Source organism: Rathayibacter sp. AY1H2 (genome assembly GCF_002931985.1).
Classification (GTDB): domain Bacteria; phylum Actinomycetota; class Actinomycetes; order Actinomycetales; family Microbacteriaceae; genus Rathayibacter.
Genome location: NZ_PSUV01000019.1, coordinates 1 through 56,799, shown reverse-complemented (window position 1 = coordinate 56,799; position 56,799 = coordinate 1). Strand labels below are relative to the sequence as shown.

Below are 56,799 nucleotides of genomic sequence, written 5' to 3'. Positions count from 1 at the left end.
CCCCGCGTCGGAGTCAGGCCGGCGGCGCGTCCGTCGCCTTCTGGCCGGTCGGGACCGCCCGGGCGAGGCCGGACTTCTCGGCCGCCACCTCGAACGCGTCGGCCAGGGCGCGCTGGCCCTCGACGGTGGGATGCACGCCGTCCTCGCCGAGCAGCCCGTCCTCGCGGAGGGGGTCCGGGTACTCGAGCGCACCGCCGCCGGCGGCAGTCACGGCCTCGACCAGCGCCGCGTCGTACTCGTCGAGATCGGAGGGGCGCGGGTCGGGGCCCCAGACCGAGTCGAGCGCGATGAGCCGGGCCGAGGGCGAGGCGGACACGATCGCGTCCACTGCCGGCCCGATCGCGGTGTCCACGTCCTCCGGATCCCAGCCGAGATCGTTGCTGCTGGCGATCAGCACGATCGCGTCGGGCCGGGTGTCGGCGATCTCCTCCGCGCGGTCGCCGATCGCGACGCCGCAGTCGCCCGGCTCGATGAAGCCGCCGCCGTCGCAGCCCAGGTTCGTGACCTCCCAGCCGAGGTCGTCGCCGACGAGAGCGGGCCAGGCCTGCTCCGGGTCGACCGTCAGACCGCGCACGATGCTGTCGCCGACGATCGTCACCCGGGAGCCGGCGGGGAGAGAGCCGCCGATCGAGAGCGGCAGCGGATCGGCGGTGACGGTCGGGAGGGGAGTGGCGGTGCCGGCGGGGGACGCGGTCGCCGGGCCGGTCGTCGTCGAGGACGAGCAGCCGGCGAGGCCGAGGGCCAGCGCGCCGATCGCGGCTGCGGCGAGGAGGACGGGACGCGTCATGAGCGGGGATCCTGGAGCCCGTCGCGCAGCTCGCCCGCGAGCGCCCGGACCACCGCCTTGAGGTCGCCGTCGTTCGCCGCCGCCGTCCGCAGCTGGCGCTGGTAGCTCGCTCCCGCGACCAGGATCAGCTCGACGTCGCCGAGCTCCTTCACGCAGTCGAGACGCTCGGCGACCGGTGCGAGGGTGACGAGCAGGTCGCGGATGTCGTCGGTGACCAGCCGCTCCGCTCCAGCGGCGTCGAGGATGATCTCGGCGTCGAGCCCGTAGCGGGCCGCGCGCCACTTGTTCTCGCGCACGTACCAGGGCTGCATCGTCGGAAGGTCCTCGCCCGCGTCCAGCCGCGACGAGAGGTGCTCGACGAGGCACTGGATCAGCGCGGCGACCGCTCCGATCTCCTCCGCGGAGGAGAGGCCGTCGCACGCGCGCATCTCGAGAGTGCCCCACTGCGGCGAGGGGCGGATGTCCCAGCGGACCTCCGTGTGGTCGTCGATGACGCCGGTGCGCATCATGTCGTCGACGTACTCCTCGTAGTTCGCCCAGGCACCGAACTGCGGAGGCAGGCCCGCCGTCGGCAGCTGCTGGAACATCAGCGCGCGGTTCGAGGCGTAGCCCGTGTCGACTCCGCCCCAGAACGGGCTCGACGCCGAGAGCGCCTGCAGGTGCGGGTAGTAGTCGAGCAGGGAGTTGAGGATCGGCAGCACCTTGTCGCGGTGCTCGATGCCGACGTGCACGTGGATGCCCCAGATCATCATGTTCCGGCCCCACCACTGGGTCCGGTCGATCAGGCGGTGGTACCGCTCCTTGTCCGTGATGGCCTGGTCGAACCACTGCGCGAACGGGTGCGTGCCCGAGCACACGAGGTCGAGTCCCATGGGGTCGGTGATCTCGCGCACCTGCCGCAGCTGATCCTGCAGGTCGGCGACCGCGTCGCGGACGGAGGTGTGCACGCCGGAGACCAGCTCGACCGTGTTGCGCAGGAGCTCGCCGGTGATGTGCGGGTGCGGGGCGCCGTCGTCGCTGCGGAGCGCCTCCAGCACCACATCGGCGACGTTGGCGAGATCGCCCGTCTGCCGGTCGACGATCGCGACCTCCCACTCGATCCCGAGCGTGGAGCGGTCTGATGCGGCGAAGCTGATCTCCATGGCGTGGTCCTCATCGGATCCGGGCGTCCGCCGATCGGGACGCGCCTCGCCATCCTGCCACCTGCGGCCGGGGCGGACGCCGAGCCCCGGCGGCGGCCTTCGGGGTCCCGCGCGGCCCGCTCCCGCGAGGGTGCCGCTGGTCGGCGGCGTGCCGGGCCCGCACCGGGGCGGTTTTTCTGGCAGAATGATCCGTCGGGTCCGAGGCGGTCGACCCTCTACTCACCGCCGACGAAACCCCCTCGAGCTTCCGCCGGGTGTGCCCCCACGCTCACGGCTCAGTTCATCCATCATCGACCGGACACCGGTCAACGACCACACAGGAGAATTGTGGCTGTCAAGATTCGTCTGAAGCGCCTCGGCAAGATCCGGGCGCCCTACTACCGCATCGTCGTCGCCGACTCGCGCACCAAGCGCGACGGCCGCGTGATCGAGGAGATCGGCAAGTACCACCCGACCGAGCAGCCCTCGTTCATCCAGGTCGACTCGGAGCGCGCGCAGTACTGGCTCGGAGTCGGCGCGCAGCCGACCGAGCAGGTCGCCGCGATCCTCAAGCTGACCGGCGACTGGGGCCGCTTCAAGGGCGACGCCGACGCCGTCAGCACCGTCCAGGTGAAGGAGCCCAAGGCTCCGTTCGTCGTCGACGCGAAGAAGAAGCCCGTCCTCAAGCCGAAGTCCGAGGCTCCGGCCAAGGCCGCCCCGGTCGAGGACACCGCCGACGAGACCTCCACCGAGGCGTAGTCAGTGCTCGCTCCCGCCGTCGAACACCTCGTCAAGGGGATCGTCGAGAACCCCGATGAGGTCAGTGTCGTGGCCACGAGCTCCCCGCGCGGAGAGGTCCTCGAGGTGCGCGTGCACCCCGAGGACCTCGGCCGCGTGATCGGACGCTCCGGTCGCACCGCCAAGGCCGTCCGCACTCTCGTCGCCGCGCTCGCCGACGGGCGCCGCGTGCGCGTCGACGTCGTCGACACCGACAAGTAGAGGTGTCGGTCACCGGACCGGGCACGACGCAACTCCGCGTCGCCCGACTCACCAAGGCACACGGGCTCAAGGGCGCCATCAAGCTCGAGCTCTACACGGACGAGCCCGACAAGCGCTTCACCCCCGGATCCACGTTCACGCTGCAGGTCCCGCGCACCTCCGAGTGGCACGGCAAGAAGCTCGAGCTCGTCGAGCTTCGCTGGTACAACAGCCACCCCGTCGCATTCTTCCGAGGCGTCGACGACCGCAACGCCGCTGAGACCCTCCTGAAGGCGATCCTCTGGATCGACGAGGAGGTGCAGACCCAGCCGGGCGAGGACGACTCCTGGTACGACTACCAGCTGGTCGGCATGAAGGTCGTCCGCGACGGCGTCGAGGTCGGCACCGTCCGCCGCGTCGACCACTTCCCCGCGCAGGACCTGCTCATCGTCGGCACCCCCTCCGGCGAGGTGATGGTGCCGTTCGTGAACGCGATCGTCCCCTCCGTCGACGCCGCGGCCGGGATCGTCACGGTCACGCCTCCGATCGGCCTGTTCGAGGAGGCCCCCGAGGAGGAGCCCGCCGCGGTCGACCTCAGCGGTGTCGACCTCGCGGACCCGGCGCTGAGCGCGCCTGCGGACGCCGACGCGACGGACGCCTCCGATGACGCGGACTCCGCTGACGCGGACGCCACTCGCGAGGAGCCCGCCGACGACGAGCCCCCGGCCGCCTCCGAGGAGGAGCCCCGGTCGTGAGGATCGACATCGTCACGATCTTCCCGGAGTTCTTCGGCACGCTCGACATCAGCCTGCTCGGCCGTGCTCGGCAGAGCGGGCTGATCGAGCTCGGCGTGCACGACCTGCGGGACTTCACCCACGACCGCCACCGCACCGTCGACGACACGCCCTACGGCGGCGGCGCCGGCATGGTGATGCGACCGGAGCCGTGGGGCGAGGCGCTCGACACGATCCTCGACGGCGCGGACGACCCCGTCGTGATCTTCCCGTCGCCCGCGGGCGAGCTGTTCACCCAGGCGACCGCCCGCGAGCTCGCGGAGGAGTCCACCCTCGTCTTCGGCTGCGGCCGCTACGAGGGCATCGACCAGCGCGTCGTGGACCACACCGCCGAGCGCGCGCGGGTCCGGCTGATCAGCCTCGGCGACTACGTCCTCAACGGAGGAGAGGTCGCCGTGATGGCGATGATCGAGGCCGTCGGACGCCTGGTCCCGGGCGTGGTCGGCAATCCGGCGAGCCTGGTCGAGGAGAGCCACTCCGACGGGCTGCTCGAGTACCCGAGCTACACCAAGCCGGCCTCCTGGCGCGGCCTCGACGTCCCTCCGGTGCTCCTCAGCGGCAACCACGGGGCGATCGCCGCCTGGCGCCACGAGCAGAGCGTCGAGCGCACGCGCCGCGTCCGCCCCGAACTGCTTCCCTAGCCCCGCGCCGCACGGTCACCGGGCCGCGAGGGCCAGGTGCCGGTCGCGGAGGGCGAGGAAGAGGGGGAACGCGAACGCGAGGGCGACCAGCGGCGCGAGCAGCACCAGGATCCACACGCGGCGCATCCCGATCCGGCGGCCCTCCACCACCATGAAGGCGACGGCCGCGATCGCGACGACCAGCAGGTCGGTCGAGAACGACGACACCCACGGCCCGCCCGCGGCGAGGCCGGCGAGGACGTCCGCGCCCTCCTGCATCGCCCTCACGTTCCAGGTCCAGGTCCCGATCAGCCCGGCGAGGGCGAGGACGAGGTAGACGATCCCGAGCGGCGTCCAGCCGCGGTGCAGCCGGCTCATGCGCGGGCCTCCGTTCGTGCGAGGGTGAGGATCGTCCCTCCGGCGAGGGCGATCACGGCCACAGTAGCGACGGCGAGGGTCAGCGCGTCCGGTGCGGTCAGCGCCTGTCCGCGCAGCGCCTGCCAGCAGGTGAGGGCCACCGCGGCCGCCCAGCCCGCCGAGGCCAGGGCGACGAGCCGCAGCCGGGTGGATCCGGGGCGCAGGACGGGGATCCGGGCTGCCAGCCGTCCGAGCAGCAGCGCGAGCAGCGGGAGCCCCTGCAAAGCGTGCATCCCGACGAAGTGCGGGATGCGCAGATCGCCCCCCGTGGTGCTCCAGCCCAGGAGGGGGAGGCCGGGTCCGCCGTCCGCGACTCCGACGGCGTGCGCACCGACGACGCCCTGGTAGTCGCTGATCTGGCCGGGCGAGGGCCCCGTCATCAGGAACGCGAGGGCCATCCCGACGAGCCCGATCACGAGTCCGGCGCGGACGGCGAGCGTCAGCGCAGGGTCGCCGAGCGGCACCCGCGCCAGGAGGGCGGCGAGGACCAGCGTCGCCAGCCAGACCACCATGATCGAGACGGCCATCGAGGCCCAGAGCGCGGCGTGCAGGGGAGTGGAGACGTCGAAGTGGCTGCGCTCGCCGACCAGGGCGGCGCCTCCGATCACGACCATCTCGACCGCCAGACCGACCGCCGCGACCGTGCCCAGCGCTCGGGCGAGGCGGCGCCGGCGGGGCACGAGCCCGATCAGCCAGGCGAGCGTCACGGCGTACAGCGCGATCGAGAGGCAGAACTTCAGCGGCTTGCCCCAGAGCGGCTGTCCGCCGAGCTCGCGGGGATCGACGACCAGCGCGATCGCGCAGAGGAGGGCGCCGACCGCCATCGCGCCAGCGAGCACCAGGAGCGGCCGGTGCGGAGCAGCTGAGGCCGTGCGCGCGGGCGTCTCGGTCGCGGCGCTCATCGGGGCACCTCCGTCGAGCCGAAGCGGCTCTGCGTCTCGCGCGCCTGGGCGACGCGCCGGAGCGACTGCAGCACCACGTCTCCGAGCGCGGTGCCGACGGCGGCGACGGCAGCCTGCTCGCTCACGCTCTCACGGGCCTGCAGTTCGTCGAGGTCGGCGGAGGCGACGAGGGCGGCGGCGCGGGCGTAGGCCTCGAGCCAGCCGGCGCTCATCGGTCCGGTGGAGAGCTCGAGCGCGTCGAGCGCCCGTGCCGCCGTCGCGACGGCAGGGTGGCCGCAGTGGTCGGAGCCCGCGGCCTCGGCGATCCGCCGCGTCGACGCCTCGGTGGCGGACGCGGTCGAGTCGGTGCTCACGGAGACCACGTCCTGCGCCACCTCGAACGCTGCTGTCGGACCGACGCCCGCGTCGAGCGCGGCCGTGATCCGCTTCGCGCCGGCGATGCCGACGCCGCCGCTCTCGATGAGCGCCCGGAGCAGCGTCAGGCGGGCGACATGGGCGTCCCCGTACTCCGCCCGCTGGGGGCCGGCGGCGTCGCCCGGCGGCAGCAGCCCCTCCCGGATGTAGTACTTGATCGTGGGCAGGCTGACGCCGCTGCTGCGGCTGAGCTCCGAGATTCGCACGTGGACAGTATCGCTATCCGATAGCGGTACTGTCCATCTTTAGTCAGTCCCGCGCGGAGAGGACGATGTTCCCCGTCTCGGTGATGGCGATCGTGTGCTCCATGTGGGCGCCGCGCGAGCCGTCGCGGCTGCGGAGGGTCCAGCCGTCCTTGTCCGTGTAGATCTCGTCGGTCGTCTGCAGGAACCACGGCTCGATCGCGACGACGAGGCCCGGGCGGAGCGGGTAGCCGCGGCCTGCGCGTCCGTCGTTGGGGATGTGCGGATCGCCGTGCATCGTGCGGCCGACGCCGTGGCCGCCGAAGTCGGTGTTGATGGACAGGCCCTCGGCGTGTGCGACGGCCGCGATGGCCGCGGAGATGTCGCCGATCTTCTTCCCGGGCTGCGCGGCGGCGATGCCGGCCTCGAGCGCGCGTGTGGTGGTGTCGATGAGGGCGAGGTCCTCCTCGCGCGGCGTCCCGACCACGACGCTGATGGCCGAGTCGGCGACCCAGCCGTTCACGGAGGCGGCGAAGTCGAGGGTGAGCAGGTCGCCGTCCTTCAGCCGGTAGTCGAAGGGCAGGCCGTGCAGCACCGCGTCGTTGACGGAGGTGCAGATGACCTTGCCGAAGGGGCTCGCGCCGAAGGAGGGGTGGTAGTCGATGTAGCAGGACTCGGCGCCGGCCGCGCGGATCATGTCGTGGGCGAGCCGGTCGAGCTCCAGCAGGTTCACGCCGACCGCGGCGGCAGCGGAGGTGGCCTTCAGTACCTCGCCGACGAAGCGGCCGGCGGGACGCATCTCCTCGATCTCGGCGGGGGTGCGTAGCTCGATCATCCTGATCCTCTCGGGGTCCGCTGAGCCGTCGCTCAGCGGTGGTGGGTACGGTCGGTGCATGCGCACGCGACGGGCATTCGGTTCCTGGCAGTTCCCGGCGGCGATCGTGCTGCCCTTGTGGATCCTCCTCGGCTACGGGGTCTTCGGAGGATCGAGCGGCTGGACCGTGCTCGGCCTGGTGATCGCCCTCCCCATTCTGGCGGTCGCGCTGGCGGCTGTGGCCGCGATCGTCGCATTCCGGGTGACCGTTCGGCCCACGCGCACTCCCGCGTGGGGCGACGTGGCCGTGGTCGGCGCCTGGCACCTCTCCCTGATCGCCTTCGGCTTCTTCCCGCCCGGCGCCTGGGCGCTGGGCCTGCTCTCGGTGGTCCTCGGAGTGGCGGCCTTCTGGCACTCGGGGTGGCGGTTCCTCGCCGACGCGAGGGCCACTCTCCTCGCCTTCTCGGAGGCGGCGTCCGTGCAGGCCGAGGGCGCTCACCGCCCCGTCGCCGGCGAGGGCTTCGACCCGGAGCGCCCGCAGGACGGGCAGACCATCGTCCTCTGAGGGTCGGGCGTCCCGAGAGGCGCTGTCTCCTGCGAGGCCCCGCCCAGCTCCACAGCTCGGCCCTCTCGACGGACCCGCCCTCTGCGCGGCTCTGCCCTCCGGGTGACCCTGCCCTCCAGACGAGCCTGCTTTGACTCGGATCGACGCGGCATGGCAGAATGAGCGCTTGTGCCTCGCGCAGGCTCTGCCACAGGGGAGCCGCGACGACGTGGGCACGACCGACTTCCATCAACGAAACGGTGTTCGACCTGTGGCGGGCACGGAGAGCGATACAGCATGCACATCCTCGATTCCGTCGATGCGGCGTCCCTCCGCAGCGATGTCCCGGACTTCCGCGCCGGCGACACCGTCAAGGTCCACGTCAACATCGTCGAGGGCTCCCGCTCGCGCATCCAGGTCTTCCAGGGCGTCGTCATCGGCCGCTCCAACGAGGGCGTCCGCGAGACCTTCACCGTCCGCAAGGTGAGCTTCCAGGTCGGCGTCGAGCGCACGTTCCCCGTGCACTCGCCGGTCATCGACCACATCGAGGTCGTCACCCGCGGTGACGTCCGTCGCGCGAAGCTCTACTACCTGCGCAACCTCCGCGGCAAGAAGGCGAAGATCAAGGAGAAGCGCGACGCCTGAGCGGCATCCTCACGACTTCTCGGGAACCCCGGTCCACCTATGATGGACCGGGGTTCCTCCCTTTCTCGGGGGCGATCCGTCCGGGGAGTCCACCCGGTGATGCACAGTAGGGGCGACGGCGAGCGATGACAGACAGCACGGCCCCGGTCCGCCTCCCCGGAGGCGAGGACCACGCCCGCCACTCGGCGGATCCGTCCGAGAAGCGCCCGCGCAAGCGCCGGGGAGTCCTGCTCTTCCTCCGCGACGTGCTGATCATCTTCGTGGTCGCGGTGCTCGTCTCCTTCCTCGTGAAGACCTTCCTGATCCGCTCGTTCTACATCCCCTCCTCCTCCATGGAGCAGACGCTCGTCGAGAACGACCGGATCCTCGTGAACGAGCTCGTACCCGGAGTGGTGAAGATCTCGCGCGGCGACGTCGTCGTCTTCCGCGATCCCGGGGGATGGCTCTCGCCGAGCTCCGAGCCCAACGTGCCGCCGTTCCAGGCCGCGGTCGACTCCGCCCTCGCGCTCGTCGGCCTCACCGCTCCCGACAGCAACGACCACCTCATCAAGCGCGTCATCGGCCTGCCCGGCGATCACGTGACCTGCTGCACACCGCTCGGCCAGGTCGAGATCAACGGCAACCCGATCGACGAGCCTTACGTGAAGCTGCCGGACGGGGTGCAGGCGGTCTCGGCCACCCCCTTCGACGTCGTCGTGCCCGAGGGCTCGCTCTGGGTGATGGGCGACAACCGCTACAACTCCGCCGACTCCCGCTACAACACCGACAAGCCGGGCGGCGGCTTCGTGCCGATCGACAACGTCGTGGGCCGCGCGATCCTCGTGACCTGGCCCGTGCAGCAGTGGGCGTGGCTCGACGACTACCCGTCGGTGTTCCGCGGAGTCGACACCGAGGCCTCCGAGGAGGGCTCGGACGACGCGCAGAGCGGGCAGGGCTAGGTGGTCGTCGCCGAGCCGACGCTGACCCAGGAGCGGCGCCTCTTCCGGCAGGGCTACGAGACGGTCATCGGCTGCGACGAGGTCGGCCGCGGCGCGATCGCCGGTCCGGTCTCGGTCGGCGTCGTGTCGATCGGCAGCCGCTGCGGTCGCTTCCCCGAGGGGCTCCGCGACTCCAAGATGCTCGCTCCCGCCCGCCGCGAGGCGCTCCTGCCGGGGGTGGCGAACTGGGTCTCGGCCTGGGCGATCGGCGAGTCCTCGGCGGACGAGATCGACGAGACCGGGATCATCGCCGGCCTCGGCCGCGCCGCGTCGAGGGGAATCGAGCGCCTTGCCGACCAGGGCGTCGACCTCGCCACCGCCGTCGTCCTCCTCGACGGCGCTCACGACTGGCTGACGCCCGCGCTGGGCGAGTGGGCGGCCGAGTTGACGATCGTCACCCGCGTGAAGGCCGACCGCGACTGCGCCGCCGTCTCCGCCGCCTCCGTGCTCGCGAAGGTGGGCCGGGACGGTCAGATGGTGCGCCACCACGACGACTTCGCCGACTACGCCTGGGACAGCAACAAGGGCTACGGCAGCGCCGCGCACTGGGCGGGGATCGAGCGGGTCGGCCCGTCCCCGCTGCACCGGGTGACCTGGCTGTCGAAGTCGCGGGAGAGCGTCGAGGAGCCGCTCCCGGCGTTCGTGCCCGTCGGCTCGGCGTAGGATTGTCCAACGATGGATGAGGACGAATTCGAGGACTACGACCGCGAGGTCGAGCTGGCACTGTACCGGGAGTACCGCGACGTCGTCTCGCAGTTCTCGTACGTCGTCGAGACCGAGCGCCGGTTCTACCTGGCGAACGAGGTCGACCTGGTCCGCCGCGACACCGAGCACGACTTCTACTTCGAGCTGACCATGCGCGACGTGTGGGTCTGGGACGTCTACCGCTCCGACCGCTTCGTGAAGTCGGTGCGCGTGCTGACCTTCAAGGACGTCAACGTCGAGGAGCTCTCCCGCAAGGAGTTCGAGCTCCCCAAGGAGCTCGCGCTCGACGAGTAGGACGCTGTCGCGGCAGGCTCCGGACCCCTTGCTGGTCGCGTAGCCGCCTCCGCCGGCGCATCGAGACCCGGTGCCCGGAGCCCCACCCCGCTCCGGAGCTCTCTCGGATGCGCGGCTCCGCGGGTCTCGTCTTCAGGCAACGCGGATTCCTCCTGCTGGTCGCATAGCCGCCCCCGGCGGCGTCCGAAGACCCCGGCCCGACGTCCCTCCCCACCCGCCTCCTCGGCCCTCTTCTCCCCGGATCCCCTCCCGGCCGTACAGCGCTCGTTCCTGCTCCGGCACGCTTCCGGCAGGAGGACGCATGGACAAGGACGAACTGGGGCGGCGCGGCGAGGAGATCGCGGCGGCGCACCTGAGAGACAACGGATTCGAGATCCTCGACCGCAACTGGCGGGTCCGCGAGGGCGAGCTCGACATCGTGGCCCGCGACGGGTCGGCACTGGTCGTGGTGGAGGTGAAGACGCGCTCGTCGACGCGCTTCGGATTGCCGGTCGAGGCCATCACGCGGGCCAAGGCGCAGCGCCTGCGGCGACTCGCCTACGCCTGGGCCGACGAGCATCACGAGCGCTCCCGGCATCTGCGGATCGACGCGGTCGGCATCGTCGCTCCCGGGGGAGTCCCGTCGCAGATCCGGCACCTGCGGGCGGTGGCCTGATGGGCCTGGGGAGGACCTCCGCGGTCGGTCTCGTCGGCTTCGCGGGAGCCGTGGTCGGGGTGGAGGCCCACTCGGCCGACGGCACCCCGGGCATGGTGATCATCGGCCTGCCCGACGCCGCGCTCGCGCAGGCGAAGGAGCGGGTGCGCTCGGCGGCGATCAACTCCGGCAGCACCATCGCCGAGTACAAGATCACCGTGAACCTCTCGCCGGCCGCGATGCCCAAGCACGGCTCCGCCTTCGATCTCGCCATCGGGCTGGCCGCGCTCGCGTCGCTCCGTGAGGTCGATGCGGAGTCGGTCGCCGCGGTCGTCCATATCGGGGAGCTCGGCCTGGACGGCCGGCTGCGCTCCGTCCCGGGCGTGCTGCCCGCGGTGCTCGCGGCCGCCCGCGAGGGCAGGCGCCGCGTGATGGTCCCCGTCGAGGACCGGCTCGAGGCGGAGCTGGTCGACGGCGTCGAGGTGATCGCGGTCTCCTCGCTGGCGGCGGCCGCCGTCTGGCACGGAGCCGAGTGGGAAGTGCCGGTGCTCCCCGAGGCCGCGCCGCCGTCTGAGACGGTGTCCGAGCCGGAGGCCCGCCTCGATCTCTCCGACGTGGTGGGGAACGAGGAGGCGGCCGAGGCGATGGTCGTCGCGGCGGCGGGCGGGCACCACGTGTTCCTGCTCGGGCCTCCCGGCGCCGGGAAGACGATGCTCGCCTCGCGCCTGCCGGGCATCCTCCCCGACCTCGACGACGATGCAGCGCTCGAGGCCACCTGCATGCGCTCGCTGGTCGGAGCGCCGACCGGTGGCGCGCTGGTGCGCAGACCGCCGTTCGAGAGTCCGCACCACTCCGCTTCGTCCGCAGCGATTGTCGGCGGGGGCAGCGGCCGCATCCGGCCCGGCGCGGTCGCCCGCGCCACCCGGGGAGTGCTGTTCCTCGACGAGGCCCCCGAGTTCTCGTCCGTCGCCCTCGACGCACTGCGCCAGCCGCTCGAATCCGGAGTGATCCGCATCCACCGCGCGAACGCCGTCGCCGAGTTCCCCGCGCGGGTGCAGCTCGTCCTCGCGGCGAACCCGTGCCCGTGCGGCCGCTTCGGCATCCCCGGAGAGACCTGCACCTGTGCTCCCTCGGTCCGCCGCCGCTACCTCGCGCGGCTCAGCGGACCGCTGCTCGACCGCGTCGACATCCGCCTGACGGTCCGCCGGATCAGCGCGGCTCAGCTGGCCGCACGTCGAGACACGTCCGGAATGTCGACGGCGCAGGCTCGCGCCCGTGTCGCCGCGGCGCGGTCCCTCGCAGCGGCTCGCCTCGCCTCCACGCCGTGGACGCTCAACTCGGAGGTCTCCGGCGCCTGGCTGCGCTCGGACGCGGTGCGCCCGACCAGTGCCGAGTCCCGCACGCTCGACCGGGCTCTGGAGCGAGGTCTGGTGACCATGCGCGGCTACGACCGGGTCCTGCGCCTGGCCTGGACGCTCGCGGACCTCGACGCAGCCGACCGGCCGTCAGCAGCCCACCTCGCGCGCGCGCTCGTCCTTCGAGGAGGTGCCGCGTGATCCGGCCCGACGCGCTCTTCGACGGAGCGGAGCTCGACGCTGTTCGCCGACTGCTGCCGAGCGGTGCAGCCGAGCCCCGGTCAGCTGCCGACGGCGAGGCGACCGATGAGTCTGACGGTGGTCGGGGGTCACTCGTCGACGCTGCTGCCCGGTGCGGCTGGAACTCTCTGACCGAGCCCGGCGACTCCGTCGCCGCCCTCCTCATCGAGAGGGTCGGCGCGGCCGAGGCCTTCGCCCACGTCGTGTCCTCGTCGTCCGCGGAGGAGATCCTCGCGCCCCCGCATCGCGCTCCCTCCGACGAAGAAGGCCCGGCACCCGCGCCCCTCGACTCCGAGGTCGCCGCCCTGCAGTCGGGGCTGGCGCGCTGGCGACCGCGCCTGGACCGCAGGCTCCTGTTCCGACGTCTCGAGATCGCCGAGCGACTCGGCGCCCGGCTGCTCCTGCCCGGGGCTCCCGTGTGGCCCGAGTCGCTCGACGACCTCGGGCCGCACGCGCCACTCCTGCTCTGGCTGCGCGGTGATCCCGCCGCCTTCGATCCGCCGCACCGCCTCGCCCTCGTCGGCGCCCGCGCTGCCACCGGCTACGGCGAGCACGTCGCCGCCGAGCTCGCCGCGGGCGTCGCGGCGCGAGGCGTCGCCGTCGTCTCGGGCGGTGCCTTCGGGATCGACGCGGTCGCCCACCGTGCCGCCCTCGGCTCCGGAGGCCGGACGGTCGCCTTCCTCGCCGGGGGAGCGGACCGCCTCTACCCGACGGCCCACGCCGACCTCCTCCACCGCATCATCGCCACCCCCGGCTGCGCCGTCGCAACGGAGGTCCCGCCGGGCACCACGCCCACTCGCTGGCGATTCCTGCAGCGCAACCGCCTCATCGCCGCCTCCACCGCGGGCACCGTCGTCGTCGAGGCCGGCGCCCGCTCCGGATCCCTCAACACCGCCGGCCACGCGGCTGCCCTGGGCCGCCCCCTCGGTGCGGTCCCGGGCCCGGTCACCAGTGCCTCCTCCGCCGGCTGCCACCGGCTCCTCCGCGAGTACGCGGCGACCTGCGTCACCTCGCCGGCGGACGTGCTCGAACTGCTCGCTGTCGGCGACGCCGACGGATCGTGCCGAGCGCTGACCGCGGCTGAGGCGCGAGTCCTGGCCGTCGTCGAATCCGAAGGAGGCTGTGACGCCGCAACCGTCGCCCGGCTCTCCGGGGATTCGCTCGATTCGGCACTGTCGGCGCTGGGTGCGCTCCTCGCAGACGGACGCGTCCACCGTTCCGAGGACGGGGACTGGGAGCGGGCACCCGGGTGAGCGGCCCCGCCGCCGCGGCGCTGTCGGCGGTCCGCCCTACGCTGAAGGGGCATCGGCGAGGGGAGCGGCATGGACGCCACGGCAGCAGGACACGGCGGAGAGCGCCCGCAGCTCGGGCACTTCCGCGCCGCCGACAGGGTCATCGCGCATCTGAGCGACACGCACCTGCTGGCCGACGGCGCTCCGCTCTACGGGAAGGTCGACACGGTCGCCCGCCTCGCGCAGGCGGTCGGCCGGCTGGCCGAGCGCGGCGGACGCCTGGACGCGATCGTGGTGACCGGGGACGTCGCGGACCGCGGCGAGGAGGACGCCTACCGGCGCGTGCGCGAGCAGCTCGACCCCGTGGGCGAGCGGTTCGGCTGCCCGATCGTCTGGGTGATGGGCAACCACGACGAGCGCGGAGCCTTCCGGCGGGTGCTCCTCGAGCAGGACCCGGCGGGCGCGGGACCCGTGGACCAGGTCGTCGACCTCGGCGGGCTCCGGCTCATCGCGCTCGACAGCGCGGTGCCCGGCTTCCACCACGGCGACCTCACCGACGCCCAGCTGGCCTGGCTGAAGGACGAGCTCGCCGCACCGGCCCCGCTGGGGACGATCCTCGCCCTGCACCACCCTCCGCTGCCCACGCCGCTCGGCGCGATGACCGTGCTCGAGCTGCGGGGGATCGACCGCCTCGAGGAGGTGGTGCGCGGAACCGACGTCCGCGCGATCCTCGGCGGCCACCTGCACTACCCCACGGCTGCGACCTTCGCGGGCGTGCCCGTGCTCGTCGCCGGCGCCACCAGCTACACGATGGACCTCGGAGCGCCCGAGCGGGAGCTCGCCGGCGTCGACGGAGCGCAGAGCCTCTCGCTCGTCCACGTCCACCCGGAGACGGTGGCCGCCTCGTTCGTGCCGACGGCACCGGCCCCGATCGCGACGCGGTTCGGCACCGACCTGATCGAGCGGCTCGAGGGGCTCGACGAGCAGGGGCGCATCGACCTCTGGTCGCGGATGCCGGACGGATCATGACCGGCGAGACGCTCGCCGACTCGGTCGAGCACTTCCTCCGGTACGTCCTCGATGAGCGGTCCCTCTCGCCCGCCACCGCGAAGGGCTACCGCTCCGACCTGGCGCGCCTGATCGCCCACACGGAGGAGAAGGGGCGGCTCCTCACCGCCGAGCTCGACCTCGAGCTGCTGCGCGACTGGCTCTGGCGAGAGTCGGAGTCGGGGATCGCCCGCGCGACCCTCGCCCGGCGCACCGCGGCCGTCCGCTCCTTCTCCTCCTGGGCGCATCGGACCGAGCGGCTCCCCGTCGACGTCGCCGCACGCCTCAAGACGCCCAAGTCGGGACGGACACTGCCGCGGGTCCTCACGCTCCCGCAGGCGGAACAGGTGCTCGACACGGTCGCGGCGCGAGGCGCGACCGAGGACCCGGTGGCGCTGCGGGACCTCGCGATCGTCGAGCTGCTCTACGCCTCCGGCATCCGCGTCTCCGAGCTGGTCGCCGTCGACCTGGGCGACGTCGATCTCGGCAGGCTCACCGTGCTCGTCACCGGCAAGGGCGCCAAGCAGCGGGTCGTCCCGTTCGGCGTCCCCGCGAAGGAGGCGCTCGTCGACTACCTGGAGCGCGCCCGACCCTCTCTCGCCACCGGCGACGGGAGCGGGGCCCTGCTGCTGGGACGGCGGGGCGCGCGCCTCACCCCGCGCACGGTCTACGGCGTGGTGGCGAGGCTCCTCGACGGCGGGCAGGGCTCCGGACCGTCCGGTCCGCACACCCTCCGCCACACCGCGGCGACCCATCTGCTCGACGGCGGAGCCGACCTCCGCGCCGTCCAGGAGATGCTCGGCCACGCGAGCCTGGGCACCACGCAGATCTACACCCACGTCTCGACCGAGCGGATCCGCGACGCCTACCGCCTCGCCCACCCCCGCGCCTGACCGGACGCGCGAGTCACCGGACGCACCCTTCCGCGCCACTCGCTGAACACCCTGCGCCACGTCGTCCATCGGCAGGAGCACCGCCCGGGGGATCCCGCCGAAGAACCGCATCGGCGAGACGTAGTCGCCACCCTCGCGGACGCCGAGGTGCACGCACCTCCCGTCGCAGTGGCCGCCCGCACCCACTGCTCCGACGGGCTGGCCCGCGGTGAGGACCTGCCCGGCCGTCACCGATCCGTCGACCGGCTCGACCGTCGAGACCAGACCGTCCGCGTGCACGATGCTCACCACGGACCGGTCGACCACCCTGCCCGAGAACGACACGGTGCCCGCCGCGACGGCGACCACGGGCTGCCCGGCCGCTGCCGCGAGGTCGATCCCGCGGTGCCCGGGGGCGTAGCGGTGGGCCGGCGCGCCCCACGGCTCCACGACGGAGAACCCCGGGACGGGTGAATTCCACCGCGGGTCGGACCGGCCGGGGGACGAGGTGCCGGAGGGCGAGGCGCCGAGAGGCGCCGCGACGAGCAGAGCGGCGAGGGCGAACACGCCCGGGCGCAGGAGTCGGGATCGGAGCATGCGGCCACCCTCCTGGAGCCGGTCCGGGACCGGTGGTCGGCCGAGCGGATCAGGGGAGGAGAGCGCGACGGGCCCGGCTGTGGAGGGAGGACATCGGCCGGGGGAGAGCGCAACCCGTCCCGGCGGTGCCGCGGCGAGGAGTAACGTGCCGGTGATCCGGCTCGGGAGCGGCACCCCGCCCCCACCGGCGGCGAGAATCGGAGACGACCATGACCAGCGGACGATCTGACACGACCAGCGGGAGAGCGGACATCCCGAACCCCTCGGCGGCGAAGCTGAAGAGGAAGGTGATCGGCCTCGCGATCGCGGCGGCGGTCGGCGGCTTCCTCTTCGGCTTCGACTCGTCGGTGGTGAACGGTGCCGTGGAGGCGGTGCAGGGCGAGTTCCAGCTCTCGGCCGCCCTGATCGGCTTCGCCGTCGCCTCCGCGCTGCTCGGCTGTGCGCTCGGCGCGTATCTCGCTGGGCGCCTGGCCGACCGCTGGGGCCGCATCAAGGTCATGCTGCTCGGCGCCGGGCTCTTCTTCATCTCCTCCATCGGCGCCGGCGCGGCGTTCGCGGTCTGGGACCTCGTGCTCTGGCGCGTGGTCGGCGGCCTCGGCATCGGCATCGCCTCCGTGATCGCTCCGACCTACATCTCGGAGATCGCGCCCAAGGCCATCCGCGGAGCCCTCGCGTCGCTGCAGCAGCTGGCGATCACGCTCGGCATCTTCGCCGCACTGCTCTCGGACACCCTCATCGCGAACGGCGCGGACGGCGCCTCCGAGCCCTTCTGGTTCGGCGTCGCCGCCTGGCGCTGGATGTTCATCGCCTGCGCCGTGCCGGCCGTCATCTACGGCCTCCTGGCCCTGACCCTGCCGGAGTCGCCCCGCTACCTCGCGACCCGCGGCCGCTCCGAGGACGCCCGCGCGGTGCTCGCGACGGTCACGCCGCGCGACGAGGTCGACGAGGCGCTCGCGGACATCCAGAAGAAGATCGACGAGGACTCCGAGAACGCGAAGCGCTCCAGCCTCCGCGGTCCCGCCCTCGGCCTGCTCCCCGTGGTCTGGGTCGGCATCCTGCTGTCGGTGTTCCAGCAGTTCGTGGGCATCAACGTGATCTTCTACTACTCCACCTCTCTCTGGAGCGCGGTCGGATTCGACGAGTCCAACTCCTTCGCGATCTCGGTCTTCACCTCGGTCGTGAACGTCGTCGTCACCTTCGTGGCGATCTTCCTGGTCGACAAGGTCGGCCGGAAGCCGCTGCTGCTGGTCGGCTCGGCCGGCATGGCCGTCTCGCTCGCGCTGATGGCCATCGCCTTCAGCCAGTCGACGATCAGCGGAGAGGACGTCTCGCTGCCCGGCGCGTGGGGGCCGATCGCCCTCGTCTCGGCGAACGCGTTCGTCGTCTTCTTCGGTGCGACCTGGGGCCCGCTGGTGTGGGTCCTCCTCGGCGAGATCTTCCCGAACCGGATCCGGGCGGCCGCGCTCGGCCTGGCGGCCTCGGCCCAGTGGATCGCGAACTTCGCCATCACGGTGACCTTCCCGATCCTCTCGCAGGACGTGTCGCTCACCCTGGCCTACGGCCTCTACGCCGCCTTCGCGGCGATCTCGTTCGTCTTCGTCTTCATGTTCGTGCCCGAGACCAAGGGCCGCTCTCTGGAGGAGATGGACACCCTGCACATCCGCACCGTGATGAAGTCGGCGCGCAAGTAGCACCGGTCTTCCGAGCCCCGACGGCCGCCCTCCCGCAGCAGCGGGGGAGGCGGCCGTCCTGGTGCTAGACTCCACGGAGCACCTCGCTCGTCGGGGTGACTACGCGCGCCCATTCGGCCTCCGCTCCCCACGGTCCCTCTCCGCTCACGCGGCCGGGGCGGGAGTGCGCCGGGCGCCAGGGCGACGTGCCGACCGGCCGTCGCAGACAACCGAACGGGAGTTCGGCGCCGTCGTGCGCCCGGGCCCCGAGACAAGGAGAACGACTCATGGCAGTCGTCACCATGCGCCAGCTGCTCGACAGCGGCGTCCACTTCGGGCACCAGACCCGTCGCTGGAACCCGAAGATGAAGCGCTTCATCCTGACCGAGCGCTCGGGCAGCTACATCATCGACCTCCAGCAGTCGCTGGCCTACATCGACAAGACCTACGACTTCGTCAAGGAGACGGTCGCCCACGGCGGCACCATCCTCTTCGTCGGCACCAAGAAGCAGGCGCAGAACGCGATCTCGGAGCAGGCGACCCGCGTCGGCCAGCCCTACGTGAACCAGCGCTGGCTCGGCGGTCTCCTGACCAACTTCCAGACGGTCTCGAAGCGCCTCGCCCGCATGAAGGAGCTGGAGGAGCTCGACTTCGACGACACGTCGAAGAGCGGCTTCACCAAGAAGGAGCTCCTCATCAAGAAGCGCGAGCTCGACAAGCTGCACAAGTCGCTCGGCGGCATCCGCAACCTCTCGAAGACGCCGTCGGCCCTCTGGGTCGTCGACACCAAGAAGGAGCACCTCGCGATCGACGAGGCCAAGAAGCTGGGCATCCCGGTCATCGGCATCCTCGACACGAACTGCGACCCGGACGAGGTCCAGTACCCGATCCCGGGCAACGACGACGCGATCCGCTCGGTGAGCCTGCTCACCCGCATCGTCGCCGACGCCGCGGCCGAGGGCCTCATCCAGCGCCACCAGAAGCCCGAGGCCGAGGGCAACGTCTCCGCCGTCGAGCCGCTGGCCGAGTGGGAGCAGGAGCTGCTCTCCACCGGTGCGCCCGCCGCCGACGTGCAGGAGCCGAACGAGCAGGCCGGCGCGGAGACCGAGAAGGTCGCCGACGCCGAGGCCGAGACCGCCGACGAGGCCGTCGTCGAGGCCGAGACCCCCGCCGCGGAGGAGGCCCCCGAGGCCGACGCCGCTGCGACCTCGACCGACGAGACCGCCACCGCCTGACACCCCGTTCCGTGACGGGGGTCGGACGCCGCACCCGCGGTCGTCCGGCCCCCGCTCGGTCGGTGCACGTTCACCACGAGTAAGAACCGCCGTCACCTCGGCGTGCTGGGCTCCTCCCGTGAGCCCGCCGCGAGTGACGGCGCCACAGGGTTTCCGAACCAAGAGGAGTTCCGAGAACATGGCAAATTTCAGCCTCGCTGACGTCAAGACGCTGCGCGAGCAGCTCGGTACCGGCATGGTCGACACGAAGAACGCGCTCGTCGAGGCCGACGGCGACCTGGACAAGGCGGTCGAGATCCTCCGCCTCAAGGGCGCCAAGGGCAACGCGAAGCGCGCCGACCGCTCGACGAGCGAGGGCCTCGTCGCCGCCGCCGAGAAGGACGGCGTCGCCACGATGATCGAGCTCGCCTGCGAGACCGACTTCGTCGCCAAGGGCACGAAGTTCATCGCCCTCGCCGACGCCGTGCTCGCCGCGGTGGTCGCCGCCGGCTCCACCACGGTCGAGGAGGCCCTCGCGGCCCCCGCCGACGGCAAGACCGTCGCCGACCTCATCAACGACGAGGCCGCGATCCTCGGCGAGAAGGTGGAGCTGCGCCGCGTGGCCTCCGTCTCGGGCGAGCACTTCGCGATCTACCTCCACAAGACGAACAAGGACCTGCCCCCGCAGGTCGGCGTGGTCGTCGGCTACGCGGGTGAGGACGCCGAGACCGCGCGCTCCGTCGCCCAGCACATCTCGTTCGCGAACCCGTCCTACCTCTCGCGCGAGGACGTGCCGCAGTCCGAGGTCGACAACGAGCGCCGCATCGTCGAGGAGATCTCGCGCGGCGAGGGCAAGCCCGAGGCCGCCCTGCCGAAGATCATCGAGGGACGCGTGAACGCGTACTTCAAGCAGGTCGCGCTGCTCGACCAGGACTACGCGAAGGACAACAAGCTGTCCGTCAGCAAGGTCCTGAGCGACGCGGGCCTGACCGTGTCGGGCTTCGCCCGTTTCAAGGTCGGCGCCTAACAGCACTGCAGGAGGGAGTCCGGGTCGTTCAGTCGACCCGGGCTCCCTTCGCTCTGCCCGGGGCGGCCCCGGGCGTGGTCGCGGGGCCCGCTCCGCGCGGGATAGGTTTGTACGGGTCTACGGGAGGAAACGTCCATGACGGAGACGGATGCGATGACGACGGGCAAGCGCCGCAGGGTGCTTCTGAAGCTGTCGGGGGAGGCGTTCGGAGCCGGCACGCTCGGCGTGAACCCGGACGTGATCAGCGCCCTGGCGCGCGAGATCGCCGATGCCGCGACCGAGGTGGAGATCTCGGTGGTCGTCGGCGGCGGCAACTTCTTCCGCGGAGCCGAGCTCTCGCAGCGCGGCATGGACCGCGGCCGGGCCGACTACATGGGCATGCTGGGCACGGTGATGAACGCCCTCGCCCTCCAGGACTTCCTCGAGCAGGCGGGCGCCGAGACGCGCGTGCAGTCAGCGATCGCGATGACGCAGGTCGCGGAGCCCTACATCCCCCGCCGGGCGATCCGGCACATGGAGAAGGGCCGCGTCGTCATCTTCGGCGCCGGCGCCGGACTCCCGTACTTCTCGACCGACACGGTCGCCGCGCAGCGCGCGCTCGAGACGCACGCCGACGTGGTCCTCGTCGCCAAGAACGGCGTGGACGGCGTGTACGACGCCGACCCGCGGACGAACCCCGACGCGAAGAAGCTCGACGCGTTGACCTACCAGGAGGCGCTCCAGCGGGGCCTCAAGGTGGTCGACTCCACCGCGTTCAGCCTCTGCATGGACAACGGCATGCCGATGCAGGTCTTCGGCATGGAGCCCTCGGGCAACGTCGCGAAGGCCATCCGCGGCGCCGAGCTCGGCACGCTCGTCTCGAACTAGACTGACCACTTCCCTCTCTTAAGGAGCTCCCTGTGATCTCGGATGTACTGGCCGACGCGAAGACCAAGATGGGCAAGGCCGTCGAGGTCGCCAAGGAGGACTTCTCCACGGTCCGCACCGGACGCGCGAACCCCGGCATGTTCCAGAAGGTGCTGGTGAGCTACTACGGCACCCCGACGCCGCTGTCGCAGCTCGCCTCGATGCAGAACCAGGAGGCCCGCACGCTCGTCCTGACGCCCTACGACAAGGGCTCGCTCCGCGACATCGAGCAGGCCATCCGGGACATGCCGAACCTCGGCGCGAACCCGACCAACGACGGCACGATCATCCGGGTGACCCTGCCGGAGCTCACCGCCGAGCGCCGCAAGGAGTTCGTCAAGATCGTCCGCACCAAGGCCGAGGACGCCAAGATCGCGGTGCGCAACATCCGCCGCAAGGGCAAGGACGACCTCGACGCGCTGAAGGGCGACATCGGCGACGACGAGCTCTCCCGCGGCGAGAAGGAGCTCGAGGCGCTCACGAAGCAGCACGTCGACGCGATCGACGAGGCGCTCAAGCGCAAGGAATCCGAACTGCTCGAGGTGTAGCGGTGCCCGAGATCCCCGAAGGACCCGGGGGCGGCGAGAAGAGACCGTCTCCGCACGTCCCGGGTGCCCGGGGATCCCGGATGGTCACCCGCGACGCGCTACGTGCGCGCGCCCAGCAGGGCCGGGCCGACGTCGAGCGCCAGCTCGAGGCGACCCGCGCCCAGCTCGAGGCGACGAACGACCGCCTGACCGCGCGCTCCGGCCGGAACCTCGTGTCGGCGACCGCGATCGGACTCCTCGGCGGCGGCGCGATGGTCGTCAGCCTCCTCCTGGTCAAGGAGCTCTTCATGGTGCTCGCGGGGGTGGTGGTGCTGCTCGCGGCGCTGGAGCTCTCGAACGCTCTGCGCCACGCCGGTCGGGACATCCCGCGCATCCCGACCGGGATCGTGGCGGTCGTCGCCGTGCCGGCCGCCTACTACGGCGGCCTCGGCGCCGCGTGGGCCACCGTCCTCGGCGGATCCGTCCTCGTCGGCCTCTGGCGGCTGGGGGAGCAGCTCTTCCGGCGCACCGCCTCCAGCCGGAGGGACCTCGCCCTCGACATCGGCCTCGGCGCGTTCGTCCAGGGCTACACGACCTTCCTCGGCGCCTTCGCGATCCGTCTCGTCGCCGAGCCCGGCGGCCAGCTCTGGGCGTTCGCGTTCCTGGTGCTCGTGATCGTCGTCGACACCGGCGCCTACGTGAGCGGACTCACCTGGGGCAAGCACCCGATGGCACCGCGGATCAGCCCGAAGAAGACCTGGGAGGGGTTCGCCGGTGCGGCCGTCGCGGGGATCGGCGTCGGCGTCCTGCTCGCCCTGCTGATGCTCGGCCAGCCCTGGTGGGTCGGCGCGGTGTTCGGGGCGGTGGTGCTGCTCACCGCGACGCTCGGCGACCTCGCCGAGTCGCTGATCAAGCGCGACATCGGCATCAAGGACATGAGCTCCTGGCTGCCCGGCCACGGAGGAGTCCTCGACCGGCTGGACTCGATCCTGCCGTCGGCCGCCGCGGCCTACGTGCTGTACTTCGTCTTCGCCCACTGAGCGGGCGCCTCACCGGGGCGTGCCGATTCCGCTCCCGGCGCGCGGCTTGGCATGATGTCGGGATGACCGCTCCCTTCCCCCGAGCCCGCGAGTCCCGTCCCGGCTACGACACGGCCGAGGTCGACTCCTTCCTCGCGTCGGCGCGCGAGGCCTACTCGCAGCTCTCCGGGGGACCGGCGGACCTCCGCGCCGCTGACCTGCGCCACACCGCGTTCACCCTGCGCAAGGGCGGCTACTCCGCGCCCCACGTCGATGCGGCGCTCGAGCGCCTCGAGGACGCCTTCGCCCTGCGGGAGCGCCAGTACGCGATCGCGGCCCGGGGCGAGGAGTCGTGGCTCGCGGACGCGCGGTCGACCGCCCAGGAGATCGTGAACCGGCTGGCACGCGCTCCCCGCGAGCGGTTCACCCGGGCCGGAGCTCTCACGACGGGCTACAATATCCGCCAGGTCGACGCCTTCGCCGACCGGATCTCCGGCTACTTCCGCGACGGATCGGTGCTGACCGTGGACGACGTGCGGACCGTCTCCTTCGCCCCGCAGCGCGGCGGGTACGCCGAGGCGCAGGTCGACCTGCTGCTCGACACGGTCGTCGACGTGATGCTGGCGGTCCGCTGACCGGAGCCGGATCTGCTGGCCGATCAGGTCATCGTCCGTTATGCTTTCGTAATCGTGGCTCAGCATCCTCAGACCTCCGTCGCCCACACGCCCGCGAACCGCACCAGCGGTCGCCCGGCGGTCCCGCACCAGACCCCGGTGCGGCGCTCCTGGGCTCGGATCCCGGTGACGGTGCTGGCCTTCACGGCCTCGATCGCGTTCGCCATGGTGAACGTCGTCGATCCGTCCAGCGGCGCGGTCGCCTCCCCCTACTACCAGGCCCCGGCGCGCTTCAACGGCGACTCCGCGCAGCGGCTCGTCGTCGCGGACGCCGTCGAGCGGACCGTCCAGCGCGACTCGTTCGGCGCCGAGGCGAAGCCGACGCCCACTCCGACCCCGACGCCCACTCCGACCGAGACTCAGACCGCTTCCGCGACCGCCGACGAGGAGGAGTCGGGCTCCGCCGAGGCGGAGACCGCCGCTCCCGTCCAGCGCGCCGCCGCTCCGGATCCCGGATCCGCGAAGGCGATCGCGTACGACATGATCGTGCAGCGCGGCTGGGCCGACAGCGAGTACGACTGCCTCGTCCTCCTCTGGAACCGCGAGTCCGGCTGGAACGTTTACGCCGAGAACAAGTCCAGCGGTGCCTACGGCATCCCGCAGGCACTCCCCGGCAGCAAGATGGCGTCGGCCGGCTCCGACTGGGCGACCAACGCGAGCACCCAGATCACCTGGGGCCTCGGCTACATCTCCGGCCGCTACGGCTCGCCCTGCGGTGCCTGGGCCCACTCCGAATCGGTCGGCTGGTACTGATCGTTCCCCTCCGCTCGGCACCGCGTCCGGCGGGCTGAGGCTCTCGCTACCCTGGTGCCGTGGATTACGCGCTGCTCGGGGTCGTCGGGATCATCACGGTCGTCACCGTCGCGCGGTTCTCGAGCCGCCTCGGGATCGCCGCACCGCTGCTCCTGGTCGTCATCGGTATCGGCGCGTCCTACCTCCCCGGGGTCCCGGACATCGAGGTCGAGCCTGAGCTGATCCTCGCGGGCGTGCTGCCGCCGCTGCTGTACTCGGCCGCGATCCAGGTGCCCCTCACCGACTTCCGGCGGAACCTGCGCTCGATCTTCGGGCTCTCGGTGCTGCTGGTCGTCGTGACCGCCCTCGTGGTGGGCGGCTTCCTCTACCTCGTGTTCCCCGATCTGAGCCTGCCCGCAGCGATCGCTCTGGGCGCCGTCGTGAGCCCGACCGACGCGGTGGCAGCGACCTCGATCGGCAAGAAGCTCGGACTCCCGCCCCGCCTGGTGACGGTGCTCGAGGGCGAGAGCCTCGTGAACGACGCGTCGGCGCTGGTGCTGCTGCGCGCCGCGACGGCTGCGGCGGCCGTGGTCGGCGCCTCCGTCACGACCGACGCGATCGACGTGGGCGAGGTGGGGGTCCTCTTCGTCTACTCCGTCCTGATGGCGATCGTCCTCGGACTGGTGATGGGCGTGCTCACCGTCTTCGTGCGCTCGACGCTGCGGGACCCGGTGCTCGACACCGCCGTGTCCTTCGCCGTGCCGTTCCTGGCCTACATCCCGGCCGAGGAGCTGGGCGCGTCCGGGGTGCTCGCCGTCGTGGTCACCGGGATCTACACGGGGCACAACAGCGCGCGCTTCCTCTCGCCGCAGTCGCGGATCAGCGAGCGGGTGAACTGGCGGACGGCGCAGTTCCTGCTCGAGAACGGCGTCTTCCTGCTCATGGGCGCCGAGATCAAGGCGATCGTCTCCGGGGTCGTGGACCCGGGCGAGTTCGGAGTGGGCACCGCGGTGCTGCTGGGTCTGGCCACCGTGGTCATCCTGATCGTGCTGCGGGCCCTCTTCGTGTGGCCGCTGCTCCTGTGGCTGCGCAGCTCCGGTCGGCGGGCGGAGCGGATCAACCGGAGGCTGGCGGTGGGCCTGATGCGACTGCGCAACAGCGCCACCAGCGATGAGCGCTTCCGGCGGCGGCAGGTGCGAGCGGAGCGGCTCTACCTCCGGCGCGAGACCGACCTGGCCGCGACCACGAGCGAGGCGTTCGGCTGGCGCGGCGGAGTCGTCCTGTCCTGGTCCGGGATGCGCGGCGTGGTCACGCTCGCCGCGGCCCAGTCGCTGCCGGACGAGACTCCCTACCGCTCCCAGCTGATCCTGATCGCCTTCACCGTCGCCGTCGTGACGCTGCTCCTGCAGGGTGCGACGCTCCCGGCGCTGATCCGGCTCACCGGCATCCAGGGCACCGACGGAGAGGCCGACCGCCGCGAGCTCGCGACGCTGCTCGACGAGGTCGCGGCCACGGGCATCCAGGCCCTCCCCGAGGCGGTGGCGGAGCTGCCCGACGGCGAGGCGGGCGAGCGCGTCCTCGAGCGCGTGCGCCGCGACACTCTGACCCGCTCGCAGGTGGCGTGGGAGCAGGTCGGCCGCGCGGAGGACGCGCCGCTCGGCCCGCACGCGCAGTACCTGCGGCTGCGCCGAGCGGTCCTGCTCGCCGAGCGGGAGGCACTGCTGGACGCCCGGGGGCGCGGGGTCTACTCCTCGCGGACGCTGCGGCGGGCGCAGCTGATGCTCGACGCCGAGGAGACCCGGCTCGAGATGGACGACAGCTCCCACTGACGGAAGGGGCACGGCGGCGGCCTCCTAGACTGGGGGGATGCCGCGCAGCAACAGACCCCGGGGCGGCCGCCGTGACGACGACGACGAGCAGCGCGACCTCTCGCAGATGCTCGCCGGCTTCCGGCGCACCGAGTCCCACGCCGGTCGGGAGTGGAACGTCCAGCCCGTCTCCGCAGCGCGGGCCGTGAAGAACTACCTCTGCCCGGGCTGCGGGCTCACCATCGACATCGGCCAGCCGCACCTGGTCACCTGGCGGGCCGACGGCGCGCTCGGCGACGCGGCCGATCTGGCCGGCCGCCGCCACTGGCACACGCACTGCTGGAGAATCCGAGGAGCACGATGACCCACGAGATCCGCGGAGGCGTCGTCCTCCCCGCCCGTCGCGAGGACATCGAGCTGCACACGGCCGACGGGCTGACCCTTGTCGGGGAGCTCGCGCTGCCCCTGGAGCACGAGCCGGTCGCGACCCTGGTCACCCTGCATCCACTGCCCACCCACGGCGGCTTCATGGACTCGCACATCCTGCGGAAGGCCGCCGCCCGCCTGCCCGCGCTCGCCGACCTGGCGGTCCTCCGCTTCAACACCCGCGGCACCGCGTCGCCGCGCGGCACGAGCGAGGGCGCGTTCGGACACGGCACCGAGGAGCGCGCCGACGTCGCCGCAGCCCTGGCGCTCGTCGCGGAGCGCGGACTGCCGCACCCCTGGCTGGTCGGCTGGTCCTTCGGCACCGAGCTCGCGCTGAAGTGGGGGAGGGAGCACCCCGTCGAGGGAGCGATCCTGCTCTCGCCGCCGCTGCACCGCACGAGCGCGGAGGAGGTCGCCGCCTGGGGCGAGGACGGCCGACCGCTCGTGGCGCTCGTCCCGGAGTTCGACGACTACCTGCGGCCGGAGGCGGCCGCCGAGCGCTTCGCGAGCGTGCCGCAGCTGGACCTCGTGGCCGTGGAGGGCGGGAAGCACCTCTGGGTCGGCGAGGCGCAGACCCGCCGGGTCCTCGACGAGATCGTGCGCGTGGTCGCGCCCGCCTCATCCCCGCTGCCGACGGAGTGGGCGGGCGAGCTCGGCTGAGCCCGCCCGCCCAGCGACCGCCTAGCGGCCGGACGAGCCGCCGTCGGAGTCATCGCCGTCGGAGCCGCTGCCGTCGGAGCCGTCGCCGTCGCTGTCGTCCGCGAGTCCGTCGATGTGGCCGATGAGCCCGCGCAGTCCCGACACGTAGCCGGCGATCGCGTCGCGCTCGGTGCGGATCTCGTCGAGGCGCCGCTCGGCGGTGTCCATCAGCTCGCGGCTGCGGCGCTCCGCGTCCGCGACGAGCTTCTGCGCCTGGTCGCGCGCGTCGTCGAGGAGGGCGTCGGAGTCGTCCTGGGCCTTCCGGCGCAGTCGCGTCGTGTCGTCGAGGGCGTCGCTGCGGAGGGCGTCCGCCTCGAGGCGCTTGTCGTTCGCGCGTCGGATGGCGTCGGCGAGCTGCAGGTTCGACTCGTCGAGGTAGCGCTGGGTCTGCGCGACGGCCTCCTGGTGGCGGAGCAGGTCGTCGCGGTCGGCCTCCTCGCGGCGCGCGGCGAGCTCGACCACCAGGTCGATCCGGGCCTGCTCGACCTCGCGCGAGAGCGCAGCGGCCTCGTCGGCGGACGCGGCGCGCAGGCCCGCCAGCTCGGCGTCGAGCACGGCGACGGCCTCGGCGCGCTCCTGGGTGAGCCGGGTGCGCTGGTCGGCGATCTCGCGCGCGCCCTCGGCGCGGACTGCGGCGACCTCGGCGTCGAGCGCGGCGCGGGTCGAGAGCACCTCGGCCTCGACCGCCGCGCGCGCCTGGGCGACCTCGGCCTCGACGGCCGCCCGGAGCCGGTCCACCTCGGAGGCGACCTCGGCCCGCAGGAGCTCGTTGGCCTGGGCGAGGCGGGCGGCCTCGGCGCGGGCGACCTCGATCTCGCGGGCGGCGACGGCGCGCATCTCCGCGGCCTCGCGCTCGGCCTCGGAGCGGATCGCGGCGGCCTCGCGCTTCGCGGTGGCGCGGGTCTCGGCGGCCTCGGTCGCCACGGTGCCGCGGATCGCGGCGGCCTCGCGGACGGCGTCCTGGGTCATCACGTCGCGGTCGTCGGCGGCCTTGCCGAGCGTCGCCGCGGCCTGCGCCTCGGACTCGTCGCGGGTCCGGTCCGCACGGCGGCGCGCCTCGGTCACCAGGCGCTCGGCCTCGTCGCGCGCATCCTGGAGGATGCGGTCGCCGTCGTCGCGGGTGGAGCGGCGGAGGGCGGAGGCGTCGTTCTCGGCCTGGGCGATGATCCGCTCGGACTGCTCCTCGGCCACGCGCAGGGTGTGCTCGAGCTTGGCGCCCAGGCCGGCGTAGGTGGGAGTGCCGACCTGCTGCAGCTCCTTCTCGAGGCCCTCGATCCGGGAGGACAGGCGCTTCACCTCGCGGCCGCTCTCGGCCGCCTGGGTGTTCGAGTGGATGAGCTCGCGGCGCAGGCCCTGGACGGCCTTGTCGACCTCGTCCCGGTCGTAGCCACGGAACACCTGGGTGAATTCGGCCTCGTCGTTCGCCACGTCGTCTCCTTCAGAGCAGGACCGCGGTGGGGCTCGCGGCACTCGGAAAGTGTATTCAGCGCGGAGGCCGCGGCCGGGGCGACACCCGCACCGCGCGCCGCCCGGGCCGCACTCTCGGCTTCTCCCGGGCATCCGAGCGAGGGCATCGGCTATCGTGGACTGTCTTTGTCTGTTGCCGTCGCGCCCCGGTCCGGCTGCGTACCCCGAGCCGGCCCCGGCCGTCACCCCGATCCGGCAACGCAGGAGGAGTACTTTCGTGCGGTTCGTCTTCGCCATCATCGCCACCGTCATCGCTGCCGCGATGATCGTGCTCGGCATCGGTCAGCGGACGGTCTGGGCTCCTCCGGAGTCCCTCACCGCCGAGACCGCGCTCGACTCCTCCGCTCCCTACGCGGTCATCGACGGCAGCACCCTGGGCGCCAACCCGGGCCGCCAGACGATCACGGTCGAGGGCAGCGGCGATCTCGTCGTCGCCTACGCACCGACCTCCGACGTGCTGGGCTGGGTGGGCGGCTCGAGCTACGACGCCATCGGCTACGAGCGCGCCGACGACACCCTCACCTCCGCGGAGGAGACGGGCGAGCGCGTCCAGCTCTCCTCCGACGTCGAGACCGCCGACGCGGCGGTCGTCGATCCGCGCGGCTCCGACCTCTGGCTCGAGGAGTTCGAGGGGAGCGGCAGCGTGACCCTGGCGCTCGACGTGCCGGAGGACGTCTCCATCCTCATCGCGAGCGACGGCACCGCGCCGGCAGCCGACTCCGTGCGCGTCAGCTGGCCCGTGGACACCGCGACGCCCCTCGCCGGCCCGCTGCTGCTCGGAGGAGCCGTGTTCCTCCTCCTCGGCCTCGTCCTCTACATCTGGGCCTTCGTCCACCTGCGCCGTCAGCACGGCCCGCGCCGGAAGGGGCCGCAGGGCCGGATCCCCCGCGGAGCCCGCCGCCCCCGGCCGCGTGCCGGGATCCAGGCCTCCACGGCGTCGCCGGCGCCCTCGCGCCGCCGGGCCGCCCTGGTGCTGCCCGTCGTCCTCGGGACGACGGTCCTCCTCTCCGGCTGCAGCTCCGACTACTGGCCTGATCTCGCCGCGGGCGCGAGCGAGGCGCCGACCGCGTCCGCCACGGCGACCGCGGGGGCAGAGCCGGTGTCGGCCGAGCCGACCCCCGTGGTCACCACGCAGCAGGCGGAGGCCGTCGTCGCCGAGGTCGCCGATGTCGCGTCGCGCGCCGACGCCGCCCGGGACGCCGGGATCCTGGCCGAGCGCTTCCAGGGCGAGGCGCTCACCGAGCGCACCACCAACTACGACGTCGTCGCCAAGGGCGGGACCATCGACCCCCCGCAGACGATCCCGGCCTCCCCGGTGAGCCTGGTGCTCCCGCAGGACACGGAGTCGTGGCCGCGCCTGGTCACCGCCGTCGTGCAGAACTCGACGGACACCACCCAGGCCCCGATCGCGCTGATGATGAGCCAGGCGAGCCCGCGCGTCGACTACAAGGTCGACTACGCCATCTCGCTCGAGGCCAACGCGCGCATCCCCGACGTCGCGCCCGTCACCGTCGGCACGTCGATCGTGGCGCCGGACTCGCGCCTGATGAAGCTCGCCCCGCAGACCGTCGGCTCCGCGTACGCCGACGTGCTCGCCAACGGCGACTCGAGCCAGTACGCCGAGCTCTTCGCGGCCGACGGCGACACCCTCCGGGGCCAGGTCGGCGTCGACAAGAAGAACGCCGACCGCGAGGCGCTGCCGGACACCGCCTCGATCGAGTTCTCGAACGCCGCCGGCACGTCGCCGACGATCGCGCTCGCGACGAACGACTCGGGGGCCCTCGTCGCGGCGAGCATCGCCGAGACGTCGACCGTCCGCCCCACTGCCGAGGGCTCGACCGTCTCGACCTCCGGCGCCTCGCAGACCCTGCTGGGCACGGACAAGTCGACGACCGGCATCGAGACCACCTACGGATACCAACTGCTGTTCTACGTACCGCCCGTCGGATCGGAGGAGAAGATCGTGATGCTCGGATGGAGCCAGGGACTCGTCTCGGTGGTGCAGCTGCCGTGAGCACCGTCCCGCCCCTGCCCGGAAACCTCCGCGGCGCCGTCGACCTCTCGTCGCTGGTGAACCGCCGCACCCCGCCCGCCGCCTCCGCCGGCGCCTCGGCCGCGCCCGCCGCTCCCGGAGGCGCGCCCGGCGCGAATCCGCTGCTGCTGACCGCCGGCGACGCCGAGTTCGACCAGGTGGTCCAGCTCTCCTCGCGCGTGCCGGTGATCGTCGACCTGCGCGGCTCCTGGTCGGACCAGAGCCAGAGCATGACCGCGCTGCTCGAGAAGGTCGTCGTCTCGTACGCCGGCGCGTTCGTGCTCGTCGGGGTCGATGTGGAGTCGAGCCCGCAGCTGGCGCAGGCGTTCCAGGTGCAGTCCGTGCCGACGGTCGCCGCGATCATCGGCGGCCGCCCGGTGCCCCTGTTCAGCGGCCTCGTCGCCGAGGAGCAGCTGCGCGACCTGCTCGAGCAGGTCCTCCAGCTCGCCGCTCAGAACGGTGTGACGGGCACGGTGCCGGTGGAGGGAGCCGCTCCCGCCGAGGGCGCGGAGCCCGAGCCCGAGCCGCTGCCGCCGCACCACCAGGAGGCCTACGACGCGATCGACCGGGGCGACTACGCCGCGGCGATCACCGAGTACGAGACCGCCATCGCGCAGAACCCGCGCGACGACCTCGCGGTCGCCGGTCTCGCTCAGGTGCGGCTGCTGGCCCGCCTCCAGGGCCGCACGCTCGACGACATCCGCTCGACCGCCGCGGCCGAGCCGTCGAACCTCGACGCGCAGCTCGCCGTCGCCGACCTGGACGTCTCGGGCGGCCACGTCGAGGACGCCTTCGACCGGCTGCTCTCGATGTTCCCGCGCCTCGACGCCGAGGGGAAGGCCGCCGTCCGGGCTCGTCTCCTGGAGCTCTTCGAGATCGTCGGTCAGACCGACCCGCGCGTCAACAAGGCTCGGGCCCGGCTCACCGGCCTGCTCTACTGACGCCGGCCGGAACGCCGAGAGGCCGCCCGCTCGCGACGATCGTCGCGGCGGGCGGCCTCTTCCGTGCGGGAACCGATCAGTCGGCGGGTCGCAGGTAGAGCACGGCCAGCGGGGGCAGGACCAGCTCGGCGGAAGCCGGGCGGCCGGCCCACGGCTCCTCGCGAGCCTCGACCGCTCCGAAGTTCCCGACTCCGCTGCCGCCGTAGATCTCGGCGTCCGTGTTGACGAGCTCCTCCCAGCGGCCGGCCGTGGGCAGGCTCACGCGGTAGCCGTGCACGGGCGAGCCCGAGAAGTTGGCGATGACGGCGATCGGGCGACCCTCGCTGTCCTTGCGCAGGAACGAGACGACGTTGGCCGCCGCCGCGCCGCCGTCGATCCACTCGAAGCCCGACTGCTCGTGGTCGAGCTCCCAGAGCGACGGCGAGTCGCGGTACACGCGGTTCAGCTGACCGACGAGGCTCCAGAGACCGCGGTGGCTCGGCTGATCGAGGATCCACCAGTCCAGACCCCGCTCCTCGCTCCACTCGGAGTACTGGCCGAACTCCTGGCCCATGAAGAGCAGCTGCTTACCGGGGTGGGCCCACATGAAGGCGAGGTAGGCGCGCACGTTCGCGAGCTGCTGCCAGTGGTCGCCCGGCATCTTCTGGATCAGCGAGCCCTTGCCGTGCACGACCTCGTCGTGGCTGATCGGCAGGACGAACTTCTCGCTGAAGGCGTAGACGAACGAGAAGGTGATCTCGCCCAGGTGGTACTGGCGCCAGAGCGGGTCGTTCGCCATGTAGTCGAGCGAGTCGTGCATCCAGCCCATGTTCCACTTGAGCCCGAAGCCGAGGCCGCCGGAGCTGGTGGGCTGGGTGACGCCGGGCCAGCTCGTCGACTCCTCGGCGATCATCATGATGCCGGGGTGCAGCTTGTAGGCCGTGGCGTTGACCTCCTGGAGGAAGCTGATCGCCTCGAGGTGCTCGCGTCCGCCGTACTGGTTCGGAAGCCACTCGCCCTCCTTGCGGGAGTAGTCGAGGTAGAGCATCGAGGCGACGGCGTCCACGCGCAGGGCGTCGACGTGGAACTCCTCGAGCCAGAACAGGGCGTTAGCGACGAGGAAGTTGCGCACCTGGGTGTGCCCGAAGTCGAAGACGTAGGTGCCCCAGTCCATCTGCTCGCCGCGGCGCCAGTCCGGGTGCTCGTAGAGCGGCTCGCCGTCGAAGCGGGCGAGGGCGAAGTCGTCCTTCGGGAAGTGCCCGGGCACCCAGTCGACGATGACGCCGATGCCGGCCTGGTGCAGACGGTCGATCAGGTACTTGAGGTCGTCGGCCGTGCCGAAGCGGCTCGAGGCGGCGTAGTAGCCGGTGACCTGGTAGCCCCAGGAGCCGCCGAACGGGTGCTCGGCGAGCGGCATGAACTCCACGTGCGTGAAGCCGAGCTCGGTGACGTACTCGATCAGCGGGTCCGCGAGGTCGCGGTAGCCCAGTCCCGGACGCCAGGAGCCGAGGTGCATCTCGTAGACGCTGAGCGGCTGCGTGTGCGGATCGACCGAGGCTCGCTTCTCCATCCAGCCGGAGTCGCCCCACTGGTGGTGCGAGACGGGGACCTTCGAGGCGGTCGCAGGCGGCACCTCCGTGGCGCGGGCCATCGGGTCGGCCTTCCGGACCCAGTGGCCGTCACGCGAGAGCAGGTCGAACTTGTAGGAGGCTCCGGGCTCGACGCCCGGGACGAAGATCTCCCAGACCCCGGTCGTTCCGAGGTTGCGGAGGGAGTGGCCCTCGCCGTTCCAGTCGTTGAAGTCGCCGACGACCCGAGCGGCCTGGGCGTGCGGGGCCCAGACGGCGAAGCTCGTGCCCCAGACCCCCTCGTGCTCGCGGTGACGGGCGCCGAGCGCCTCCCAGAGGCGCTCGTGGCGGCCCTCGCCGATGAGGTAGAGGTCGAAGTCACCGACCGTCTTCGAGAAGCGGTAGGGGTCCTCCGCGGTCCACTCGCCGCCGCCGCCGTAGCGGGCCTCGACGGTGTACGCCTGCGGACCGAGGACGTGGAAGCCCTGCCAGATCCCATCGCTGAGGTGGCTGAGCTCGACGCGGGCGCCGGTGGCGAGCACCACGGCGACCTTCTCGGCGAGCGGGCGGCGCACGCGGACGACCGTCACCGGGTCGGAGACGCCGGGGGCCGCGACGAGGTGCTGGCCCAGGACGTCGTGGGGGAGCGCGTTGCTGCCGGTGGCGAGCTGCTGCAGCACCCACTCCGGGATGTCGGGCAGCGCGATCGCCGCAGTGCCGTCGACGGGGCCCGAATCGGACGCGGGGTCCTCGGTCGTCTCGGCGGGGCCGGTGGTCGTCTCGAGGGGAGCGGCGCTGTCGGCTGCGACGGAATCGGCGGCGTCCGTGTCGTCGGGCAGGTCGCCCTCGGCCCCGCTGCCGACCGGAGCGGACTCCGCGTCGTCGGCGTCGGGCTCGACGGTCACGGCGTCATCGGCCGCGACCGACTGAGGCGCCTCCGGTACGGTCTCGACCGCGTAGCTGCGCGCGTTCTCGCCGTCCGCTCCGGGGTGCTGTCGAGCGTCGGGCGCCGCGTCGGCGACGTGCGCGCCGTGGCCGGAGGTGGTCGCCGAGCTGGTGCCGGTCGTCGGGACCGTCTCGGCGTGCGCGCCGAGGCCCGCCTCCTCGGCCGGGCTCGTGCCCTCGGGGGTGGTTCCGCTCATCGCTCGTCCGCCTTCACGCTCAGGATGTGCACGGGCTCGACGAACGAGTCGAGCCGCACGTAGTCGTCGCTGCCCCAGGTCCAGACGGCGCCGGTGATCAGGTCCTCGACCTCGAAGGTCGCGCTCCAGTCGAGCCCGATCGCGGGCAGGTCGAGGTGGACCGTGGTCTCGCGGGCCGAGTGCGGGTCGGTGTTGACGACGACGATGATCGTGTCGTCGGTCCCGGTGCCCGTGAACGCGGCCTGCAGGTGCTTGGAGTAGACGAGGATCGCGTCGTCGTCGCTGCCGTGCACGTGCAGGTTCCGCAGCTGCCCGAGCGCGGGGTGCGAGCGCCGGATCTCGTTGAGGCGCGTGATGTACGGCGCCAGCGAGCGGCCCGACTCCTCGGCGCCGGCCCAGTCGCGCGTCTTGTACTCGTACTTCTCGTTGTCGATGTTCTCCTCGGCGCCCGGGCGAGCGACGTTCTCGACCAGCTCGTAGCCGGCGTAGACCCCCCACAGCGGCGACGCGGTCGCGGCCAGGGCCGCCCGCACCTTGTACGCCGAGCGGCCGCCGTACTGGAGGTACTCGGTGAGGATGTCCGGAGTGTTCACGAAGAGGTTCGGCCGCATGTAGTCGGCCGTCTCGTGGGAGATGCTCGTGAAGAACTCGCCGAGCTCCTCCTTGGTGTTGCGCCAGGTGAAGTACGAGTACGACTGCTGGAAGCCGACCTTGCCGAGTGCGCGCATGATCGCGGGGCGGGTGAACGCCTCCGCGAGGAAGACGACCTCGGGGTGCTCGGCGTTGACCTCGTGGATGATCCACTCCCAGAAGTCGAGCGGCTTCGTGTGGGGGTTGTCGACGCGGAAGATCCGCACGCCCAGGTCGATCCAGTGCCGCAGGACCCGCAGCGACTCCTGACGGATGCCCTCGGGGTCGTTGTCGAAGTTGATCGGGTAGATGTCCTGGTACTTCTTCGGCGGGTTCTCGGCGTAGGCGATCGAGCCGTCGGGGAGCGTCGTGAACCACTCGGGGTGGCTGGTGACCCAGGGATGGTCGGGCGAGGCCTGCAGGGCGAAGTCGAGGGCGAGCTCGAGGCCCGCGGCCTCGACCGCGGCGTGGAAGGCGCGGAAGTCGTCCTCGGTGCCGAGGTCCGGGTGGATCGCGTCGTGGCCGCCCTCGGCCGAGCCGATCGCCCACGGCGAGCCGGGGTCGTTCTCGCCGGCGTCGAGCGTGTTGTTCGGGCCCTTGCGGAAGGAGCGGCCGATGGGGTGGATCGGCGGCAGGTAGACCACGTCGAAGCCCATCGCGGCCACAGCGGGGAGGCGGTCGATCGCGGTGCGGAAGGATCCGCTGGTCACGGTCCCGTCCTCGTGGCGCACGGCGCCCTCGGAGCGGGGGAAGAACTCGTACCAGGCGCCGACGCCGGCGCGGGTGCGCTCGACGTGGACGGTGCGCGGCTCCGAGACGCTGGTGAGGCTCATCACCGGGCGGGCGTCGAGCGCGCCGTGGACGGCGGGATCGGTCGCCGCGGCGAGGCGCTCCTCGGCGCTCAGCGTGGTGTCGCCGACGCGGGCGGCGGTGTCGGAGAGCAGGCTGCGCTCGCCCTCGGGCCGCGAGGAGTCGTCGGCGCCGCTGCGCAGCAGGCCCTCGCCGATGGCGAAGGTGACGTCGATGTCCAGGCCGGCCGGGATCTTGACCTCGGCCGTGTGGAGCCAGGTCGCCCAGTCGTCGGCGTAGGCGCGGATGCGGTAGCTCCAATCGCCCTCCTCGTCGAGGGCCACGAGGCGCCCGTAGCGGTCGGTGCCGGTCGCGAGGAGCGACATGCGGTGCTCCGACTCGGCCCCGGACGGCGAGCGCAGCAGGAGGTCGACACCGATGAGGTCGTGCCCCTCGCGGAAGGCCGTGGCAGCGAAGGGGACGACCTCGCCGACGAACGCCTTCGCGGGCCAGCGGTCGTCCTCGAGCCGCGGCTGCGGGTCGATGATCGGCAGGCGCTCGGCCCGGACGCGGTAGCCGCTCCCGGTCGTCGCGGTCGCCGGCGACGCGTGGGGTGCGTCCGCGGTCACCGGGGCGGCCGGTGCACTGTCGGCCGCGGGGGGAGCAGGAGTCGCCTCGGGGGCGGCGGCGGGCGCCGGAGCGGCCGTCTCGGGAGGCGCCGACGCCTCCTGGGGTGCGCGTCCGCGACCCGCTCGCCGTGCGTCCTTGCCGTTCTGAGCCTTGCCGAAAGGTATCTGAGCCACGTCACGACAGTAGCGACCGGCGGCGGCTCGCACACGACGGTTGCGCCCGCGCTCGGGCCTGTGCAAACGGACCCGGGGAGCGCGTGCCGGAGGGTGGCGGCGGGTCCGCGTCCCGCCGATCCGCGGTGGTCGGGGTCCGCTAGGGTGACCGAGCGCGACCGCCCCGGTGCTCCGCGACCGGGCGCTCCGGGGTCCGCAGAGAGTCGAGGGGTGCCGTGAAGGCGATCCGCCGCTTCATCGTCCGCTCCGTCCTCCCGCCCGAGCTCTCGGCTCTGGGCGATCTGGCGGGCAATCTGCGCTGGGCCTGGCACGAGCCCGCCCGGCGCTTGTTCGAGCGGGTCGATGCGGAGCTGTGGCGGAGCGGGGGAGCGGACCCCACCGCCCTGCTCGGAGCGGTGAGCCCCGAGCGCCTCGCCGAGCTGGCGGGGGACCAGGGCTTCGTCGACGAGGCGTGGCGCCTCCGCGACGAGCTGGAGCGCTACCGCACCGAGCCGCGGTGGTACCAGTCGCTGCCGGAGTCCGCCCCGCGCTCGATCGCCTACTTCTCGCCGGAGTTCGGGATCGCGGCGGCGCTGCCCCAGTACTCCGGTGGACTCGGCATCCTCGCCGGCGACCACCTGAAGGCCTCCTCGGACCTGGGCGTGCCGCTCACCGGCGTGGGCCTCTTCTACCGGTCGGGCTACTTCTCGCAGAAGCTCTCCGCCGACGGCTGGCAGCTCGAGTCCTACCCCTCGCTCGATCCCGACGGGCTGCCGCTGCGCGTCGTCCGTCTCGCCGACGGCTCGCCCGCCCGCATCGTGCTGGCGCTCCCCGAGGGACGCGCGCTCTACGCCCGGGTCTGGCGCGCGGAGGTCGGCCGGGTGACCCTCCTCCTGCTCGACACCGACATCCCCGAGAACGAGGACTCGCTCCGTTCCGTCACCGACCGCCTCTACGGCGGCGGGGGCGAGCACCGCCTGCTGCAGGAGCTGCTGCTGGGCATCGGCGGGGTCCGCGCGCTCGGGCTCTGGGCCGAGGTCTCGGGTGGCGTCCTCCCGGAGGTGTTCCACACGAACGAGGGGCACGCCGGCTTCCAGGGGCTCGAGCGCATCTCCGGCCTGATCGGCGCGGGCCTGGACTTCGACCAGGCTCTCCAGGTGGTGCGGGCGAGCACGGTCTTCACCACGCACACTCCGGTGCCGGCGGGCATCGACCGCTTCGACCGCGGGATGATCGAGGAGTACTTCTCCACGGAGCTGCTCCCGGGCGTGCAGGTCGAGGACGTGCTCGCGCTGGGCGCAGAGCCGGGGGACTCCGGGACGGCGTTCAACATGGCGTACATGGGCCTGCGGCTCGCGCAGCGCTCCAACGGCGTCTCGACGCTGCACGGCGAGGTCAGCCGATCGATGTTCTCGAGCCTCTGGCCCGGCTTCGAGACGGCGGAGGTGCCGATCGGCTCGGTGACGAACGGCGTCCACGCGGCCACCTGGACCGATCCGATCCTCCGGCGGCTCGCGGAGGAGCGGCTCGGCACCGACGACACGACGCGGGCCGACTGGGCCTCGGGCGCGCTCGGCGACACCGAGCTGTGGGCCGCGCGCCGCGCGATGCGGGAGCAGCTGGTACAGGACGCCCGCCGCCGGGCCGCCCGCTCCTGGCGCGAGCAGAACCCGGGCGGCCTCCCGCCGGCCTGGCTGGACGAGCTGCTGGACCCGGACGTGCTCACCATCGGCTTCGCACGGCGGGTGCCGACCTACAAGCGGCTGACCCTGATGCTCCACGACCCCGAGCGTCTGCGGGCGCTGCTCACCCACCCGCAGCACCCGATCCAGATCGTCATCGCGGGCAAGTCCCACCCGGCCGACGAGGAGGGGAAGCGCCTGATCCAGCGGCTCGTCCGCTTCGCGCAGGAGCCGGACGTGCGTCGCAGGATCGTCTTCCTGCCGGACTACGACATCGCGATGGCGCAGCTGCTCTACCCGGGCACCGACGTCTGGCTCAACAACCCGCTGCGCCCGCTCGAGGCGTGCGGCACCTCCGGGATGAAGGCGGCGCTCAACGGCTCGCTCAACCTCTCGATCCTCGACGGCTGGTGGAACGAGTACTTCGACGGCGAGAACGGCTGGGCGATCCCCTCCTCCGACCGCGCGCTCGACCCGGAGGCCCGCGACACGCTCGAGGCCGAGGCGCTCTACGAGCTGCTCGAGACCGAGGTCGTGCCGCGCTACTACGAGCGCGATCACGACGGCGTGCCCCGGCGGTGGGTGCGCTCGATCCGGCACACCCTCGCGACCCTCTCGCCCGAGCTCTCCGCCGAGCGGATGGTGCGCCAGTACGTCGAGGCGCTCTACTCGCCGGCCGCCGAGGCCGGGCGCGCCGTCGCCGCCGACCACTTCGAGCCGGCCAAGGAGCTGGCGACCTGGAAGCGGCGGGTCCGCGCCGGCTGGCCCGGGGTCGCGGTCGCGTCCGTCGAGTCCGGCGGGATCGACGCGGTGCCCCAGCGCGGGGACCGGCTCGCCGTGCGGGCGGGCGTGCGCCTGGGCGAGCTCTCGCCGGCGGACGTCTCGGTCGAGGTCGTCTACGGGACGACGTCCGCTGACGGCTCGCTCACCGAGGTCCGCCACCACGAGCTCGAGGTGGTCGAGGAGTCGGGTGCCGTGGTGCCGGCCGACGCGGTCGGGCGCGTGCCCTACGCCGGAGTGGTCACCCTCGACCGCAGCGGCTCCTTCGGCTACACCGTCCGCGTCGTGCCGCGGCATCCCCTCCTGGCCCGCTCCGCCGAGCTGGGCCTGGCCGCCGCCGCCGGCTGACCCCGCCCGGTCCCTCTCCGCGAGATGCCGCTCCGGTGCGCCTTCCTCGGCGTCTCGCGGACCGGAGTGGGATCTCGCGGGAGGAGGACGGCGCATGGAGCGAAACGGCGCCCGGAGGAGGACGGCGAGGGATCGGGGGTCAGCGCGCGATGTCGGCGAGGAGGGCGGCCGTCGCGGCGACGAGGTCGGCGGGGGCGAGCTCGATGTCGAAGCCCCGGCGCCCGCCCGACACGAGCACCGTGTCGTGGAGCTCGACGGTCTCGTCGATGACGGTGCGGTGCAGCGTCCTCTGCCCGAGCGGCGAGATGCCGCCGAGCACGTAGCCGGTCCGGCGCTGGGCCAGCACGGGGTCGGCCATCGCCGCCCGCCTGCCTCCGGCCGCGGCCGCGAGCTCCTTCAGCCCGAGCGAGCCGGTGACGGGCACGACGCCCACCACGAGCTCGCCGTCCACGTCGACCATCAGGGTCTTGAACACGCGCTCCGGCTCGACGCCGAGCGCCTCGGCCGCCTCGAGCCCGTAGCGCGTCGTGGCCGGGTCGTGCCGGTACTGGCGGGGAGTGAAGGGGACGCCCGCCGCCGTCAGCGCGACGGTCGCCGGGGTCCCCGGCCCGCTCCGCGCCATCAGGCGGCCTGCTCGGCCGCCGGCCCGTGCGCGGCGAAGAGCTGCATCGAGGTGCCGGCCACGCGGATGACCTGCCCCGGCTCGAACGACTCGCCGTGCTCCAGCGGCTCCGGCTCCTCGCTGTTCCACAGGCGCGTGTAGCCGGTGACCCCCTCGCCCTCGGCGAGCACGACCGTGGTGTCCTGCTCGACGCCGTGCACCACCAGCAGGACGCGGTCCGGCTCGCCCTCGACCGGCGTCGAGGCCGCGAGGTACTGCAGCGTCCGGTTGGCGGCGGAGGTCCAGTCGTGCTCGCTCATCCCGCTCCCGTGGGCGTCGAACCACGCCATGGTCGTGGCGCCCGGCTCGCTCGCGTCGCCGCTGCCGTAGCGGGAGGGACGCAGCGCCGGGTGCTCGCGCCGCAGGCGCAGCAGGGTGCGCGTGTGCGCGCGGAGCGCGAGCTGCCAGTCGGCCAGACCCTCCCAGCGCACCCAGGTCAGGTCCGAGTCCTGGCAGTAGGCGTTGTTGTTGCCGCGCTGGCTGCGACCGGTCTCGTCGCCCGCCGTGATCATCGGCACGCCGGCCGACAGCAGCAGGGTGCCGAGGAGGTTACGCATCGCCTTGCGCCGCGCCAGCGTGATCCGCTCGTCGGTGGTGGGGCCCTCGAAGCCGTGGTTGAAGGAGCGGTTGGTGTCGGCTCCGTCGCGGTTCGACTCGCCGTTGCCGATGTTGTGCTTGACGTTGTACGAGACCAGGTCCGCCAGCGTGAAGCCGTCGTGCGCGGTGACGAAGTTGACCGACGCGAGGGGGCCCCGCTCCGCCGAGAAGGTGTTGGAGGAGCCCGAGAGCCGGGTCGCGAAGCCGCCGATGCCGACGGGGGCCGTGCCGGCGCGGCGGGCGTAGTCGATGTCCGAGAGCCAGAAGTTGCGGGCGCGGTCGCGGTAGCGGTCGTTCCACTCCGACCACCCGGCCGGGAAGTTCCCCGTCTGCCAGCCGCCCATTCCCACGTCCCAGGGCTCGGCGATCATCTTCACGCCGGCCAGCGCCGGATCCTCGACCGCGGCCCGCAGCAGCGGGTGGTCGCTCCGGAAGTGCGCGATCTCGTCGCGGCCGAGGGTCGCGGCCAGGTCGAGCCGGAAGCCGTCGATCCCGACCTCGCCCGACCAGTAGCGCATCGAGTCCAGCGCGAGGCGCTGCGCCGCGGGCCGGCCGAAGTCGATCGTGTTCCCGCAGCCGGTGACGTCCACGTAGTGGCCCTCGGGCGTCTGGCGGTACCAGCCGGCGTCGTCGATCCCGCGCAGGCTCGACATCGGCCCGCCCGGCCCCTCCTCGGCGGTGTGGTTGTAGACCACGTCCAGGATCACCTCGAGGCCGGCCTCGTGCAGGAGCTTCACCATCCCCTTGAACTCCCGGAGCACCGCGGTCGGTCCGCCGCGCTGCGCGGTGGAGGAGGCGTACGCGGCGTGCGGGGCGAAGAAGTTCAGCGTGTTGTAGCCCCAGTAGTTGGTCAGCCCCTGCCGCAGCAGGCGCTGCTCCGACACGAACGCGTGCACGGGCAGCAGCTCGACCGCCGTCACGCCCAGCTCGAGCAGCGCCGAGACCGTCGACTCGTGCGCCAGGCCGGCGTAGGTGCCGCGCAGCTCCACGGGGAGCGCCGGGTTCAGCCGGGTCAGCCCCTTCACGTGCGCCTCGTAGATCACGGTGCGGTCCATCGGGGTGCCGGGCCGGGAGGAGGAGCCCCAGTCGAACGCGTCGTCCACGACGACCGAGCGCCACTCGTTCTCCGCCACCCGGTGCAGGCCCCGGGAGTACGGCTCCAGCAGGGCCCGGCGGGGGTCGAAGCGGTGCCGGGGGCCCGTGGGTCCGTCGACGCGCAGGGCGTAGCGGCGGCCGGGGGCCAGCAGATCGGAGCGCGCGGACCAGACCGCGGCGTCGTCGCGCGCCAGCGGGACCGTGCGGGTCACCCAGGTCGGATCCTTCTCGTCGTACAGCAGCAGATCGACGGCGCTCGCGCTCTCGGACCAGACCCGCAGCTCACCGCCCTGATCGTCCACGGTCACGCCGAGCCGGGCCAGGGGATCGTGAGAGGTCATGCGACTTACAGTAGTGACGGGCACCGGCTCCCTCCGTGCCCCCGACGCGGGACGAAGGGCTGCTGTGATCTACCTCGACCACGCCGCGACCACCCCGCTGCGCGCCTCGGCGCTCGCCGCGTTCGCGGAGGCGTCCGCCCACGGCGGCAATCCCTCCTCCGTCCACGGCTCCGGCCAGGAGGCGCGCCGCCGGCTGGAGGACGCCCGGTCGGCGCTCGCCGGGGTGCTCGGCTGCGAGCCGATCGAGGTGATCCTCACCGCCGGCGGCACCGAGGCGGTCAACCTCGGGATCAAGGGCCTCTACTGGCAGCGCCGGAGCGAGGACCCGGCCCGCGTCCGGGTCCTGGTCGCCGAGGGGGAGCACCACGCGACGCTCGACTCGGCCGCCTGGCTCGCCGAGCACGAGGGCGCCGTCCTCGAGTGGCTGCCTCTCGACGACGAGGGCACCCTGCGGCCGGAGGCGCTCGCCGCTGCGCTCGCCGCTGCGCTGGAGGAGGACCCCGGATCGGTCGCCCTGGTCACGGTGCTCTGGGTCAACAACGAGATCGGGACGATCAACCCGATCGCCGAGCTGGCGGCCGCGTGCGCCCGCGCCGGCGTCCCCCTCCACGTCGACGCGGTCGCCGCCCTCGGACACGTGCCGCTGCGGATCGCCGAGATCCGCCGCGCCTCCGGCTCCGGGCGCGGCGCGGGACTGGCCGCCGTCAGCGTCTCGGGTCACAAGGTCGGCGGGCCGATCGCGACCGGTGCGCTCGTGCTCGCCCGCGACGCCCGCGTGGTCCCGGTGCTGCACGGAGGCGGACAGCAGCGGGGCGTCCGCTCCGGAACTCAGGACGTGCCCGGTGCCGCGGCCTTCGCCGCCGCCGCGGTCGAGGCGGACGCCGAGCTGTCTGCGGAGGCGCAGCGCCTGGCCGCCCTGCGCGACCGGCTCGTCGCGGGCGTCCTCGCCGCCGTGCCGGGGGCGACCCTGACCGGGCCCGCCCTCGACTCCGGACGCCGGGTCGCCAACAACGCGCACCTCGCCTTCCCCGGTGCGCAGGGCGACTCCCTCCTCTTCCTCCTCGACACCTCGGGCGTCTCCGTCTCGACCGGGTCCGCCTGCACGGCGGGGATCCCGGAGCCCTCGCACGTGGTCCTCGCGCTCGGCCGGAGCGAGGACGAGGCCCGCGGGGTGCTCCGGATGACGCTCGGCCACACCTCGACCGACGCGGACGTCGACGCCCTCCTGGCCGCGCTGCCCGGCGCCTACGCCCGCGCCGCCCGAGCCGGACTCTCGAACCGCGCGGTGCTGCCCGCCTGAACCCCTGCCGGCCGCGCCCGCGGGAAACGTAGACTCGCACGGTGAAGGTTCTGGCGGCGATGAGCGGTGGAGTGGACTCGGCGGTGGCCGCGGCCCGCGCGGTGGAGGCTGGGCACGACGTGGTGGGCGTGCACCTCGCCCTGAGCAGGATGCCCGGCACGCTGCGCACCGGCAGCCGGGGGTGCTGCACGATCGAGGACTCGATGGACGCGCAGCGCGCCGCGAACGTCCTCGGCATCCCGTACTACGTGTGGGACTTCTCCGAGCGGTTCAAGCTGGACGTCGTCGACGACTTCGTCGCCGAGTACTCGGCGGGCCGCACCCCGAACCCCTGCATGCGCTGCAACGAGCGGATCAAGTTCGCCGCCCTGCTCGAGAAGGCTCTCGACCTCGGCTTCGACGCGGTCTGCACCGGCCACTACGCCTCCCTCCGCACCGCCGCCGACGGCTCCCCGGAGCTCCATCGCGCGAGCGACGAGGCGAAGGACCAGTCCTACGTCCTCGGCGTGCTGACGGAGCAGCAGCTGCGGCACTCGATGTTTCCGCTCGGCTCCACGCCGTCCAAGGCGATCGTGCGCGCGGAGGCGGCGGAGCGGGGCCTCAGCGTCGCGAGCAAGCCCGACAGCTACGACATCTGCTTCATCCCCGACGGCGACACCCGCGGCTGGCTCGCCGAGCGCGTCGCCCCCGAGACCGGAGCGGTCGTCGATCGGGACGGCGCGGTGGTCGGCTCCCACGAGGGCGCTCACGGGTACACGGTGGGCCAGCGCCGGGGCCTGCACCTCGGCGTCCCCGCGCCCGACGGTCGGCCGCGCTTCGTCCTGGAGGTGCGGCCGGTGAGCAACGAGGTCGTGGTCGGTCCGCGCGAGGCGCTGCGCATCGGCGAGATCGCCGGCGAGCGGTTCACCTGGGCGGGCGCCGCTCCCGAGGACGCGGACGCGCCCTTCCGCTGCGACGTCCAGATCCGCGCCCACGCCGACCCGGTCCCCGCCTCCGCGGTGGTGTCGCACGTCGATGGCAGGGTGGAGCTCGTGATCACTCCGGACTCGCCGCTCGACGGCGTCGCCCCCGGCCAGACGGCCGTCGTCTACCTCGGCACCCGCGTGCTGGGCCAGTGCACGATCGACCGCACGGTCGCGGCCGACGCCGCGGTGCTCCGGTGAGCGCCGTCGAGCCCGCCGCCCGCGTCGAGGAGCTGCGGGCGCGGATCCGGTCGGCGAGCGACGACTACTACGCGGCCGACTCCTCGCCGCTGTCCGACGCCGAGTACGACGCCCTGGTGCGCGAGCTGGCCGCGCTCGAGGCCGAGCACCCCGAGCTCGCCGCCGAGGACTCGCCGACGCGGACCGTCGGCGGGATCGTCGGAGCGGGCCTCGCCCCGATCGACCACGCCGAGCGGATGCTCTCCCTCGACAACGTGTTCTCGGCCGAGGAGCTGCGCGAGTGGTGCGAGAAGACGGTGGCCTCGGCCGACCGCCCCGTCGCCTGGCTCACGGAGCTCAAGATCGACGGGCTCGCGATCTCACTCCACTACGAGGACGGCCGCCTCGTCACGGCGGCGACCCGCGGTGACGGCCGCACCGGCGAGGACGTCACCGTCAACGCCCTCCGCGTCGCGGGCATCCCCGAGCGCCTCTCCGGCGAGGGCCACCCGGCACTCGTCGAGGTCCGCGGCGAGGTCTTCATCCCCGTGGCCGCCTTCGCCGAGCTGAACGCCCTCCAGGAGACGCTGCGCGACGAGGCGGTCGAGGAGGCGCGGACCCGCTGGTCGTCCCGCCCGCCCGCCACCCGAGGCGTCTTCGAGGAGGAGAAGGCGCGCACGAGCGCACTGCGGCGCTTCCCGACCTTCGCCAACCCGCGGAACGCGGCGAGCGGCGGCCTCCGCCAGCAGCTCGACAAGAAGTCGGGTCTCGACCTGCGCGCCGGCGAGGCGCGCGTCGGCTCCCTCGCGCTCTACGTGCACGGCATCGGCGCCTGGCCGGACCCGCCTGTCGCGACCCAGTCCGAGGTCTACGGGCTCCTCTCCTCCTGGGGACTGCCGGTCAGCGGCCACAACCGCGTCTCGGGCTCGGTGGAGGAAGTGCTCGCCTTCGTCGAGCGCTACGGCCGCGAGCGGCACTCGGTCGAGCACGAGATCGACGGCGTGGTCGTGAAGGTGGACGAGCTCGAGCTGCACGACGAGCTCGGCGCCACCAGCCGGGCGCCGCGCTGGGCGATCGCCTACAAGTACCCGCCCGAGGAGGTCCACACGAAGCTCCTCGACATCGTCGTGAGCGTCGGGCGCACCGGCCGCGCGACGCCGTTCGCCCAGATGACCAAGGTGAAGGTCGCGGGGTCCGAGGTGCGCCAGGCCACGCTGCACAACGCCGACGTGGTCAAGGCCAAGGGCGTGCTCATCGGCGACACGGTCGTGCTGCGGAAGGCCGGGGACGTCATCCCCGAGGTGCTCGGCCCGGTGGTGGAGCTCCGCGACGGCTCCGAGCGCGAGTTCGTGATGCCGACGCAGTGCCCCGAGTGCGGCACCACGCTCGCTCCGGCCAAGGAGGGCGACGTCGACCTGCGCTGCCCCAACGCGGAGTCCTGCCCCGCGCAGGTCCGCGGGCGCGTCGAGCACATCGGCAGCCGCGGCGCGCTCGACATCGAGGCGCTCGGCGAGGTCAGCGCCGCCGCCCTGACCCAGCCCCTGGTGCCCGCCGAGCCGCCGCTGCGGACCGAGGCCGGCCTGTTCGAGCTCACGGTGGCCGATCTCTTCCCGATCGAGGTCGTCGTCCGCGACTCCGAGACCGGTCTGCAGAAGCTCGACGCGAAGGGCGATCCGAAGGTCGTCACGCCCTTCAAGCGCAAGCGGCAGTTCGCCAAGGACGGCGCCTTCGACCCGGAGGCGGGAGCCTTCGCGGGGGACGCCGCCTCCGTGCCCTCCACCAACGCCCTCCGGCTGATCGAGAACATCGAGCGGGCTAAGACCAAGGAGCTGTGGCGCCTGCTGGTCTCGCTCAGCATCCGGCACGTCGGCCCGGTCGCCGCGCGCGCGCTGGCGGGCTACTTCGGCTCGCTCGACGCGATCCGCGTGGCGAGCCGCGACGAGCTCGCCGCGGTCGACGGGGTGGGCGGGATCATCGCCGACGCCCTGATCGCCTGGTTCGAGGTCGACTGGCACGTCGAGATCGTCGACCGCTGGGCCGCGGCCGGAGTGCGCTTCGCCACGCCCGGCCACCCCGGTCCCGGTGCCGCGGACGCCGCCGGCGGGGTGCTCGCGGGTCTCACGGTCGTGGCGACCGGGAGCCTGGAGGGGTACTCCCGCGAGGGGGCGCAGGAGGCCATCCTCGCGGCCGGCGGCAAGGCCGGCTCGAGCGTCTCCAAGAAGACCGACTACGTCGCCGCCGGTCCCGGCGCCGGCAGCAAGCTCGGCAAGGCCGAGGCCCTGGGGCTCCGGATCATCACCGCGGCCGAGTTCCACCTCCTGGTGACGGAGGGACCGGACGCGATCGCGCTGCCGGAGGAGGCGTCCGCCGACGCTCCGGAGGAGGCCGCCGCCGGCCCGGACGGGGACGTCGCCGGCGCATCGCGCTCCGACGCCTCGCCGGAGGATGACGCCGTGCCGGAGACCGACGCCGTCCCGGACGCGGCCGCCCCGAGCACGGAGGAGCCGACCGGGCCCGATGCCTGACGCGGGCGGCGGGGAGCGGCGGGCGTTCCTGCGCCGCTCCCTCGCCGACGCAGCGTCGCTCGCGCTCGACGCCGCGGCTCGGCCCACCACCGCCGAGCGTCGGACCGCCGAGGTGCTCGGGCGGATCGACCACGTGGTCGTGCTCTCCTTCGCCGGCCGCAGCCGCGACCAGGTCCTCGGCGCGCTCGACGACACGGACGGCCCGGTGTTCACCGGCGGCACGGACGCCGTGATGACCGCGCCCGGCCCGGACGATCCTCCGGGCGCGCGCTTCGCCCCCGAGATGCTGCCGGTGCACGCGCTCCTCGCCACGGCCTTCGCCCGGGCCGACCACTGGCGCGCCGACGGCCGCGATCCGCTGCCGGCGGCCCTGCGCGCGGCCCGGGAGACCGGCACCGGCTGGGCTCTCGCGGTCGACGAGCGGCAGGGCGTCTCGACTACGCTCCTCGCCGATCCGGAGTGGCCCCACCGCGACCCGGGCGCCGCCGGCTCCCGCGGCGGGCGCCTCCTTCCCATCGACGCGCTGGCCGCCGAGGCCGCAGCCGGCACCCTGCCTCCGCTCGTCCTGGTCGAGCCGCGGTCCCTCGTCGATCCGGCCGACTTCGCCGACGCCGCAGCCGCCGGCACCGATCGATCCGCTGATGCGCGCCTCGCGGAGCAGCTGCTGCACGTCGTGTTCGACGCCGTCCGCGACGGGGAGCGGGCGGGGCGGCGGATGCTGCTCCTCGCCGCCGCGCGGGGGAGCGCAGGGCGGCCCGGCACGGTGCCGGCGCTCGTGCTCGCCTCGGCCGTCCCCTCGGGTGCACGGATCGGCGTGCCGCTCGGTCCGGAGACTCCCGCGCAGCTCGTCCGCGCCCGGGCGGGCGTGCGCCGAGCGCTCGTCGATCCGCAGGTCCGAGAGCTGGCCGCACTCCTCAGCGGTCCCGACCGCCCCCTCGCGCGCTGGCCCCGCACGGCGCCGGCTTTCGCGCCGCCCGCGCCGGTCGGGCGGCGCCTCCGCGACGCGGCCCGCCGCGCGCACGTCGACCCCGAGCCGGAGGCCGGACTGCTCGCCCGCGTTCGAGCCGCCGTCCCGGGCGCGTCGCTACACTCCGAGCAGGCGCAGGCGGCGCAGGAGAGGCGGCGGAGATGACCAGCGAGCGGACTCCCTCGGAGCACGACGACGGAGCTCCCCGCTCCCGCTCGCGCCGCCGCTTCCTGGCCGGCACCGCCGCCGCCGGAGTCGGAGCCGGAGCCCTCGCCGGTGGCGCGATCGGCGCGGCCGTCGCCTCCGGCCCCCGCCGCGAGGAGGAGCCGCGACTGCCCGCCCGCACGGAGCCGGGATTCGACCACGTCGTCGTGATCATGTTCGAGAACCGCTCCTTCGACAACGTCCTCGGCCGCCTCTACGGACCGGACGACCTGCCCGCGGGCGAGAGCTTCGAGGGCCTCCTCCCCGACGAGCGGACGAACACCAGCGCCGGGGGACTGACCGTCGGCACGCACGTCTACGAGGGCGCCACCGACTCCGTGATGCGCCAGCCCGACCCGGACCCGGGCGAGGAGTACCCGCACGTCAACACCCAGCTCTTCGGCACGGTGGATCCGCCCGAGAACGCCGGCCGCACCGTCGGCGCCATGACCGCGCCCTTCAACGCGCCCGCCGACGCCTCCGCCCCGACGATGAGCGGCTTCCTCGAGGACTACGTCCAGCACCTGAGGGTGATGAAGAAGGGGCAGGAGCCCACGGCGGAGGAGGCGCGGACGATCATGGGCGGCTTCTCGCCGGAGATGCTGCCCGTCTTCTCCACCCTCGCCCGCGAGTTCGCCGTCTTCGACCAGTGGTTCTGCGCCGTCCCCTCCCAGACCTTCTGCAACAGGTCCTTCCTGCACGCGTCGACCTCGCACGGCTTCGTCACCAACAAGCAGGGCGGCGGCTACGAGAAGTGGCTCGCGGACGACCTGGCCGACGCGCCGACGGTGTTCAACCGCCTCGAGGAGGCGGGGAGGACCTGGCGCGTCTACTTCGACGCGCTGCAGGTGGTCTCCTACACCGGCTTCCTGCACGCGCCGGTGCTCGAGAAGTACTGGAAGACCCACTTCTCGACGATGGACCGCTTCTACGCCGACGTGGAGAACGGCGAGCTGCCCGACTACGCCTTCCTCGAGCCGCGGCTCGTCTTCGACCACAACGACATGCACCCGCCGACCGGGGTCCTGCGAGAGGACGAGGTCGACGGCACGCCCGTCTACGACAGCGCGCTGTCCGACGTCCGCGCCGGCGAGCTGCTGCTGCACCAGGTGTACTCGGCGATCCGGGAGAGCGCGAGCACGACCGGCTCGAACGCGGTGAACACGCTCCTGCTGGCGACCTTCGACGAGCACGGCGGCCTCTACGACCACGTCCCCCCGCCGTCGGCGACTCCGCCGGGCGACGGCCGCGAGGGCGAGATGGGCTTCGCCTTCGACCGGCTCGGCTGCCGCGTGCCGGCGATCGCGGTCTCGGCGTACACGAGGGCCGGCACGATCGTGCACGACGAGCTGCACCACGGCGCCGTGATCCGGACCCTCAGCGCCCTGCACGGCCTCGAGCCGCTGACCGCTCGCGACGCCTCCGCCCCCGACCTCTTCGGGGTGCTGACCCTCGACGAGCCGCGGCAGATCGGCGACTGGCCGACCACGGTGCCGCAGTACCTGCCGCCGAACCCCGAGGCGGCGCCAGCGCATCCGGCGCACGTGAACCGCGACAAGCCGCTGAGCCCGCCCGCCGTCGGCCTGATGGGCCTGCTGCTGGCCCGGTACGGCGAGCCCGGCGAGGACCTGCCGACCACCTACGAGGGCGCGTACAACGCACTCCTGAAGCACGGCGCCAGCCTCTTCGGCGGCTCCTGACGGGCGGGCGGCACGGGCGGAGGCGGTGCGGGCGCGCCGAGTAGACTGGCGGCCGGAAATCCCCCCGAACCACCAGACGGAGACGCATGTCCGAGATCACGGCCGACACGGTCGCCCATCTGGCCCAGCTGGCCAGGATCGACCTCACTTCCGACGAGATCGGGAGCCTCACCAGGGAGCTCGGCCAGATCGTCGACTCCGTGCGCGCGGTCCAGGCCGTCGCCACGCCCGACGTGCCGGCGACCAGCCACCCGATCCCGCTCGAGAACGTCTTCCGGCCCGACGTGGTCGGCGAGACCCTCACGCTCGAGCAGGCGCTCTCCGGCGCGCCCGAGCACGACGGCAGCCGCTTCCAGGTCTCCGCGATCCTGGGGGAGGAGCAGTGAGCGCGCACGGCGACGAGCTCGTCCGCCTCAGCGCGTCCGCCCTCTCCGGGAAGCTGGCCGACGGCTCGGTCTCCTCGGTCGAGGCCACCCGCGCCCACCTCGAGCGCATCGACGCGGTCGACGGAGCGGTCCACGCCTTCCTCCACGTCGCGCGCGAGGGCGCGGTCGCGTCCGCCGAGGCGATCGACCGCCGGCGGGCCGACGGCGAGTCGCTGCACCCCCTCGCCGGAGTGCCTCTCGCGGTCAAGGACGTCATCGTCACGAACGACATGCCGACCACGAGCGGCTCCCGCATCCTCGAGGGCTGGCGCCCGCCCTACGACGCGACCGTCATGCGCAAGGTCCGCGAGGCCGGGCTGGTCCCGATCGGCAAGACCAACATGGACGAGTTCGCGATGGGCTCGACCACCGAGCGCAGCGCCTACGGCCCCACCCACAACCCGTGGGACCTCGACCGCATCCCCGGCGGCTCCGGCGGCGGGTCCGCCGCGGCCGTCGCGAGCTACGAGGCGCCCCTGGCCCTCGGCTCCGACACCGGGGGATCGATCCGTCAGCCCGCGCACGTGACCGGCACCGTCGGCGTGAAGCCGACCTACGGCGGCGTGTCCCGCTACGGAGCGATCGCGCTCGCCTCGAGCCTCGACCAGATCGGCCCCGTCTCCCGGACGGTCCTCGACTCCGCGCTGCTGCACGACGTCATCGCGGGCCACGACCCGCGCGACTCGACGTCGCTGCGCGACTCCTGGCCCTCCTTCGCCGACGCGGTGCGCCGCGCCGACGTGACGGGCCTCCGGATCGGCGTGGTCAAGGAGCTCGACGGCGGCGAGGGCTTCCAGCCCGGCGTGCTGGCGCGCTTCCACGAGGCGCTCGAGATCCTTCAGGGCGCCGGAGCCGAGGTCGTCGAGGTGAGCCTCCCGAGCGTCGAGCACGCGGTCGCCGCCTACTACCTGATCCTCCCCGCGGAGGCCTCCAGCAACCTCGCCAAGTTCGACTCGGTCCGGTTCGGCCTCCGGGTCACGCCGGAGGGCGGCGGCACGGTCGAGCAGGTCATGTCCGCGACCCGCGAGCAGGGCTTCGGCCCCGAGGTCAAGCGCCGGATCATCCTCGGCACCTACGCCCTCTCGGCCGGCTACTACGACGCCTACTACGGCAGCGCGCAGAAGGTCCGGACCCTGGTGCAGCGGGACTTCGACGCGGCCTTCGCGGACGTCGACGTGATCGCCTCGCCGACAGCGCCGACGACCGCCTACCGCCTCGGCGAGAAGCTCGACGACCCGCTGGCGATGTACCGAGGCGACGTCGCGACCATCCCGGCGAACCTGGCCGGCATCCCCGGCATCTCCGTCCCCGCCGGCCTCGCCGACGAGGACGGGCTGCCTGTCGGCATCCAGTTCCTCGCTCCCGCCCGGGAGGACGTGCGCCTCTACACCGTGGGCGCCGCGCTCGAGGCGCTGCTCGAGGAGAAGTGGGGCCGCCCGCTCCTCGCGCAGGCCCCCGACCTGACCCACTCCGTGCTCTCCGCGACCGAGGAAGGTGCCGTCTGATGGCCTCCGCGCACACGTCCGCTCCCGAGCTGATGGACTACGACGAGGTCTTCGAGACGTTCGAGCCGGTGCTCGGCTTCGAGGTGCACGTCGAGCTCAACACGAAGACCAAGATGTTCTCGGACGCGCCGAACGAGTTCGGGTCCGAGCCCAACACGAACGTGACCCCGGTCGACCTCGGCCTCCCGGGCTCGCTGCCGGTCGTGAACGAGCAGGCCGTCCGCTACTCGATCAGCCTCGGCCTCGCCCTGGGCTGCTCGATCGCCCCGTCCAGCCGCTTCGCGCGCAAGAACTACTTCTACCCGGACCTGGCGAAGAACTACCAGATCTCGCAGTTCGACGAGCCGATCGCCTTCGAGGGCTCGGTCGAGATCGAGCTGGCCGACGGCTCGCTCGTGCAGATCCCGATCGAGCGCGCGCACATGGAGGAGGACGCCGGCAAGCTCACGCACGTCGGCGGCGCCACCGGCCGCATCCAGGGCGCCGAGTACTCGCTCGTGGACTACAACCGCGCGGGGGTCCCGCTCGTGGAGATCGTCACGAAGCCCATCTACGGCGCGGGGAAGAGCGCGCCCGAGTACGCGAAGGCCTACGTCGCGACGATCCGCGACATCGTGCTGGCGCTCGGCATCTCGGACGCCAAGATGGAGCGCGGCAACCTGCGCTGCGACGCGAACGTCTCGCTCCGCCCGATCGGCCAGGAGAAGCTCGGAACCCGCACCGAGACCAAGAACGTCAACTCGCTCCGCTCGGTCGAGCGCGCCGTCCGCTACGAGATCCAGCGCCAGGCGGCGATCCTCGCCGCGGGCGGCACGATCACGCAGGAGACGCGCCACTGGCACGAGGACACCGGCCGCACCTCCGCGGGCCGGCCCAAGAGCGACGCCGACGACTACCGCTACTTCCCGGAACCCGACCTGCTCCCGGTCGTGCCGAGCCCCGAGCTGATCGAGGAGCTGCGCGCCGCGCTCCCCGAGAAGCCCGCCGACCGCCGTCGCCGCCTCAAGCAGGAGTGGGGCTTCACCGACCTCGAGTTCCAGGACGTCGCCAACAGCGGCCTGCTGGTCGAGATCACCGAGACCGTCTCCGCGGGAGCCGCTCCGCAGGCGGCCCGCAAGTGGTGGACCGGGGAGATCGCGCGCCTCGCGAACGCGGCGGGCGAGGACCCGGCCTCCCTGGTCACCCCGGCCCAGGTCGCCGAGCTCGCCGGTCTGATCGAGAGCGGCACGCTGACCGACCGCCTCGCCCGCGAGGTCCTCCAGGGCGTCATCGCCGGAGAGGGCACCCCGCAGGAGGTCGTCGACGCCCGTGGACTCGCGGTCGTCTCGGACGACGGAGCGCTCATCGAGGCGATCGACGCGGCACTGGCCTCGCAGCCCGACGTGCTCGCGAAGATCCGCGACGGCAAGGTGCAGGCCGCCGGTGCCGTGATCGGTGCCGTGATGAAGGCCATGAAGGGGCAGGCCGACGCCGCCCGCGTCCGCGAGCTCGTCCTGGACCGCGCGGCCGGCTGAGCCGGTGCGCGGGGAGGTGCGGTCATGAGCGGTGGAACCGGCGACGCGCCCCTTCCCGCGCGGCTCGAGCTGCCGGCGGGCGCCCTCCTGCGTCCTCTCGTCTCGAGTGATGCGGACCTCCTGCACGCGGTGATCGGCGAGCAGCGACCGTGGCTCGCGGCTCTCCTCCGCGGGGACGATCCGGCCGCCCTGCCGTCGGCGTCCCTCGGCGACGACGTGCGCGGTCTCCTGCGCCTCGAGGAGGAGTCGCGTGCGGGCAGAGCGCACGCGTTCCTGCTCGTCGGCCCGGACCGCACCGAGGCGCTGGGCGCTCTGAGCGTCCGGCCCGGCGGCGGCGACTCCGCCGAGGCCTCCTGGTGGGTCGTCCCCGCCGTCCGGGGCTCGCGGCTCGAGGAGGAGCTCGACGCCTACGCGCGCCGCTGGCTCCAGCAGCACTGGCCTTTCGACACGGTCACCACGCCCGACAACCACCCCGACGATCCCGCCTCCCTGGCCGGGGCGAACATCGTGGCGCTCGTGCCCGCCGCGCCGGAGCGCACCGCCCTCCCCGACACCGACGCCGCCTCGGCGGCGCTCCTCTGGGCGGAGTACCGCTCCGCGCATCCGGGAGTCGACGAGGCGCTCCCGCCGGTCGAGGCGTTCGGCGACAGCACGGCGATGGCGGACGAGCTGCTGGGCCTCGTGCGGCGCGGAGTGAAGACGGCCACGGCGTCCCTCGCCGAGGAGGGGGCACCCGTCGCGGGCGACCACTGGATCGTCTGCGACGGCGCGGGAGCGGCGCGTGTCGTCCTCGTGACGGACGAGGTTCGGACCGGTCCGCTCGACTCCGTCGACGACGCGTTCGCCTGGGCCGAGGGCGAGGGGGACCGCACGCGCGCCTCCTGGCTCGACGGCCACCGCCGCTACTTCGCCCGCGTCTCACCGGGCGGCATCGGCGACGTGGTCTTCGAGCGCTTCCACGTGGTCTGGCCGGAGGCCGACGCCGAGCGCGCCGCCGCCTTCGCCCGCTCGGTCGGAGCGTTCCGGCCCGAGGAGCTCGACGGGACTCCCGCGCAGACCTAGGGGGTTTCCCGGATGCCCCGCTCAGGCGCCCTGCGCCAGAGTGGAGTCATGGCTACTCTCGTGCGCCCCCGTCGGGGCAGGATCATCGCCGGCGTCTGTGCCGGTCTCGCCCGCCGATTCGGCTGGAGCCCCTTCGTGGTGCGTCTCCTGTTCGTGCTCTCGTGCCTCCTCCCGGGGCCGCAGATCATCGCCTACCTCGTGATGTGGGTGGTCATCCCGAAGCAGAAGTGACCGAGGCCTCCGCTCCGAGCAGCCTCTGAGAGAACGCTCAGCACCCGGAGCGGTGAGAGGCCTACGGTGGCGGTGTGCGTCCGTCGGGCGCCGAGGAGGAGATCATGGGATTCCTGGACCGACTGCTGGGCCGCGACGAGCAGCCCGAGAGCGCACGCCGCTCGACGTACGCGCCGCCGCAGGCCGCGGACCGCAGGCCCGAGTACGGCTCCCCTCCGGCGACGTCTCCGCGCACCGACGATGAGCGTGCCATCGAGCGCTACCGCTACCTCCTCCGCACCGCGCCGCCCGAGGCGATCGAGCAGGTGCACCGCGAGGCCTTCGAGCAGCTGACCCCGGAGCAGCGCCAGCAGGTCTTCCGAGAGCTCAGCGAGGGGGCCCCCGTCGGCGACGCGCCGAAGGACGACGACCCCCGCACGCTCGCCCAGTCCGCCACGCGGAGCGAGCTGCGCCAGCCCGGATTCATGGAGCGGCGCTTCTCCGGCGGCGGAGGCATGGGCTTCGGCGGCGTCCTCGCCTCCTCGATGCTCGGCACGATCGCCGGGTTCGCGATCGGCTCGGCCATCGCGGGCGCGTTCCTCCCCGATGCGGGAGGCGACTACGCCGGCGGTGACGGCGGGGGAGAAGCCTCGGCCGACGGCGGAGCGGATGCGGGAGGTGCGGACGCCTCCGGTGCGGACGCCGGAGACGGCGGCGGCTGGGGCGACTCCGGCGGAGGCGACTTCGGCGGGGGCGGCGACTTCGGAGGCGGCGACTTCGGAGGCGGCGACTTCGGCTTCTAGCCTCGTTGCAGAGGGCCCCCGATCACGGACAGTGGTCGGGGGCCCTCGCTCGTTCCGGGCTAGTCCTCGTCGGTCAGCATGGCCTTCACCTGGCGGCGGAGGACCTTGCCGATCATGCTCCGCGGCAGCTCGTCGACGACGGTGATCCGCTTGGGCACCTTGTAGGGCGTCAGCGCCTCCCTGACGGCCTTGCGGGCGGCTGCGACGTCGAGCTGCGCGCCCGGCTCCAGGACGACCGCCGCCGCCACGGACTCGCCGCTGCGCGGATCGGGCAGGCCGACCACCGCCACCTCCTTGATCTCGGGCAGGCGGAGCAGCACCTCCTCCACCTCGGACGGCGAGACGTTGAAGCCGCCCGTGATCACGAGCTCCTTGATCCGGTCGACGATGCGCACGAAGCCGTCCTCGTCGATCGTCGCGATGTCGCCGGTGCGGAACCAGCCGTCACCGGTGAAGGTCGCCGCCGTCTCGTCGGGCTTGCGGTGGTAGCCCCGGAACACCTGCGGACCGCGCACGACCAGCTCGCCCTGCTCGCCGGTCGCCACCTCCGTGTCGGGATCCTCGGGGTCGACGATCCGCACGTCGGTGCCGGGCAGCGGGAGCCCGACCGTCCCGGCGCGTCGCGTCGGACCGACCGGGTTGGCCATCAGGACCGGAGAGGTCTCCGAGAGGCCGTAGCCCTCGACGAGCGTGCCTCCGGTCAGCGCCTCGAACGAGTCGACCAGCGCCGGGTCGAGCGGCATCGCGCCGGAGATGGCGATCTCGATGCCGCGCAGGGAGACGCCCCGCTGCTGCGCGCTGCGCGCCAGGCGTTCCGCGATCGGCGGAACGGCCGGGAGGAAGGTGGCGGGGTGCTTCTTGACGACCTTCAGCACCAGCTCCGGGTCGAACTTCGGGAACAGCACCAGGCGCGCGCCCATGCTCATCGCGAAGGTGAGGCAGAGCGTCAGCCCGTAGGCGTGGAACATGGGGAGCACCGCGTAGACCACGCAGTCGCCGCGGCGGACCGTCGGCACCCAGGCGCGCGACTGGGCGGCGTTCGCCGTCAGGTTCGCGTGGGTCAGCTCGGCGCCCTTGGGCGTGCCGGTCGTGCCGCTCGTGTACTGGATGACCGCGAGGTCCTCCGCGACCGGGCGCGGGTGCGCCGGGTCGATCCGCCGCCTCAGCAGCGACTCCCACTCGATCGCACCGCGGACCGGCCCGGTCAGCGCGGCGCGCGACTCCCGGGCCTTCTTCAGCGGCAGGCGGAGGGCTGCGCGCATCGAGGCGGGCATCGCGCGGGTGAGGTCGACGGCGACGACGGTCTCGACGCCGAGATCGGCCGGGAGGTCCTGCACCGTCGGCACGACGCGGTTCCAGGCGATCGCGACACGAGCGCCGTGGTCCTCGAACTGGTGGCGCAGCTCGCGCGGGGTGTAGAGCGGGTTGTGCTCGACCACCACGGCGCCGAGCCGGAGGACGGCGTAGAAGGCGACGACGTGCTGCGGGCAGTTCGGGAGGACGAGGGCGACCGGATCGCCCGCGCGGACGCCCAGGCGGCGGAGGCCCTCGGCGGCCCGCTCCACCTCGTCGGCGAGCTGGGAGTAGCTGGTCGAACGGCCGAAGAACTCGAGCGCGACCTGGTGGGGATAGCGCTCGGCCGACTCGGTGACGATGTCGACGAGCGAGCCGGTCGGGAGCTCGAGCTCCGTCGGCACGCCGGGCGCGTAGCTGCGGATCCAGGGGCGGGGCGGGT

General features: G+C 72.9%; 51 protein-coding genes and 1 pseudogene. 39 read left to right on the top strand and 13 right to left on the bottom strand.

The genetic code is table 11. From position 1 onward, the window contains the following. Positions 1 to 13: 13 nt before the first annotated feature. Complete coding sequence (locus tag C5C29_RS13515) at positions 14 to 787, bottom strand: SGNH/GDSL hydrolase family protein (RefSeq protein WP_104223914.1); 774 nt, start codon at positions 785 to 787, stop codon at positions 14 to 16. After that, positions 784 to 1,929 (bottom strand): glutamate--cysteine ligase, encoded by a 1,146-nt coding sequence (locus C5C29_RS13510; protein ID WP_104223913.1) that lies wholly within the window; start codon positions 1,927 to 1,929, stop codon positions 784 to 786. Before C5C29_RS13510 ends, C5C29_RS13515 begins: the two co-directional genes overlap by 4 nt. A 327-nt stretch (positions 1,930 to 2,256) precedes the next feature. On the opposite strand from C5C29_RS13510, the gene rpsP reads away from it, so the two are divergent. From rpsP to trmD, 4 genes are read left to right on the top strand one after another with little or no spacing between them, the layout of a single operon-like run. Further along, complete coding sequence (gene rpsP / locus C5C29_RS13505; RefSeq protein WP_104223912.1) at positions 2,257 to 2,667, top strand: 30S ribosomal protein S16; 411 nt, start codon at positions 2,257 to 2,259, stop codon at positions 2,665 to 2,667. A 3-nt stretch (positions 2,668 to 2,670) separates the two neighbouring features. Next, positions 2,671 to 2,907: an RNA-binding protein gene (locus C5C29_RS13500; protein WP_068210678.1), complete on the top strand. Its 237-nt coding sequence runs from the start codon at positions 2,671 to 2,673 to the stop codon at positions 2,905 to 2,907. Positions 2,908 to 2,909: 2 nt separating this feature from the next. Continuing rightward, positions 2,910 to 3,641 carry a ribosome maturation factor RimM gene (gene rimM, locus C5C29_RS13495; RefSeq protein WP_104308460.1) on the top strand — a complete coding sequence of 244 codons (732 nt, stop codon included), beginning with the start codon at positions 2,910 to 2,912 and terminating at the stop codon, positions 3,639 to 3,641. Then, on the top strand, positions 3,638 to 4,321 hold the full coding sequence (gene trmD, locus C5C29_RS13490; RefSeq protein WP_104308459.1) for a tRNA (guanosine(37)-N1)-methyltransferase TrmD: 684 nt from the start codon (positions 3,638 to 3,640) through the stop codon (positions 4,319 to 4,321). Before rimM ends, trmD begins: the two co-directional genes overlap by 4 nt. 15 nt (positions 4,322 to 4,336) lie before the next feature. Here trmD and C5C29_RS13485 read toward each other — a convergent pair whose 3' ends face one another. From C5C29_RS13485 to map, 4 genes are read right to left on the bottom strand one after another with little or no spacing between them, the layout of a single operon-like run. Continuing rightward, entirely contained in the window at positions 4,337 to 4,678 is a 342-nt protein-coding gene (locus C5C29_RS13485; protein WP_104250523.1) for a DUF2834 domain-containing protein, read from the bottom strand. Then, complete coding sequence (locus tag C5C29_RS13480; RefSeq protein ID WP_104308458.1) at positions 4,675 to 5,619, bottom strand: hypothetical protein; 945 nt, start codon at positions 5,617 to 5,619, stop codon at positions 4,675 to 4,677. The genes C5C29_RS13485 and C5C29_RS13480 overlap by 4 nt, the downstream gene beginning before the upstream one ends. After that, positions 5,616 to 6,239, bottom strand: coding sequence for a MerR family transcriptional regulator (locus C5C29_RS13475; RefSeq protein WP_104262841.1), 624 nt, complete (start codon positions 6,237 to 6,239; stop codon positions 5,616 to 5,618). Before C5C29_RS13475 ends, C5C29_RS13480 begins: the two co-directional genes overlap by 4 nt. Positions 6,240 to 6,282: 43 nt before the next feature. After that, positions 6,283 to 7,050, bottom strand: a complete 768-nt coding sequence (gene map, locus C5C29_RS13470) for a type I methionyl aminopeptidase (protein ID WP_104267274.1) — start codon at positions 7,048 to 7,050, stop codon at positions 6,283 to 6,285. A 58-nt stretch (positions 7,051 to 7,108) separates the two neighbouring features. Between map and C5C29_RS13465 the strand changes: the two genes are divergently transcribed. The 10 genes from C5C29_RS13465 to C5C29_RS13420 all read left to right on the top strand — a co-directional run bounded on the left by C5C29_RS13465 (position 7,109) and on the right by C5C29_RS13420 (position 15,595). Continuing rightward, positions 7,109 to 7,594: a hypothetical protein gene (locus C5C29_RS13465; RefSeq protein ID WP_104247628.1), complete on the top strand. Its 486-nt coding sequence runs from the start codon at positions 7,109 to 7,111 to the stop codon at positions 7,592 to 7,594. Between the two features lie 276 nt (positions 7,595 to 7,870). Next, on the top strand, positions 7,871 to 8,218 hold the full coding sequence (gene rplS, locus C5C29_RS13460; RefSeq protein ID WP_104223904.1) for a 50S ribosomal protein L19: 348 nt from the start codon (positions 7,871 to 7,873) through the stop codon (positions 8,216 to 8,218). 125 nt (positions 8,219 to 8,343) lie between these two features. Continuing rightward, positions 8,344 to 9,156: a signal peptidase I gene (gene lepB / locus C5C29_RS13455; RefSeq protein ID WP_104223903.1), complete on the top strand. Its 813-nt coding sequence runs from the start codon at positions 8,344 to 8,346 to the stop codon at positions 9,154 to 9,156. Beyond that, positions 9,157 to 9,858 carry a ribonuclease HII gene (locus tag C5C29_RS13450; protein ID WP_104223902.1) on the top strand — a complete coding sequence of 234 codons (702 nt, stop codon included), beginning with the start codon at positions 9,157 to 9,159 and terminating at the stop codon, positions 9,856 to 9,858. A gap of 12 nt (positions 9,859 to 9,870) precedes the next feature. Next, entirely contained in the window at positions 9,871 to 10,194 is a 324-nt protein-coding gene (locus C5C29_RS13445; RefSeq protein ID WP_055792576.1) for a DUF2469 domain-containing protein, read from the top strand. A gap of 301 nt (positions 10,195 to 10,495) precedes the next feature. Further along, entirely contained in the window at positions 10,496 to 10,849 is a 354-nt protein-coding gene (locus C5C29_RS13440) for a YraN family protein (RefSeq protein ID WP_104223901.1), read from the top strand. Beyond that, positions 10,849 to 12,384, top strand: a complete 1,536-nt coding sequence (locus tag C5C29_RS13435; RefSeq protein ID WP_104223900.1) for a YifB family Mg chelatase-like AAA ATPase — start codon at positions 10,849 to 10,851, stop codon at positions 12,382 to 12,384. Before C5C29_RS13440 ends, C5C29_RS13435 begins: the two co-directional genes overlap by 1 nt. Then, positions 12,381 to 13,676, top strand: coding sequence for a DNA-processing protein DprA (gene dprA, locus C5C29_RS13430; protein WP_258062295.1), 1,296 nt, complete (start codon positions 12,381 to 12,383; stop codon positions 13,674 to 13,676). Before C5C29_RS13435 ends, dprA begins: the two co-directional genes overlap by 4 nt. Positions 13,677 to 13,745: 69 nt before the next feature. Further along, the gene (locus tag C5C29_RS13425) at positions 13,746 to 14,684 is read left to right on the top strand and encodes a phosphodiesterase (protein ID WP_104223899.1); all 939 of its coding nucleotides are present in this window, start codon (positions 13,746 to 13,748) and stop codon (positions 14,682 to 14,684) included. Continuing rightward, positions 14,681 to 15,595, top strand: coding sequence for a tyrosine recombinase XerC (locus C5C29_RS13420; protein WP_104223898.1), 915 nt, complete (start codon positions 14,681 to 14,683; stop codon positions 15,593 to 15,595). The genes C5C29_RS13425 and C5C29_RS13420 overlap by 4 nt, the downstream gene beginning before the upstream one ends. A gap of 123 nt (positions 15,596 to 15,718) precedes the next feature. Here C5C29_RS13420 and C5C29_RS17675 read toward each other — a convergent pair. Continuing rightward, a pseudogene (locus tag C5C29_RS17675) lies at positions 15,719 to 16,171 on the bottom strand (murein hydrolase activator EnvC family protein); the annotation flags it as partial. 209 nt (positions 16,172 to 16,380) lie between these two features. Between C5C29_RS17675 and C5C29_RS13410 the strand changes: the two are divergent. From C5C29_RS13410 to C5C29_RS13360, 11 genes are all read left to right on the top strand, one after another. Then, entirely contained in the window at positions 16,381 to 17,862 is a 1,482-nt protein-coding gene (locus tag C5C29_RS13410; RefSeq protein ID WP_104223897.1) for a sugar porter family MFS transporter, read from the top strand. Between the two features lie 266 nt (positions 17,863 to 18,128). Further along, positions 18,129 to 19,076: a 30S ribosomal protein S2 gene (gene rpsB / locus C5C29_RS13405; RefSeq protein WP_104223896.1), complete on the top strand. Its 948-nt coding sequence runs from the start codon at positions 18,129 to 18,131 to the stop codon at positions 19,074 to 19,076. 178 nt (positions 19,077 to 19,254) lie between these two features. Beyond that, complete coding sequence (gene tsf, locus C5C29_RS13400; protein ID WP_104223895.1) at positions 19,255 to 20,082, top strand: translation elongation factor Ts; 828 nt, start codon at positions 19,255 to 19,257, stop codon at positions 20,080 to 20,082. Between the two features lie 153 nt (positions 20,083 to 20,235). After that, complete coding sequence (gene pyrH, locus C5C29_RS13395; RefSeq protein ID WP_374952923.1) at positions 20,236 to 20,949, top strand: UMP kinase; 714 nt, start codon at positions 20,236 to 20,238, stop codon at positions 20,947 to 20,949. Between the two features lie 32 nt (positions 20,950 to 20,981). Beyond that, a complete protein-coding gene (gene frr, locus C5C29_RS13390; RefSeq protein ID WP_104223893.1) occupies positions 20,982 to 21,536 on the top strand; it encodes a ribosome recycling factor in 555 nt (184 codons plus the stop codon). Between the two features lie 80 nt (positions 21,537 to 21,616). Continuing rightward, complete coding sequence (locus C5C29_RS13385) at positions 21,617 to 22,555, top strand: phosphatidate cytidylyltransferase (RefSeq protein ID WP_104223892.1); 939 nt, start codon at positions 21,617 to 21,619, stop codon at positions 22,553 to 22,555. A gap of 62 nt (positions 22,556 to 22,617) precedes the next feature. Next, positions 22,618 to 23,169, top strand: a complete 552-nt coding sequence (locus C5C29_RS13380; RefSeq protein WP_104223891.1) for a DivIVA domain-containing protein — start codon at positions 22,618 to 22,620, stop codon at positions 23,167 to 23,169. A gap of 54 nt (positions 23,170 to 23,223) precedes the next feature. Continuing rightward, positions 23,224 to 23,961, top strand: coding sequence for a lytic transglycosylase domain-containing protein (locus C5C29_RS13375; RefSeq protein WP_258062294.1), 738 nt, complete (start codon positions 23,224 to 23,226; stop codon positions 23,959 to 23,961). Between the two features lie 59 nt (positions 23,962 to 24,020). Then, positions 24,021 to 25,769 carry a sodium:proton antiporter gene (locus tag C5C29_RS13370; RefSeq protein ID WP_104223889.1) on the top strand — a complete coding sequence of 583 codons (1,749 nt, stop codon included), beginning with the start codon at positions 24,021 to 24,023 and terminating at the stop codon, positions 25,767 to 25,769. A gap of 37 nt (positions 25,770 to 25,806) precedes the next feature. Beyond that, positions 25,807 to 26,112, top strand: coding sequence for a hypothetical protein (locus tag C5C29_RS13365; protein ID WP_181027199.1), 306 nt, complete (start codon positions 25,807 to 25,809; stop codon positions 26,110 to 26,112). Further along, positions 26,109 to 26,834, top strand: a complete 726-nt coding sequence (locus C5C29_RS13360) for an alpha/beta hydrolase (RefSeq protein ID WP_104223888.1) — start codon at positions 26,109 to 26,111, stop codon at positions 26,832 to 26,834. The genes C5C29_RS13365 and C5C29_RS13360 overlap by 4 nt, the downstream gene beginning before the upstream one ends. Positions 26,835 to 26,855: 21 nt before the next feature. On the opposite strand, the gene C5C29_RS13355 is transcribed toward C5C29_RS13360, so the two are convergent. Next, a complete protein-coding gene (locus tag C5C29_RS13355) occupies positions 26,856 to 28,301 on the bottom strand; it encodes a DivIVA domain-containing protein (protein ID WP_104223887.1) in 1,446 nt (481 codons plus the stop codon). Between the two features lie 256 nt (positions 28,302 to 28,557). Between C5C29_RS13355 and C5C29_RS13350 the strand changes: the two genes are divergently transcribed. Continuing rightward, positions 28,558 to 30,354 carry a hypothetical protein gene (locus C5C29_RS13350; protein WP_104223886.1) on the top strand — a complete coding sequence of 599 codons (1,797 nt, stop codon included), beginning with the start codon at positions 28,558 to 28,560 and terminating at the stop codon, positions 30,352 to 30,354. Next, the gene (locus C5C29_RS13345) at positions 30,351 to 31,313 is read left to right on the top strand and encodes a tetratricopeptide repeat protein (RefSeq protein ID WP_104223885.1); all 963 of its coding nucleotides are present in this window, start codon (positions 30,351 to 30,353) and stop codon (positions 31,311 to 31,313) included. Before C5C29_RS13350 ends, C5C29_RS13345 begins: the two co-directional genes overlap by 4 nt. Before the next feature lie 76 nt (positions 31,314 to 31,389). Here the strand turns inward: C5C29_RS13345 and glgB are convergent, their stop codons facing one another. Together glgB and C5C29_RS13335 are read right to left on the bottom strand one after the other, a co-directional pair. After that, positions 31,390 to 34,002, bottom strand: coding sequence for a 1,4-alpha-glucan branching protein GlgB (gene glgB / locus C5C29_RS13340; protein ID WP_181074950.1), 2,613 nt, complete (start codon positions 34,000 to 34,002; stop codon positions 31,390 to 31,392). Beyond that, positions 33,999 to 35,969: an alpha-1,4-glucan--maltose-1-phosphate maltosyltransferase gene (locus C5C29_RS13335; protein ID WP_258062298.1), complete on the bottom strand. Its 1,971-nt coding sequence runs from the start codon at positions 35,967 to 35,969 to the stop codon at positions 33,999 to 34,001. Before C5C29_RS13335 ends, glgB begins: the two co-directional genes overlap by 4 nt. Positions 35,970 to 36,439: 470 nt before the next feature. Between C5C29_RS13335 and glgP the strand changes: the two genes are divergently transcribed. Beyond that, positions 36,440 to 39,013, top strand: a complete 2,574-nt coding sequence (glgP, locus tag C5C29_RS13330) for an alpha-glucan family phosphorylase (protein ID WP_104223884.1) — start codon at positions 36,440 to 36,442, stop codon at positions 39,011 to 39,013. Between the two features lie 139 nt (positions 39,014 to 39,152). On the opposite strand, the gene ybaK is transcribed toward glgP, so the two are convergent. Beyond that, a complete protein-coding gene (gene ybaK / locus C5C29_RS13325; protein ID WP_104223883.1) occupies positions 39,153 to 39,635 on the bottom strand; it encodes a Cys-tRNA(Pro) deacylase in 483 nt (160 codons plus the stop codon). Next, positions 39,635 to 41,707 (bottom strand): glycogen debranching protein GlgX, encoded by a 2,073-nt coding sequence (gene glgX, locus C5C29_RS13320; RefSeq protein WP_104223882.1) that lies wholly within the window; start codon positions 41,705 to 41,707, stop codon positions 39,635 to 39,637. The genes ybaK and glgX overlap by 1 nt, the downstream gene beginning before the upstream one ends. Before the next feature lie 64 nt (positions 41,708 to 41,771). Here glgX and C5C29_RS13315 point away from each other — a divergent pair, with 64 nt between their 5' ends. The 11 genes from C5C29_RS13315 (at position 41,772) to C5C29_RS13265 (ending at position 55,064) form a co-directional block, all read left to right on the top strand. Beyond that, positions 41,772 to 43,007: a cysteine desulfurase family protein gene (locus tag C5C29_RS13315; RefSeq protein ID WP_308470869.1), complete on the top strand. Its 1,236-nt coding sequence runs from the start codon at positions 41,772 to 41,774 to the stop codon at positions 43,005 to 43,007. Positions 43,008 to 43,048: 41 nt separating this feature from the next. Further along, positions 43,049 to 44,170: a tRNA 2-thiouridine(34) synthase MnmA gene (gene mnmA, locus C5C29_RS13310; protein ID WP_181028759.1), complete on the top strand. Its 1,122-nt coding sequence runs from the start codon at positions 43,049 to 43,051 to the stop codon at positions 44,168 to 44,170. Next, on the top strand, positions 44,167 to 46,674 hold the full coding sequence (gene ligA, locus C5C29_RS13305) for an NAD-dependent DNA ligase LigA (protein ID WP_146082245.1): 2,508 nt from the start codon (positions 44,167 to 44,169) through the stop codon (positions 46,672 to 46,674). The genes mnmA and ligA overlap by 4 nt, the downstream gene beginning before the upstream one ends. Beyond that, entirely contained in the window at positions 46,667 to 47,806 is a 1,140-nt protein-coding gene (locus C5C29_RS13300) for a hypothetical protein (RefSeq protein ID WP_104223879.1), read from the top strand. Before ligA ends, C5C29_RS13300 begins: the two co-directional genes overlap by 8 nt. Further along, a complete protein-coding gene (locus C5C29_RS13295; RefSeq protein WP_104223878.1) occupies positions 47,803 to 49,545 on the top strand; it encodes an alkaline phosphatase family protein in 1,743 nt (580 codons plus the stop codon). The genes C5C29_RS13300 and C5C29_RS13295 overlap by 4 nt, the downstream gene beginning before the upstream one ends. An 86-nt stretch (positions 49,546 to 49,631) precedes the next feature. Beyond that, positions 49,632 to 49,931: an Asp-tRNA(Asn)/Glu-tRNA(Gln) amidotransferase subunit GatC gene (gene gatC, locus C5C29_RS13290; protein WP_104223877.1), complete on the top strand. Its 300-nt coding sequence runs from the start codon at positions 49,632 to 49,634 to the stop codon at positions 49,929 to 49,931. After that, on the top strand, positions 49,928 to 51,475 hold the full coding sequence (gene gatA / locus C5C29_RS13285; RefSeq protein WP_104223876.1) for an Asp-tRNA(Asn)/Glu-tRNA(Gln) amidotransferase subunit GatA: 1,548 nt from the start codon (positions 49,928 to 49,930) through the stop codon (positions 51,473 to 51,475). Before gatC ends, gatA begins: the two co-directional genes overlap by 4 nt. Further along, positions 51,475 to 52,989 carry an Asp-tRNA(Asn)/Glu-tRNA(Gln) amidotransferase subunit GatB gene (gatB, locus tag C5C29_RS13280; RefSeq protein WP_104223875.1) on the top strand — a complete coding sequence of 505 codons (1,515 nt, stop codon included), beginning with the start codon at positions 51,475 to 51,477 and terminating at the stop codon, positions 52,987 to 52,989. Before gatA ends, gatB begins: the two co-directional genes overlap by 1 nt. A 24-nt stretch (positions 52,990 to 53,013) precedes the next feature. Beyond that, the gene (locus tag C5C29_RS13275; RefSeq protein ID WP_104223874.1) at positions 53,014 to 54,051 is read left to right on the top strand and encodes an ASCH domain-containing protein; all 1,038 of its coding nucleotides are present in this window, start codon (positions 53,014 to 53,016) and stop codon (positions 54,049 to 54,051) included. 48 nt (positions 54,052 to 54,099) lie between these two features. Further along, the gene (locus C5C29_RS13270; RefSeq protein WP_104223873.1) at positions 54,100 to 54,282 is read left to right on the top strand and encodes a PspC domain-containing protein; all 183 of its coding nucleotides are present in this window, start codon (positions 54,100 to 54,102) and stop codon (positions 54,280 to 54,282) included. A 104-nt stretch (positions 54,283 to 54,386) separates the two neighbouring features. Beyond that, positions 54,387 to 55,064: a hypothetical protein gene (locus tag C5C29_RS13265; RefSeq protein ID WP_104308461.1), complete on the top strand. Its 678-nt coding sequence runs from the start codon at positions 54,387 to 54,389 to the stop codon at positions 55,062 to 55,064. A gap of 59 nt (positions 55,065 to 55,123) precedes the next feature. On the opposite strand, the gene C5C29_RS13260 is transcribed toward C5C29_RS13265, so the two are convergent. Further along, a partial coding sequence (locus tag C5C29_RS13260) for a long-chain-fatty-acid--CoA ligase (protein WP_104308457.1) occupies positions 55,124 to 56,799 on the bottom strand: 1,676 nt, incomplete at its 5' end.

What these genes read in the sequence shown, in the direction of transcription:
- C5C29_RS13515 (WP_104223914.1), bottom strand. Translation starts at nt 787, where the DNA reads ATGACGCGTCCCGTCCTCCTCGCCGCAGCCGCGATCGGCGCGCTGGCC.
- C5C29_RS13465 (WP_104247628.1), top strand. Translation starts at nt 7,109, where the DNA reads ATGCGCACGCGACGGGCATTCGGTTCCTGGCAGTTCCCGGCGGCGATC.
- C5C29_RS13445 (WP_055792576.1), top strand. Translation starts at nt 9,871, where the DNA reads ATGGATGAGGACGAATTCGAGGACTACGACCGCGAGGTCGAGCTGGCA.
- C5C29_RS13365 (WP_181027199.1), top strand. Translation starts at nt 25,807, where the DNA reads ATGCCGCGCAGCAACAGACCCCGGGGCGGCCGCCGTGACGACGACGAC.
- lepB (WP_104223903.1), top strand. Translation starts at nt 8,344, where the DNA reads ATGACAGACAGCACGGCCCCGGTCCGCCTCCCCGGAGGCGAGGACCAC.
- C5C29_RS13380 (WP_104223891.1), top strand. Translation starts at nt 22,618, where the DNA reads ATGACCGCTCCCTTCCCCCGAGCCCGCGAGTCCCGTCCCGGCTACGAC.
- C5C29_RS13425 (WP_104223899.1), top strand. Translation starts at nt 13,746, where the DNA reads ATGGACGCCACGGCAGCAGGACACGGCGGAGAGCGCCCGCAGCTCGGG.
- gatB (WP_104223875.1), top strand. Translation starts at nt 51,475, where the DNA reads ATGGCCTCCGCGCACACGTCCGCTCCCGAGCTGATGGACTACGACGAG.
- C5C29_RS13440 (WP_104223901.1), top strand. Translation starts at nt 10,496, where the DNA reads ATGGACAAGGACGAACTGGGGCGGCGCGGCGAGGAGATCGCGGCGGCG.
- glgB (WP_181074950.1), bottom strand. Translation starts at nt 34,002, where the DNA reads ATGAGCGGAACCACCCCCGAGGGCACGAGCCCGGCCGAGGAGGCGGGC.
- C5C29_RS13435 (WP_104223900.1), top strand. Translation starts at nt 10,849, where the DNA reads ATGGGCCTGGGGAGGACCTCCGCGGTCGGTCTCGTCGGCTTCGCGGGA.
- pyrH (WP_374952923.1), top strand. Translation starts at nt 20,236, where the DNA reads ATGACGACGGGCAAGCGCCGCAGGGTGCTTCTGAAGCTGTCGGGGGAG.
- gatC (WP_104223877.1), top strand. Translation starts at nt 49,632, where the DNA reads ATGTCCGAGATCACGGCCGACACGGTCGCCCATCTGGCCCAGCTGGCC.
- C5C29_RS13510 (WP_104223913.1), bottom strand. Translation starts at nt 1,929, where the DNA reads ATGGAGATCAGCTTCGCCGCATCAGACCGCTCCACGCTCGGGATCGAG.
- C5C29_RS13275 (WP_104223874.1), top strand. Translation starts at nt 53,014, where the DNA reads ATGAGCGGTGGAACCGGCGACGCGCCCCTTCCCGCGCGGCTCGAGCTG.
- C5C29_RS13385 (WP_104223892.1), top strand. Translation starts at nt 21,617, where the DNA reads ATGGTCACCCGCGACGCGCTACGTGCGCGCGCCCAGCAGGGCCGGGCC.
- C5C29_RS13295 (WP_104223878.1), top strand. Translation starts at nt 47,803, where the DNA reads ATGACCAGCGAGCGGACTCCCTCGGAGCACGACGACGGAGCTCCCCGC.
- C5C29_RS13480 (WP_104308458.1), bottom strand. Translation starts at nt 5,619, where the DNA reads ATGAGCGCCGCGACCGAGACGCCCGCGCGCACGGCCTCAGCTGCTCCG.
- ybaK (WP_104223883.1), bottom strand. Translation starts at nt 39,635, where the DNA reads ATGGCGCGGAGCGGGCCGGGGACCCCGGCGACCGTCGCGCTGACGGCG.
- glgX (WP_104223882.1), bottom strand. Translation starts at nt 41,707, where the DNA reads ATGACCTCTCACGATCCCCTGGCCCGGCTCGGCGTGACCGTGGACGAT.
- C5C29_RS13485 (WP_104250523.1), bottom strand. Translation starts at nt 4,678, where the DNA reads ATGAGCCGGCTGCACCGCGGCTGGACGCCGCTCGGGATCGTCTACCTC.
- C5C29_RS13270 (WP_104223873.1), top strand. Translation starts at nt 54,100, where the DNA reads ATGGCTACTCTCGTGCGCCCCCGTCGGGGCAGGATCATCGCCGGCGTC.
- C5C29_RS13410 (WP_104223897.1), top strand. Translation starts at nt 16,381, where the DNA reads ATGACCAGCGGACGATCTGACACGACCAGCGGGAGAGCGGACATCCCG.
- C5C29_RS13360 (WP_104223888.1), top strand. Translation starts at nt 26,109, where the DNA reads ATGACCCACGAGATCCGCGGAGGCGTCGTCCTCCCCGCCCGTCGCGAG.
- rpsB (WP_104223896.1), top strand. Translation starts at nt 18,129, where the DNA reads ATGGCAGTCGTCACCATGCGCCAGCTGCTCGACAGCGGCGTCCACTTC.
- map (WP_104267274.1), bottom strand. Translation starts at nt 7,050, where the DNA reads ATGATCGAGCTACGCACCCCCGCCGAGATCGAGGAGATGCGTCCCGCC.
- C5C29_RS13420 (WP_104223898.1), top strand. Translation starts at nt 14,681, where the DNA reads ATGACCGGCGAGACGCTCGCCGACTCGGTCGAGCACTTCCTCCGGTAC.
- tsf (WP_104223895.1), top strand. Translation starts at nt 19,255, where the DNA reads ATGGCAAATTTCAGCCTCGCTGACGTCAAGACGCTGCGCGAGCAGCTC.
- C5C29_RS13300 (WP_104223879.1), top strand. Translation starts at nt 46,667, where the DNA reads ATGCCTGACGCGGGCGGCGGGGAGCGGCGGGCGTTCCTGCGCCGCTCC.
- C5C29_RS13265 (WP_104308461.1), top strand. Translation starts at nt 54,387, where the DNA reads ATGGGATTCCTGGACCGACTGCTGGGCCGCGACGAGCAGCCCGAGAGC.
- rplS (WP_104223904.1), top strand. Translation starts at nt 7,871, where the DNA reads ATGCACATCCTCGATTCCGTCGATGCGGCGTCCCTCCGCAGCGATGTC.